Origin of the sequence: Pseudobutyrivibrio ruminis DSM 9787 (genome assembly GCF_900218035.1) — a bacterium.
Classification (GTDB): domain Bacteria; phylum Bacillota; class Clostridia; order Lachnospirales; family Lachnospiraceae; genus Pseudobutyrivibrio; species Pseudobutyrivibrio ruminis.
On sequence record NZ_OBMR01000010.1, the window covers coordinates 1 to 57,671 of the forward strand.

Consider the following 57,671-nt stretch of genomic DNA (forward strand, 5'->3'; position numbering starts at 1 on the left):
TGGCAGTATCAACATACTTACTATAGAACTGCTTTAAAGGAGCATGGTATTATCCAATCCATGTCTCGTAAAGGTAACTGCTATGATAATTGTATTATGGAGACATTCTTTGGAAGATTAAAAAATGAGATGTATTATGGCTATGAGAAAGATTATTCTTCTTTTGAAGAATTCTCAAAAGCAGTTGAAGAATATATAGATTACTATAATAACAAAAGAATTCAGGCAAAAACAAAATGGATGCCACCTGTACAATACAGGGTAGCATCCATGTGTTTAGCCTAGTTCATAAATATGTGTCCAGGATTCTGGGTACATATCACAGGGCGTCCTTTTTATTGTGTTAGGCCCAAAACAAACTACAAGCCTAGTGGCGTCCGTTGCCGCTGTCGTAGAGTTTTTGGATTTCTGGTGGAAGCTTGTCGGGGAGCATGGCATTGATGCGGTCTTCGCTGCCGTCTGCGATGGCTTGGTCGTAGTACCAGCATTTGTATTTGAGCATATCTAGGGTCTTTTGAAGGTTTGCTATTTCGGCTTCCACAGCATCGCGGCGGGCTTCAAAAAGAGCTTTTCTGTCGGCGTAGGTTTCAGCGCCTTTTGTGGTCATCTCCATAAACTGCTTGATTTCTTTTATTTCTAAGCCGGAGCTTTTTAGGCATTCGATGATGTGGAGAGCTCCGATTTCTCTATCTGAAAATTTCCTGATTCCAGATTGGCGTTCCATGTTAGGAAAGAAGCCTTCTTTGTCGTAGTATCTAAGTGTGGATACAGGTATATTAAACATTTCTGAAACTTGTCCAATTGTGTACATAGATATTCCTCCAAAATTTTTTCAAATTAAAGCTTGACCTAAAGTTAACTTTAGGTATTAACATACAACCATCGTATCACGATTTTGAAATAAATTCAATTTATAATAGCAAATGGAGGTATTTAAAATGATTAAGGTTGAGAGTTTAAATTTAGTAACAGATTGGGATAAGACATTTCCAAAGAGCGACAAACTGGATCATCAGAAGGTTACATTTGTAAACCGCTATGGCATCACTCTTGCTGCAGATATGTACACACCTAAGAACGCTAGTGGAAAACTTCCAGCAATTGCAGTATCTGGCCCATTTGGCGCAGTAAAAGAGCAGTGCTCAGGCTTGTATGCCCAGACAATGGCAGAAAGAGGTTTCCTTACAATTGCATTTGATCCATCATTTACGGGTGAGTCTGGTGGAAATGTTAGATACATGGCATCTCCTGACATTAATACAGAGGATTTCATGGCTGCAGTAGATTTCCTTTCATTAAATGAAAAGGTAGATCCTGATAGAATCGGCATCATAGGTATCTGTGGTTGGGGCGGAATGGCACTTAATACAGCAGCTCTTGATACAAGAATTAAAGCAACTGTAGCCGCTACTATGTACGACATGACAAGAGTTAATGCAAATGGCTACTTCGATTCTGAGGATAATGAAGAAGCTAGATATCAGAAGAAAGCTGCTATGTGTGCACAACGTCTGGATGACTTGAAAGCTGGCGAATATCAGCTTGGTGGCGGAGTTGTTGATCCGCTTCCAGAGGATGCCCCATTCTTTGTTAAGGATTACTATGATTATTACAAGACTGACAGAGGATACCATAAGCGTAGCCTTAATTCTAACGGTGGATGGAATGTGATTGGATGTGAGTCATTCATGAATCAGCCAATATTAAAGTATACAAATGAAATCAGAAGTGCAGTTCTAATTATACATGGAGAAAAAGCTCATTCCCTTTACTTCGGCAAGGATGCATATGAGAACATGACAAAAGACAGTAAATATACTGCAAATAAAGAGCTCATGATTATTCCTAATGCAAGCCATACAGATCTTTATGATGGTGGTGATAGCAATTATATTCCATTTGATAAGTTACAGAGCTTCTTTGAGGAAAATTTGAAGTAATAATAAAAAGACTATTGACACCGTGTCAACACGGTGTTATAGTTATCCCATCGATTGACACAATGTCAATCGGAAAGGAGTAAAGAAAATGAAAAAGAATATCGGAGCACAGTTAGCATTATATCCAGCACCAGTTATTGTGGTAGGAGCTATGGTTGATGGAAAGCCAAATTGGACATTAGTAGCACATGCAGGCACAGTTGCCCATAGTCATTTGATGGTTTCTATGGTTCAGACTCACTACACAAACAAGGGCATCAGAGAAAACAAGATGTTCTCTATCAATGTAGTTGATGAGTCATGGCTCAAGGAAGCTGATAGAATGGGTATTGTCAGTGGAAATAAGGAAGATAAGTCAGGTGCCTTTGAATACACAGTAGGAGAAAATGGTGCACCTCTTATCGATGCAGCAAAGATTTCTATTGAGTGTGAGATGGATTACAACTATGAATTAGAAAACTTTGATAATTTCATTGGAAAGATTCTTGCAACTTATGCAGACGAGTCAGTACTTAATGAAGCAGGAAAGATTGATTATCACGTATTCAAGCCAGTATTATTTGAATTCCCAACATACGAGTACTTTGTTACTGGCGAGAAGGTTGGAGACTGCGCTAAAATGAACAAATAATATATTGACATTTGAGGATACAAGCCGTACTCTATTAGTCGCCTAGTTAATTAAAACAGGGATTAATATTATAGGGTAGGTAAATAATATGAATGTTAAATCCGTAATCAAAGAACTTTTCATTCTTACAATTGCCATAATAATTATAGGTGCGGCGGTATTCTTTTTCCTTATGCCAAGTCATGCAGCAGTTAGCAGTATTTCAGGCTTTGCCATTGTGTTAACCAATTTCATACCATTTTCAGTTTCGCAAATCACCATGGTTTTGAATGTGGTATTGCTGATAATTGGTTTTATCACTTGCGGTCCAGAATTTGGTTATAAGACAGTCTATACATCAATTTTGCTTCCTGTTGTAATTGGTGTATTTGAAAAAATGTTGCCAGGCTATACATCTCTTACAAACGATGCTACTCTCGATGTTGTTTGCTACATATTTGTAGTTAGTATCGGTAGCGCGATTTTGTTTAATAGAAATGCGTCATCAGGTGGATTAGATATTATTGGAAAGATTTTAAATAAGTATTTCCGCATCGATATTGGAAAAGCTATGTCTATTGCGGGGCTGTGCATAGCATTGTCTTCGGCACTTGCTTATGATTCAAAGACAGTTGTTTTAAGTATACTTGGAACATATTTGAATGGAATGGTACTTGATCATTTTATATTTGACCAGAAATTAAAAAGACGTGTATGTATAGTTTCACCATATGAAGCTCAAATTAGAGATTACATTCTAAATGAGCTTCACAGTGGTGCCAGCGTTTACAAGGTGACAGGAGCTTACAGAATGGAAGAGCACGATGAGATTATCACTATTGTTGATAAAGGCGAATTCCAAAAGCTCATGGCCTATATAGATAAGGTAGACCCAAAAGCATTCGTTACTGTTTATAAAGTTAGCGATATGCAATATCAATCAAAAAGTATGCCGGAAAGGGTGTTTTAGTCGTCATTGCGACTTACCCTGCTTACAATCAAAACTAATCTAAGTAGTTGAAGGATAGTAGTAAATAAAGCTGCCACATAGGTAAGCGCTGCTGCCTTCAACACTTTTTTTGCACCTCTATGCTCATCTTCTTCTAATAATCTATCCTCATCGAGAATTCTAAGTGCACGCGCACTAGCATCAAATTCCACTGGAAGAGTAATCAACTGAAAAATAACTACAAATGAAAAAAGGTAAACACCAAGCTCTGCAATTGTAGAGTACCCTAGTAAAAGACCGATGAGAATAATTGGCCATGAAACTTTTGAACCAATATTCGCTAGAGGTACAGAAAGAGCGCGAAGTTTAAGTGGTGCGTATGACTCTTTATGTTGGATGGCATGACCGCATTCGTGAGCGGCTACACCGATTGCAGCGACACTTGTCTGGCCGTAAGTTGCATCGGAAAGACGAAGTACTTTTTCATTTGGTGAATAATGATCAGTCAGATTTCCTCTTATCCGTTCTATTTTTACATCATAGATACCAGCGGAGTGAAGTATGTGTTCTGCCACTTGGTTAGATGTAAGTCCTCGATAATTTCTAATTCTATTGTATTTGCTAAATGTGCCCTGAACATTCATAGATGCAAGTGCACTGATAGCAGCACCTATCAATACAAGAATAAGTGTTGGATCTATGCCATAACCGTATCCATATCCGTAGTACATTATTATTCCTCCTATAAATAATCTTTTTATTAGTATAAATCTATCCACTGATTTTTACTAATTAAAAAGTCTAAAAAGATTATTAATTTAAAGGATGTCGGGAAAATGAAAGGCTTTTGGTTGTCGGAATTGACATCGTGTCAGCAAGATGGTATAGTATAGATAATTGACATGGTGTCATCGGATTGGAGGGGTTTTATGAGCATTGCAGTAAATCTTAGATATAAGGGTGAAAACGGAGCAGCGAAGAAATTTGCTGAGGAAATGATAAGCAGTGGTACTGTTCAGAAAATCAGGGAAGAGGCAGGTAATCTTCGCTATGAATATTACACTTCCTTTGATGACCCTGAAACAGTATTGTTGATAGATAGCTGGGAGAACCAGGAAGCAATTGATGTGCATCATGCATCACCTATGATGGCTAAAATTGCAGAGCTTAGAGAGAAATATGATTTGCATATGACAGTGGAGCGTTTTACTTCAGATGCGCTTCCTGAGCAGGATCAGTCATTTATAAGAAAGTAGTGGTGGCCAAATGGCAGTTGAATTAAAAGAAACTATTGATAAACGTAGAGAAGAAATAATGGATGCTTGCGAAAAGCTTTATGAAACAAAAGGCTTTCATAGTATCACAATAAAGGATATCAGCACAGAAACCAGTTTTTCTCGTCCATCTATCTATAATTATTTTCAAACTAAGGAGGAGATTTTCCTAGGGATTCTCACCAGGGAATATTTGAAATGGAATGAGGCATTGAGGGAAATTATTGATGGTGGCAAGAAGCTTGATGCAGATAATTTGGCTAAGGCCATTGCAAAGACAATGGAGGATAGAAAAACACTTCTAAAGATATCTGCAATGAACCTCTATGAGATAGAGGATAATAGTAGATTGGAATTATTGGCAGAGTTTAAAAGTGCTTTCAAGGAATCTGTAGATATTTTCGAAGAGTGCCTGGCAAAGAATTTAGAGGGGATTGATAAGAAAAAATGCGAACAGATTAGATATGCATTCTTCCCTTACATGTATGGCATCTATCCTTATGTTTACCCTACGGACAAGCAGATGGAGGCCATGGACCAGGTAAAGCTGTCATATGCAAAGACTACTATCTACAACATGTCATACGATTTTTTGAAATTGATTTTTGAATAAATAAAAAACTAAAATATAAAATATAAAATATAAAATGATTTATAGGAGGGTATCTATGGCATCTAAAGTTTATTTTATTAAAGACGTTACAGCAGAAGCTGTAGTAAAAATGTACGATAAGCTTGGAATCACATTACCAGGTAAGGTTGCCGTAAAGGTGCATTCTGGTGAGGAAGGCAATCAGAATTATCTAAAGCCTGAATTCTGGAAACCGATGGTAGAGCATGTGAACGGCACCATTGTAGAGTGCAATACAGCCTACGAAGGTGAAAGAAACTACACAGATAAGCATATCAAATTATTAAAGAGACATGGCTGGAATGAGTTTTTTGATGTTGATTTGATGGATGCTGAAGGACCAGATATTGAAATTCCAGTCAAAAACGGTACCCATCTTAAGACTGATATAATGGGAAAGAACTTCCTTAACTACGATTCAATGCTTGTACTTTCTCATTTTAAGGGACATCCAATGGGAGGCTACGGCGGAGCTTTAAAGCAGCTTTCAATTGGTTGTGCATCATGTGCAGGCAAGGTAAAGATTCATTCGGCTGGCAAATATAATAAAGCCAGCGAGCAGGATATTGTTTGGAACGACTTGCCAGAGCAGAACGCTTTCCTTGAAAGTATGGCAGAGGCTGCATCAGCAGTAGTCGATCACTTCGGAAAGAACATTGCGTTTATCAATGTTATGGCAAATATGTCAGTAGACTGTGACTGCTGTGCAGTAGCTGAGGACCCATGCCTTAAGGATATCGGTATCCTTGCAAGCTTGGATCCGGTTGCAATCGATAGAGCTTGTCTGGATTTGGTATACGCTTCAAAGGATGTTGGGCGTGACCACTTCCTTGAGAGAGTTACATCCAGAAATGGCGAGCACACACCTGCTACAGCTGCAAAGCTTGGCGTAGGAAGTCTTGAATATGAATTAATAGAATTATAGGATATAGGGAGGCTGATCAATCAGCCTCCTTTTATTTTTGATAAAGCACTCTGATGATGATAAAATATATAAATATTTAGTGATTAAAGAAAGGTTATTATGAACGAAGCAATTGTTACATTAAAAAAGGGCGAAGGCCGCACAATTAAGGCTGGAGGTGCCTGGATATTTGATAATGAGATAGACTCAGTTATGGGTTCTTTTGAGAATGGAGATATAGTAGTTGTCCATGATTTTGATGGATACATGATGGGCCGTGGTTTCATCAACACTAATTCCAAAATTCGTGTCCGCATGATGACACGAAAAAAGGATCAGATAATTGATGATGAATTTATCAAAATGAGAGTGCAGAATGCCTGGGATTATCGTAAAAACGTATTACTTGAAAAGGATCTGAACTGCTGTAGAGTGATCTTCGGAGAGGCAGATTTCCTTCCAGGCCTTGTTATCGATAAGTACGATGATGTGCTTGTTGTGGAATCACTTGCACTTGGCATAGATAAGTTTAAGCTACAGATTGTAGATTACCTTAAAGAGGCTATGGCTGCAGACGGATATAGCGTTCGCGGCGTTTATGAGCGTAGCGATGCAGCAGTCCGCAAGAAAGAGGGCTTAGCGCCATATAAGGGATTCATTGGAGATGAGTTCGATACAAACGTGGAAATCGTTGAAAATGGTGTTCACTACATGGTAGATGTAGTAAACGGCCAGAAGACAGGTTTCTTCCTTGATCAGAAATATAATCGTCTAGCTATCCAGCGTCTTTGCAAGGGCAAGAAAGTTTTGGATTGCTTTACACACATGGGCACATTTGCCCTTAATGCTGGAATCGCAGGAGCGGCAGATGTAACAGGTCTTGATATATCAGAGTTTGCAGTATCTCAGGCTACAGCAAATGCAAAGCTCAACGGCTTGGATTCAACTGTTAAATTCCGTCAGGCAAATGTTTTGGATGAGCTTCCAAAGCTTGCAGAAGCTGGGGAAAAGTATGATGTTGTAATTCTTGACCCACCTGCTTTCACAAAGTCGCGTGAGGCTACAAAGAACGCAATGAAGGGCTACCGTGAAATCAACATGAAGGGATTGAAGCTTGTAAAGGACGGAGGCTACCTTGCTACATGTTCTTGCTCTCATTTCATGACTCAGGAACTCTTCGTAAAGGTAATTGGTCAGGCTGCACAGGCGGCTCACAAGCGCCTTCGCCAGGTAGAATTCCGCACACAGGCCCCAGACCATCCAATCCTCTGGGCCGCTGACGAAAGCTACTACCTCAAGTTTTTAGTGTTCCAGGTTGTTGATGAGAAATAAAGAGTAAAAGGGACTCTTGTTATGAAGAAAGAAATATTAACAGTTAACGTAAAACTTACAAAGTTTGATGAAGTGAAAGGGCGAAGTGGAGAAGCACTGATGATTCACTTCGATGGAGATGCTACCGGAGAATACTTCAACGGAATAATTCTTCCAGGCGGAGTGGACACCCAAAGGGAAATGAAAGGTAGTGCCAGAGTTTTATCAGCTAGATATATTCTTGAAGGAAAAGATTTCAAGGGGAATGCTTGTAAAATCTTTGTAGAGAACAATGGCTCATTTGATGAAAATGGAAATATTGTTACTCATCCAACTATTCTTACCGACAGCATCGATTTAGCGTTTTTGGAGACTGCAGATATTACCGGAACGATATCGGATATTCCTGGTGGGGTACAGATACATTTGTGGATGGATGAGAAAGCAAAAGTTTTATATTAAAGAGGCTGATATGGCAAAAAAGATTGTGATTGCAGTTGTTGGTTTGTTACTTTGCGGGGCAATGGTTTGTATGGTGAGTTGTAAGCAAAATGAAACAGTTTCCCAAGAGCAGGCAAAAGAAACGGAAAGTGCTGAAACAACACTATCAGAAGACGAAATAATAGAAGATGATGTTGTTTCAACAGATGAAACAGACGAAGAAGATGATGAGGTTACTAATCAGGGAGAAACAAAAATGACTACCACAAATGTAAAAGACACAGAGAACTTTTATGGAATAGAATTCATAGAGGATAGCGAGATCTTTGCACGAATCAAAGGAAAATCCTACAAGGATGACTGCACAATTCCAGTATCGGATTTACGATACCTTCACGTGCTCCACGTAGGCTTTGATGGACAGACTCATGAAGGTGAAATCATCTGCAACAAATCTATAGCAGAAGACCTCCTTGAAATCTTCGAAGCTTTATATGAGGCGGAATATCCAATCGAAAAAATAAAGCTAGTGGATGAATACAACGCAGAGGATGAAGCCTCAATGGCTGACAACAACTCATCATGCTTCAACTTTAGATTCATCAGCCATACCACAAAGGTTTCAAACCATGGCGCAGGCCTAGCTATCGACATCAACCCTTTGTACAATCCATACGTCAAAACCGTGGACGGCGCCCTCAGTATCGAACCAGCCAACGGAGCACCATACGTAGATCGCAGCGCCGACTTCCCATACAAAATCGACGAAAATGACCCGGCCTACCAGCTCTTCACATCCCACGGCTTCACCTGGGGCGGCGCCTGGACCTCCTCCAAAGACTACCAACACTTCGAAAAAGCAGACTAGGTCGCCCACTCAACCTATTGAGTTGCCACTGTATGTAATACACAGACATCACGAACTATATATTTGTTTTCATAGCAAGACTTAGGGTTAATTGCGTGATTTTGGAATGAGCTTAGAATAATAAAAACAGGTTTTGTAATATGTAAGCATGAGGCGCCATGGACGGCGCCAAAAGCCCGACAACGAAATGGACTGAGTTAAAGGGCGGTGCTTATATATACAAAACCTGTTTTTTAATTATTCTTAGCAAATGTAATATGAACGCAATTATCCTAAGCCTTGTATGAAAACAGTATGTAAAACTACATGTCTGTGCTTTACATACTTGCGTAGTGCAGCAGGAAGAATGGTAGGCTTCCATAGTACATGAGGAAGGCGAAGGCCAGGCCCATGATGTAGATGAGCGTGTTGTATAGGAGGCGGCGTCGGTAGGTTGGGAAGTCGCCGGAAATTGTGGTGACTCCGGTGCTTGGTTCGAATCCGTTGTCTGCGTGCATGCCAAGGAATAGTAGGGCTACGGCCAGTCCAAAGATTGGCATGAATGGCATGTAGTAACGGGATGCGAAGCCTCCAAGGTAGCCGCGGCTTTGGAATGAGCCGTAGGCGCTTTTAAACTGGTAGAGGAATGTTACTATCAGTGAAATCCATCCTGCGATGACTGGGAGGCTGAGCTTGCCAGCACATTTCTTTACGGCAGGTGTGAATACAAGTGCTGGGATTACCCAGAGGATTTCGTATGGTATGGCTGTGAGGCTGTATACGTATGTTTTTGTGAAACGGTATACGGATTCAATGCCGGACCATGATAGGAAAAATCGCTCCATGTAGTAGGAAATGTATTGGGCGAAGTCGTAGGTGCGACGCTCCGATTCGGCAACGTAGTATATCGTATTTTCGAAGTATTCCTTTGAGGAGATAAGCTCCAATGAAGGATGTAATGTGCCATAGCGAGAGTAAATGATTCCGTAGTATGCGATAGCTATGACGTATATTGGTAATGATATGAAGAAGGCCTTGCAAATAAGTGGTGCGAGGCTTTTTTCTTTTATCATAGTTGCTATCAGTACGATAAGTGCCATTACAATGCAAAGAATGGCTGCGGTAAGCTTTGTCAAAAGTGATGCTGTGATGCCAAGCGCTACTAAAACATAAGTTAGTATGTTGCGCTTGCCCTCACTAAATCTAATTAATCCAAGGATGCAAAGTGCTGCAGTTGTAAGCGTAAGTGCATCATTTGTTACGGCGCAAAGCTCATATGAAAGCATTGGTATTGATGATACAGTCATTGCGTATACAAGATGAAGCCATGGCATATCCTTTGATAATCTGGAGTAGCCGATGTAGAAAAATAGCAAAAGTCCAATGATGCTGATGCCTAAGCTGAAGTATCTAAGCTGCATTTTTTGGATTGTAATAACTACATCTGATTCTGTTGGAGAAAAGCCACCAGCAAGACGCATGATGTGATAATAAAGAGGTGGGTGGCATAGATAGTTAACAAGATCTTCCATGTAAGCATAGTTTGGAATTTCCGACCATTTCATAACAACATTGCTGAAGATGTGCATGTCTTCGAAATGAGGAATAATCTCACCTGTGCTTTCCAGGTAATAAACGTATGCAATGTGGGCTGATTCATCTGGCGATGTGTCAGGCACATAGTTGGCGTAAAAGACGCCTGCACTTGTAGTGAATACTAAACAAAACAGGTATATAAAAGCTATAAATGCCTTTCTGCCTTTTACGTTGATTGCAAAATAAAAGGCAGCAATAGCTAATATAAAAAACACTGCGATTAAAATGTAAGCTACTAATTTCATTATTTCTTAACTCCACTCAATTTACTTGAAATCTTATTAATAACTGATTTTGCATTCTCAATGAAGAATGAATCAGCAAGTATAAGCAAAAGAATAAAATATACTGCGGCTCCGCTGACAATCATGATAAATGTTGCGATGATTGTGTTTGGCAGGAGACGACTTTCTATTATAAGTAATAGTAACATCATAGCTGCAGAGAATAAATACTTTGGTATTGGCGCTATGATGCGCTTGATTTCCAGTTCTTTTCTAATGACGAATAGCTGGATGATAGCGATTGATGCTTCGGCGATGACAGAAGCGATTGCAGCTCCATAAGAGCTAAGCTTTGGTATTAACATCAGGTTGAAGCAGAAGTTGATAACTGCCCCGTAAAGCACTGTCTTTGTGTATAAGTTTTCCCTTTTTGTTGGAACTAAATATTGGATGCCGGTTACATTGTTGATTGAGATGGCTACTGTGATAGCTGAAACAATCTTTAAAAGCACGATTACTTTTTCATAGCCTGGGCCGTAGAACCACGGAATGAAATTGTCGGCAATTCCAAATAATCCAAACATAAGAGGTAAGCCTAAAAACCATGCAAATCGGTAGGCCTTGTACATGGCATTTCGGATTGCTTCTTTATTGTTTTCTTCGAAGTATCTGCCAATGCGAGGCACCATAACTGTGGACATTGATGTGACTAGTACTAGCACCATTTTAGTGATTCGCATAGCCTGTTCATAGTAGCCGTTTTCGGTGCTACCACCGTTGATGAGGCGAATCATGATCTTATCTAAATATTGATATATTTGAACTGCAATGGTTGGCAAAAACAATCCAAGAATCACATGTGTATCAGCAAATGGTGTAAGCTCTGATTTTGAAATCTTTGTGAGATACTTTGGAAGGTATGCCCAAAGTGAGACATGGCCTGCCATGGTGATGATGGCAGTGGCTGCAGTGTAAAGAGCCAGGTCGTTTTCATCTTTGATAAGGGTAAAAACCATTGCCAGGTTTATTAATCTAAAAATAGCATTACGTCCAACAATTTTGCCAAACTCCTCAAGACCTTGGAAGAACCATGATGTATCACAGGCAACATTGATTATTTCGATGAACTGAATGATGTAAATAATCATCCATTCTGGTCTTAGGGCAAAAACAAAAATGCCGTAGATTAGAAGGAATATTGCAGTAGAGGTACATCTGAAAATTACTGTGTTCCAAAATACCACAGAACGTCTGTGAGCATCAGCCTGCACATATGAAATCTCACGCTGACCATAAGTGGATGTGCCCAAGGTGGCAAAAATAATGAAAAATGCAGCAATAGCAGTTACATAAGAAAATACACCGATGCCATCTACGCCCAGCACTCTGGAAATATAAGGGGCGGTCAGAAGTGGTGTGATAATAACCAGTAATTGATATGCTACATTATATATATAATTCTTTCTTACATTTTTCTCTTTCATGAAAGTATTGTCCTAAAGGTATTATAGTTTTCCAAGTAGTAGAATTAGTCGAAGCATAACTTCTCCTGAAAAACTTCTGCGAAGATGCTTATGATAAAAAGTCTTTTTGAGGATTTTTTTTGAATTAAAAACATCCAAAAATCTTTTTGTCTCAGTATCAACCTGGCTGTAAAACAATTCAGAAAAGCACTTTAACATCTGCCTTGTTCGAGGACAGAAATCACCATTTAAAACCTTATCCACTCTCCATTTAATCTTTTTGATGATACCAAGATTTGTGGATGATACTGCGTCACTGTGGCGTCTATATTTGGCTAAAGGCTTTTCACTGTAAATGATTTGTCCATTTAATCCCAGGGCAATCAAAGTGACCCATTTATCATGATAATAAATATCTTTGGAGTAATTGTTATCAAATGAAAGCTCTGCAAGCTTTCTGTTTATCATCATGGTGAAACCGGGAAATACTCCTTCGAAGAAAAGATTCTCAAAGGTGACTCCTGTCATAGGATTAGCTTCGTTGAAAGTGCCGGTCACATTCAACACATCATCACATATATAGTAATTAGAAGCAAAAAGAATGGGCGTATCCAAGTTTGCCTTTTCGAAATAAGACAAAGCCACTTCTAGTTTATCCTCTTCCCAATAATCATCCTGATCGCAAAAAGCAAAATAAGAAGCATCACTATTTGTAAGAGCATATTTGGCGATGGTGCTAAAGCTTTCTCCGAATCCTAAATTTTTATTTGTATCTTCTGAAACATCGTTGATGACAACAATTCGTGAATCTGTAGAAGCTAAATTATGAATGATGTTTAAAGTGTCATCACTAGAACCGTCATCTCGAATATATAAAACAAAGTCTGAAAAAGTCTGTTTCAGTATGCTTTGTATTTGTTCTGTAATATATTTTTGCCCATTGTAGGTGGACAATAAAACTGAAATGGTTGCCATAAAAGCGCGCCTTTCACATGTAATTAAATATAGACTATTCTAAAACAATACCCTAGGCAATGCAAGGAATGCGCAAGTGTGGTATACTTATACAAACTGTGTTGTCAGGGATTATAATATGGAACAATTTAGTCAACTGGATTCCCTTATCAATGGGAAGAAGGTTCTTTATATAACAACTAAAAATTTAGATTACATCAGAGTTTCCCAAGAGATTAATTATCTATCGCATTTGGCATCTCAGGTAGAGATAATCGGAAGCAAATCTTCTAGCTATCCAAAGCGCCTTGCATTTGTGTTTGCTAGCTTGTTCAAAAAGTCCATGAAAGACATTGATATTGTATTTGTGGGATTTGCTCCTCAGCTTATTATGCCTTTTTTCTCTTGGAAGTTTAAAACAAAGACTGTCATTATCGACTTCTTTATTTCGGTATATGACACTATGGTGCTTGATAGAAAGAAGTTTAGGGATAGCGGTTTCCTTTCAGGGCTCTGCCATCGTCTTGATGAGAGTACCCTTAAAAAAGCTGATTATATAGTGTGTGACACAAAGGCTCATGGTCAGTTTTTTGCAGATGAGCTTGGTGCTTGTCAGGAAAAGCTTAGGGTTCTATATCTTGAGGCTGATGCAAGCATCTATTATGCAAGGGATAAAAAGTCATCGGATTCACAGAAAAAGGTTTTGTATTTTGGATCTATTTTAAATCTTCAGGGAGTGGATGTGATTTTAGATGCACTGAAGCACTTCAAGGATGATACAGATATTACCTTCGAAATAATTGGTCCAGTGCCATCAGCTATGGACAAACCAATCCAGGATAATATATCTTATATAAACTGGCTCAGTCAGCAGGAGTTGGCGGAGCATATTGCTCAGGCAGATTTATGCTTGGCAGGCCATTTTTCAGGAACCATCGATAAAGCAAAAAGAACAATTCCTGGAAAGGCCTACATATATCAGGCTATGGGCAGGCCAATGATACTAGGAGATGGCCCGGCCAATCACGAGCTGTTCACACCAGACAGCAGCCATATTTTTGTAAAAATGGGAGATTCTACAGCGTTAGCTGAAGCAATAAAAGATTTTTTTCGATTATGAGTGAAATAAAAGAATATAAGCAACCTACTAATAAAATAGAAAAAGGATTACTTTATCTGCAACATTACGGTTTCAAAAAGACTGTAGCAAAGACAGTTAGAAAGCTGATGAAACACGATCAGGAGCACTACAGCTACAGACAGTTCCTGAAAGAAAATCCAATCACAAAAGAAGAATTAGATAAGCAAAAGCATACTGTTTTTAAATACAATCCAGTTATCAGTATCGTAATTCCGTTATATAACACAAAGGAAGAATTTCTTATAGAATTAATTCGGTCCTTTACAGCTCAGACATATCCACACTGGCAGCTTTGCCTTGGTGATGGAAGTCCAGAGGAAGGCTTAAAGGATATCATTCTTAAAGCTACAGACGGCACCTGGGATGAAAGAATTGTTTATAAAAAGCTTCAGGACAATACAGGTATTGCTGGAAATACAAATGCAGCAATGGAGCTTGCTACTGGAGACTATATCGGATTTACGGATCACGATGATCTCATCACTCCAGATGCAATGTACTATATTGCAAAAGCTTTAAATGAAGATAATACAATCGAAGCTATTTATTCTGACGAAGACAAAATTGACATGGAAGGCAAGGAATACTTCCTTCCTCACTTCAAGTCAGATTTTAATATTGATTTGCTTTGCTCTCATAACTACATCACACATCTTTTTGTAGTTAGAGCAGACATTGTAAAAGAGAGCGGTGGAATTCTCTCAGAGTTTGATGGTGCACAGGACCACGATTTCGACCTTAGAGTTTTGGAGAAATGTACCAATATATATCACATTCCTAGGGTGCTTTATCACTGGAGATGCCATCCGGATTCAACTGCAGATCATCCAGAGGCAAAAATGTACGCTTATGAAAATGGTAGACGAGCAGTGGAAAACCACTACAAGCGCCTTGGTATACCAGCACGTGTAGAGCTCGATACACACCTTGGATATTATCGTACAATCTATCAGTGGCCAGATTCACCACTTCTTTCTATTGTGATTCCAAACATGAATCACGTAGAGGATTTGAAGGCATGCATCGATAGCATTGTGGAGAAAAACGACTATCCAAATGTGGAGTTTGTAATTGTAGAAAACAATTCTACAGAGGAATCAATCCGAAACTACTATACACAGCTTGAAAATAGAACAGATATTAAAGCGAAGGTTGTTGATTTCACAAAAGAACATCCAGATACCATGGGAGTCTTCAACTATTCAGCACTTATGAATTACGGTGTTTCTAAGGCAGAGGGGGAGTACATCCTGATGCTCAACAACGACACTCGCATGATTAATGCAGACAGCATTTCAGAGATGATGGGATTCGTTCGCAGAAGTGATGTAGGTGCTGTAGGCGCAAGACTCTATTTTGGAAATAACACTGTACAGCATGCAGGCCTTGTACTTGGGCTTGGTGGAGTTGCCAACTCACAGTTCTTAGGAAGTGGCAGAGAGCAGGTTGGCTATTTCTACAGAAGCACTTGCGTTCAGGATTTATCAGCTCTTACTGGCGCATGCTTGCTTACTAGCAAGTCAGATTTTGAATCAGTTGGAGGATTTGATGAAAGCCTTGCAGTTGCCTTCAACGATGTAGATTTTTGCCTTAAACTTCGTGCCAAGAATTTACTGTGCGTTTACACTCCATTTTCAGAGTGGTATCATTTAGAGTCGGTGAGTCGAGGGTTGGACCTTGAGGATGAGGGCAAAAAGGCGCGTATGGAATCAGAGACAGAGTACTTTATGTCAAAGTGGCAGTCAGTGCTTGATAAGGGAGATCCATACTACAACCTAAATCTATCACTCACCAAATTCGACTATTCATTTAGAAGTAAGGAGTAGCTATGAAATTAATCATTCAGATTCCATGCTACAACGAGGCAGAGACACTTGAGATAGCCTTAAATGATTTGCCTAAGCATATTGATGGAATCGATGAAATTGAATATTTAATTATAAATGACGGAAGTGCAGACAACACTGTTGAGGTTGCAAAAAGATGGGGCGTACATCACATCGTTAATCTCCGTCGTAACAAAGGTCTTGCTTATGGATTTATGGCTGGTATTGATGCTTGCCTTCGCCATGGAGCAGACATTATCGTAAATACGGATGCGGACAATCAATATGTTGCAGACGATATAGAACTTTTAGTTAGACCAATTATTGAGGGACGCTCAGACATCGTTATTGGCGCAAGACCAATCGATGAGACAGAGCATTTCTCACCTTTGAAAAAGAAGTTACAACACTTTGGAAGCTGGGTAGTTCAGAAAGCCAGCAATTCAGATATCCCTGATGCTCCTAGTGGATTTAGAGCATATTCAAGGGATGCAGCCATGAGGCTCAACGTTACAAACGATTATACATATACACTTGAGACTATTGTGCAAGCGGGGCGCAATAAAATCGCTCAGACCAGTGTGCCTATTCGTACTAATGGCGAGCTTAGACCATCACGTCTGTTCAACAGCATGATGGGCTATGTTAAAAAGTCTATGGTTACTATACTTAGGGCTTATTTAATGTATCAGCCTTTGAAGACATTCAGTCTTTTGGCTATAATACCATTTATTGTTGGATTAGGGGTTATCATCAGATATTTGGTATATGTTTCAATGGGTAATTCAGCAGGACATGTTCAGTCACTTATACTTGGCTGTACTCTTTTAATCATGGGATTCATTTCCCTTATGATTGCGCTCATTGGTGATCTTCTTGCTAAGAATCGCAAGATTCTAGAAGATATTGAGTACCATACAAGAAAGATGGATTACGATGGGGTGAATAATAAAGATGGATATAAAAAGGAGAATAACTTATAATGTTAACTAAAGAAAAAGCACTCGAGATACTGAGGGAGAATAATCAGGAACACGTTATGAATTTCTTTGACCAGCTTCCTGAGGAAAACAAGACAGAGTTTCTTAATCAGATTGAAAATATTAATTGGCCAGACTTCAAGCTTATCGGCTCAAACGAAGCTGCAGCAAGAGGAGAGTTTAGCGTTCCTCCAGCAGTAAGTATTTCTGAAATTGCAAAGAAGCACGATGAGTTCGAAGCAATCGGATTAGAGGCAATCAAAAAAGGCGAAGTAGCAGCAGTTCTTCTTGCAGGTGGAATGGGCACTCGTCTTGGATTTGATTTACCAAAGGGATGCTTCAATGTTGGCGAAACAAAAGAGCTCTACATTTTCCAGTGCCTTATCAACAATCTTATGGATGTTGTTAATCAGGCAGGTTGTTTTGTCCCTCTTTATATTATGACAAGTGAAAAGAATGATCAGGCTACACGTGATTTCTTAGCAGAGCATGATTATTTTGGATACAATCCTGAGTACGTTAAGTACTTCATTCAGGATATGGCTTGTGCTGTTGATTACAATGGTAAGCTCCTTCTTGAAGAGAAGGGACGTCTTGCTACATCACCAAACGGAAATGGTGGTTGGTATGCATCAATGGTAAAGGCAGGCCTTGATAAAGAAATGAAGGCAAAGGGTGTTAAGTGGATTAACATCTTTGCAGTAGATAATGTATGCCAGCGAATTGCAGATCCAGTATTTGTTGGAGCTACAATTGCAGGCGGATACGAAGCAGGCTCAAAGGTTGTTCGTAAGGTTGATCCACAGGAAAAGATGGGTCTTCTTTGCCTTGAGGACGGCAAGCCATCAATCGTTGAGTACTACGAAATGTCAGATGAGATGGCAGAGGCAAGAGCTGAGGATGGTAGCCTTCTTTATAAATACGGCGTTATCCTCAACTACTTATTCTCACTTGAGAAGCTTGATGAAATCGTTAACAACAACATGCTTGTACACGTTGTTGAGAAAAAGATTCCACACATCGATGCTGATGGAAATCATGTTTCACCGGAAGAACCAAATGGCTACAAGTTCGAACTTTTAGTTCTTGATATGGTTCATATGATGGATTCAAATCTTGCATTTGAGGTAGACAGAGTACACGAGTTCGCACCAATCAAAAATCTTCATGGTGTAGATTCGGTAGACAGCGCAAGAGAATTGCTTAAGAAAAATGGAGTTATACTCTAACTAAAAGCAGTTTAGCTGCTTAGGTTAAAGGAGAAAGACTTGTACAAAAAAAAGAAGCGTTCCTGGGTAAAACATTTTGATTTTATAATCCTGGATATGATTGCTGCGGAGTTAGCACTTTTTATTGGTGTTTATATCAAGTTCCACAGCATAATCTTTTTGGATCGTTTTGAGTGGTACAACCTCTATCAAAGCTTGGCAAAAATATTGCCATTCATTGATTTAACAGGCGTACTATTTACAGAGACTTACACAGGAATTTTAAGAAGAACAAAATATCAAGAAATTACTTCTACTGTATGGCATAGCTTGATAAACTTCCTTGGCGTATTACTTTACATGTATGCCAACCAGACATCATACTACTATTCTCGATTTGCGTTAGGTGCTTTCGGAATAGCAATGATTGTTGTTACATACATTGTTAGAGTTTTCTGGAAGAGGATTATCCGTAGAAGAAAACTTTTGGATGTAAACAAATCATCCATGGTTGTCGTTGCGGAGTCTACTACAGTAGAACATTGTCTTTCAGAAATAGCTCACAGCCCATATACAGAGTTTAAGGTTGAGGGCGTTGTAGTTGTTGATAAGGATATGACTGGTCAGGAGATTCAAGGCATTCCAGTAGTTGCAAATGCGGATAGCCTTTTTGAGTATCTCAGGACAAATGTTGTGGATGAAATATTCCTTGATGGTAACACAAGAGCCAGCGAGGAAAGCTTGGCAGGACGTTTAGTTGAACAGGGACTTACAGTTCATATGTCTTTGATTCATACAAATAATCTTATGCCAAACCGCATTATGGAAACATATGGCGATTATGTTGTACTTACAACAAGTATGCATATTGCAAACAATAGACAAGCGTTCCTTAAGAGATTGATGGATATCTGCGGCGCAATCGTAGGATTGATTTTAGCGTTTATAGCTTTTGTAATATTTGCACCAGTTATAAAGCTTCAGTCTCCGGGACCAGTATTTTTCACTCAGACACGAATTGGAAAGAATGGCCGTAGATTCAAATTCTACAAATTTAGAACCATGTACATTGACGCTGAGGAACGCAAGAAAGAGCTTATGTCTCAGAATGAGATGAAGGGTAATATGTTCAAGATGGAAAATGATCCTCGTGTCACACCAATTGGACATTTTCTGAGAAAATATTCTATCGATGAGTTGCCTCAGTTCTGGAACGTTCTTATAGGAGAAATGTCTCTTGTTGGAACGAGACCACCACTTGAAGAGGAATACGAGAATTATGCTCTTCATCACAAGGCTAGATTGTCTATCAAGCCAGGACTTACAGGTATGTGGCAGGTTAGCGGTCGTAGCGACATAAAAGATTTTGAGAAGGTAGTTGCTCTCGATACAGAATACATATCTAATTGGTCTCTTGGATTAGATATCAAGATAATATTTAAGACTATAGCTGTTGTTTTTGGTGGAAAGGGCTCGAAATAGTGGCGGATACATATTTTTCTTTGGTCATCTGGACTATAGATACAGATATGGATTATTTCAAAGATTGTCTAGAGTCTATAGATGAGCAAGAGTACCGTAATTTTGAACTTTATATACTAGATAATAATCCTTCTAATGCCATCGAAGTTACCATTAAGGAATTCTTCCCGGACATTGTAGATAAGGTTCATTATCGTCGACTGAAAAAGAAATCTGGAGGTGCCTATGCTTACAACATAGGCGCCCATTTTGCAGAAGGGGATTATCTGGTTTATTTAGGGCAGCACGATCGATTAAGTCTTAAGACTTTAGCATTCTTAAATGAAAAGATTTCACAGCTGGACAATGATAGTATCGTATATACGGATAACGATGAAATCGTTGGCCAGGATAGAATGAATCCTCATTTTAAATGTGATTTCAACAAAGAACTATTATTGCAGACAAACTATATTGGCGAGTTTGTTGCAATTGCACGTAATGTGTACAGACGATTGGGAGAATTCAATGAAAAGGCTCAGACTGCCTATATCTATGAATATCTTCTTCGGGCAGCATTCAAAAAAGAACCTATAGAGCATATTCCATCCCTTTTGTATCATAAACGTACTTCCGAAAAGCTTCTTACAAAGGAGCAAAGGGCAGAAGCTAATTTCTATTGCAAGGAGCATATGGCTCTTGCTATTTCTTATCTTCGACAAACAGGAGTTATCGCAGAGGGGCGAATTGATGCATCTTTAAAGAAGTGGCATTTGGATTACGACGAAACATCTTTTAGGCGCTTTTCCAAAGACTACATGTTCTTTAAAGAGGAAGATGTTAAACTTTACACTAGAAATAATGCTAAAAAAATGTATGCATATCTAAATCAGCCTGACGTGGCTGTGGTAGGTGCTCGCTTCATAGATAGGGGCTTCACTTATGACAATGTAGGATATGTGTTTGATACAGATGGAGCGTGGTATCCGGCGTTCCATGGACAGCGAATTTTCAGAGATAGCTACGAGAATTTGGCTAGCATGCCAAGAGATGTATCAATGGTAGATGCAGGTTGTTGCATGATAGATTCAAAGGTATATAGAATGCTTCATGGCTTTGATACCAGACTATCAGGCCAGGATGCAATGTTTGATTTTTGCCTTAGGGCAAAAGCGAGAGGATATAGAACAATAGTCATTCCAAAAGTTATTGCTAGAAAAAAGAATAGAATGACAATTACATCCACAGATTCTCATGAAATATTGATGGAAAAACATGGTGAAATCATTAAGAATGGTGACACTTTTTACAATAGGAATTTACCTGTTGGTATGGAAAATTATATATTGCCGGGAACGCAAGAGTAAAAATGATTAATTTTTGCCGCGTTTTTTATAGAATGTGACAGAAATATTTCAGTTTTCTTGACAATATATTAAAGCTTAGAGTAGACTAGCATAGTTATTAATACTAAGATGGGAGTAATAATCTGATGAGTAATTTCGAAGATTACGATTTAAGAAGAAGCTCTGGAACTGGCAGAAATCCAAGACCAGCTAATAGAACTTCTGCATATAGAACCGCTGGAGGAACAGCGTCTAGATCATATGGTAGAGATGCAGATATTTCACCAGATCTTTCATTAGATGATGAAATAGATTTGTATGATTACGATTTACAGAGTGAGACAATGAGCCAGCGTAGACCAAGTGGAAGTAGACCTTCAGGAAGTAGACCAAGTGGAAGCAGACCAAGTGGAAGTAGACCACGTAGCGCTTCTTCATCACATAGAACTTCAGCAGCTGCTGCGCATCCTTCTGCAAGTAAGAAGAGAAAAAAGCCAGCTGCATCACATCCTAACAGACCAACTAGAAATACTGCCCCAGCTAGAGGTAAAAATGTCCCTAGCGGGCGTAAAGGTGGCGGCAAGAATGGACGTGGAGGAAAGAAGAAAGCAAGAAGAAATATTATTGTTGTAGAGATAGTAGTATTGTTACTTCTTTTAGTTATTTTCTTCCTTTGGAATAAGTTCGGTAAGGTTAACTGGGATAACATCAATATGGATGAAATTGAAGTTAACAACCTTGATACAGAGACAGAGGAGTTGTTAAGTAACTACACCACACTTGCATTGTTCGGTGTTGATAACCGTTCTAATGGAAACCTTGACAGTGGTAACTCAGATACAATCATTCTTGTTTCTATCAACAACGATACAAAAGAAGTTAAGATGCTTTCTGTACAGCGTGATACATATCTCCAGATTACAGAGGGTACATATAGAAAATGTAACTACGCATACAACCACGGTGGTGTTGAGACTGCTATCGGAATGTTAAATACTAACCTGGATCTTAAGATTTCTGGATATGTATCAGTTGACTTCTATGCACTTGCTACTATCGTTGATGACTTAGGTGGTTTGGAACTTGAAGTTACTCAGAAGATGATTGATACAGATAACCCAGAGACACATCAGAATGCTCTTGCTGGTTATATTGCCGAGGTAGAAAACGTACTTAACTACTATCCTAATGAGGAAGAGGGATGGAAGTATTCAGATTGCTACTTCGATAGCCCAGGAACATACACACTTAATGGTGCTCAGGTTGTTGGTTATTGCCGTAACAGATATGCTGTTGATAACGATTATGGTCGTGCTGAGAATCAGCGTAAAGTAATAAAGCTTCTTGTAGAAAAAGCAAAGAAGGCAGATGTTGCTACACTTAACAAGATTGCAGATGATGTCTTCCCTAGCATTTCAACAAGCTTATCACTTTCACAGGTGCTTTCAATGGCAGCATCAGTTGGTGATTATGAGATTGCTGATTCAACAGGATTCCCATTTGCACTTAAGGACACTACAATAAGCAAGACTACTGGTTCAGTATTGGTTCCATGTACACTTACATCAAATGTTGTTCAGTTACATGAGTTCTTATACGACCAGCAGGATTACGATCCTACTGACGATATGGTTGATGTTATTAGCGACCACATTGTTAATGAAACGGGATTCACGGAAGATAGTGCGACAGTCACACAAACTACGGATTAAAAGATCAATAAAGTATCTTTACAGGGGCTTGCCTTTTGGCAGGTCCCTGTTTTACTTTTGAGCCAAATAGTAGTAAAATCAAATGGCTTGTATTTATTAATTATGCGAGTTTATGAAAGGAAAAAGGACATATGTGTGGAATAGTAGGATATGTTGGTAAGTCACAGGCAGCGCCAATTTTGTTAGATGGACTTAGCAAGCTTGAGTACAGAGGTTATGACTCTGCTGGTATGGCTGTTTATGATGGCACCAAAATCGAATATGAAAAGGCAAAGGGACGTCTTCGTCTTCTTAGTGAGAAAACTCACGATGGTGAGACAATGCAGGGTACAATCGGCATTGGTCATACTCGTTGGGCTACTCACGGTGAACCAAGCGAGGCGAATGCTCATCCACATCTTAATGAGGAGGAGACAATCGCAGTAGTTCATAATGGTATTATTGAGAACTATGCAAAGCTTAAGGAAAAGCTTATCAAGCGTGGATACAACTTCAAGTCTGAGACAGATACAGAGGTTGTTGCTCACTTACTTGATTATTACTATAAGCAGGGCAATGATCCTCTTACATGCGTAACAAAGGTTATGCATCGTGTTGAGGGTGCTTATGCTCTTGGTATTATTTTTGCTGATTATCCAGATCAGATTTACTCCGTTAGAAAGGACAGCCCACTTATTGTTGGTCTTGGAAAAGATGGCAACTTAATCGCATCTGATGTACCAGCTGTTCTTAAATACACAAGAAACGTATACTTCATTGAAAACGAGGAAATTGCACGTCTTACAGAAGATACAATTGAATTCTTTGATGTAGATGGTCAGCCTATCGAAAAGGAAGCTAAGACAATCGATTGGGATGTTGATGCTGCAGAAAAGGGTGGTTATGACCACTTCATGATTAAGGAGATTCACGAAGAGCCAAAGACAGTTCGTGATACACTTAATCCAAGAATTAAAAATGACACTGTTGATATCGAAGAGCTTGGTATGAGCGATGATGAAATTAAATCTATTTCACGTATTCGTATCGTTGCCTGCGGTAGTGCATATCACACAGGTGTTACAGCTAAATATGTTTTTGAGGAAATGGCACGTATCCCAGTTGAGGTTGATATAGCCTCAGAGTTCAGATACAGAAATCCAATCCTTCAGGAGAATGAGCTTGTTATTGCCATCAGCCAGTCTGGTGAGACAGCAGATACAAAGGAAGCAGTTCGTATGGCTCGTGCAATGGGCAACATGACACTTGCTATCGTAAACGTAGTAGGTTCTTCAATTGCTCGTGAGGCAGAAAAGGTTATGTATACATGGGCTGGTCCTGAGATTTCAGTTGCTACAACAAAGGCATACTCAGCACAGCTTGTTGCATTATACTTACTTGCTATGAAGTTTGCTGATGTTAGAGGTCTTCTTTCAGCAGAGGAAATGAAGTCTCTTATCACAGATTTAAAGAAGCTTCCAGAGCAAATCGAAATGCTTCTTGGAAACAAAGAACGAATCCAGAAATTTGCTAACAGATTCGTTGCTGCTAAAGATGTATTCTTTATTGGACGTGGAATCGATTATGCGATTGCAATGGAAGGTTCCCTTAAGCTTAAGGAAATCTCATATATTCATTCAGAGGCATATGCAGCTGGAGAATTAAAGCATGGAACAATCTCTCTTATTGAAGAGGGAACACTAGTAGGTGCTGTAGCAACTCAGGAAAATATCTATGCAAAGACTGTTTCAAATATCGTAGAGTGCAAGACACGTGGTGCTTTCATTCTTGCTGTTACAACAGTTGGACATGAAGATATCGAAAAAGTAGCTGATTACGTAATGTACATTCCACAGACAAATAGATACTTTACAAATTCATTGGCTATTATTCCACTTCAGTTGTTTGGATATTATGTTTCAGTAGGTAAAGGTTTTGATGTAGATCATCCAAGAAACCTTGCGAAGTCAGTTACTGTTGAATAAACCGTCACCTGACTATCACATTACTGGGTTATTCTTACTAAAAGTTTAAATGGAGGCGAGTTTATGAGTGATTTATACAACAATGGAGGCTCAAACAATGGGCCAGAAAACAACAACGGTTCATATTCCTACAAGAAGGACGAAATAAACCAAGGTGAATCTTATTATCAATGGTCACCATATGATAATGGTAATAAGAACAAAAAGCAGAAAAAGTCCACAGGTTTTGTAGGAAAGCTTGGACGTGCAGTTGCAATAGCGTTAGTATTTGGCTTGGTTGCTGGTACAGCATTCCAATCAGTGGTATATGTTTCAAACAGATACCTGCCTATGTCAGCATCGTCAGAAGAAAAAATCGAATCTACTGAGACGGAAGACACAGCTAAAAGTGCAAGTGGTACAGCTCTTTCTACAACATCAAATAAAGTATCTACAACAGTTACTTCAGATGTATCAGAAATTGCTGAAAATGTACTTCCAGCAATCGTACAGGTTACAAATGTAGGTCTTACAGAATATCAGACATTTTTCGGAACAATGCAGCAGGAGACAACATCAGCTGGTTCCGGAATCATCATTTCACAGGATGATGACTATATTTACATTGCAACAAACAATCACGTAGTAGCAGGTGCGGAAACACTTACAATTACTTTCAACGATGGTGAAGCCGTTGAAGGAACAATCAAAGGAACAGATTCATCATGTGACCTTGCTGTAGTAGCAGTTGCAGTATCAGATATTCCTTCAGATACTCTTTCAGTTATTAAGGTGGCAACACTTGGTGATTCTGATGCAACTGTAGTAGGTGAGGCTGCTATCGTAATTGGTAACGCACTTGGTTATGGTACATCAGTAACAACTGGTATTGTATCTGCAAAGGACCGTGAAGTTTCAATCACAGATGAGGAAGGAAATCTCGTTACAAACAGTCTTATTCAGACTGATGCAGCAGTTAACCCAGGTAACTCAGGTGGTGCATTACTTAATGCTACAGGCGAGGTAATCGGTATTGTATCTGCAAAACTTGCAGATGAGTCTGTTGAAGGTATGGGATATGCAATTCCTATCTCTTATGCATGGGACATTATCCAGCAGATGATTGATAACGATGTTGTTTCAGAGCTTGATGCATCATATTTTGGAATTGCTGGTAAGGATATTACATCAGAAATGTCTGAGCAGTACGATGTTCCAGTTGGTGTATATGTAGCTCAGGTAGTTGCAGGTTCAGGTGCAGAAGCAGCTGGTATCGAAGTTGATGACGTAATCACATCATTCAACGGTCGTACAGTTACATCTGTAAACACACTCAATAACATTATGAAGTATCTTCCAGCCGGAACAACAGTTGAGGTTACTGTTGCCAAGGCATCAAATAACTACGAAGAAGAAACCGTAGAAGTAACACTTACACACAAGGTTGACGCAGTACAATAAACTAATACTTATCTTGGTCACAAGATAAGTATTACTGGAGACGCCTTTGCCGAAGGCAAATATCAAATGGCGTCGACTTACCCGTAAATATAATTTAAGGCTAGCCAGATAATTCTGGCTAGCCTTAAATTATATGAGCCATGCTGTAGGCTTGTAGCCGTAACGGCATGGCTCTCTTAGTGTAGTGGCCTATCTAGGTGTTATACGTGTGTTGAGGTCTACGCCTGCGATTGCGCTGGCCTGCGCTACTACATTAGGGTCTGCACAGTTCTGATAGAAGGTGTAAGACATCTTCTTTGAACCGTCTACGTTGCAGAGTCCGTTGGCAAGGCCCTGTGCGATTTCACCTGGATCATCTTTTTCTCGTGAAAGAATCATTCCATCAATGTGACTGTTGTTCATAGCAACAAGGTATGCATATACAACAGCTGCAGCTTGAAGGTTTTCACCTGAAAGTGATGTGTAGCCCTGCTCAGAAAGCTTTACAGTTCTTACAGCACCTGTTGGTGAAAGCATATCTTTCTGGCACATGAAGTCTGTTACAACATCTATATTCTGAAGTGAAATGTAAGGTGAGTTCTGACTGTGTGTTAAGCTGCCAGAAGGTGCCCATGGTGTTGCACTTGTAAGTGGCGTCATGTAAGCATGTGTTGCAAGTCTCCAGTCTACATTTCCTTCTGCCTTAATCATTGAATTAAACTGTACTAAGAAAGACTTACCAGCATAGTAATTTGCTGCACCAGCTCTAGCCCACTGCTGATCTGTACAAACGTATACATTAGCTGTTGCGTTTTCAGATTTGATTCCGTTGTACATAACACGGAACGCATTTGTATATTGCTGAGTGAAAGCCTCTAATGAACCGCAGTTCATGTAATTCCAATCGCCCCAAGCATTTACTTCATTTCCAATGATATAGTTATCAACCTGACCGAATCCGTGGCCTGAGTATCTGTTTCCAAGGAATGCGGCAGCAGCGCTAAGGATATCTACACCTTCAGCTGTTGATGCATTCAAACCATAGTAATTGTGAAGTCCTAATCCATCATAAGAATAAGGATTAATAAATTCTGTCTGAGCTGCCTGGTCAACAACAATAATTAATGTAACCTGGCATCCCATTCCGTTGTATTTTCTAATAGCGTTGTCATATCCAGAAAGTCTAGCTGTCTCAAAGTGATAAATCTTTCCGTTATAATTATATGAACCGCCACCATTTGAAATCCATGAAAGTGGAAGAGTTAACTGAACCTGTTGGCAACCAAGGTCTCTTGGCTGGTTCTTATTAAAAGTTGCAACATCAAGTGCTGGAAGAATACCCTTCTTTCCATAATCCATTCTTGCACATGCATATGTAGCACATCCTTCAGGATTTGTAATGTACATGCTGTTTGAAACTGGTGAAAGAGCGCCGCCCTTCATAACACAAACTGTAAACTTCTTGAAGAGCATTGTGCTTGCAGTTCCTTTTCCAAGTGGAACAGAGAATGTTGCCCCAGAAGCTGCTGTAGCCTGAGCTACATCAATACCTAATGGTGCTGTCTGGTTTGCGTCAGATGCTACAAGGTGGAATAAACCATCCTCTGATGATGCTGCACCGGAAGTTGTAACAACAACATCTGCGCCTTGAATCAAAGCTGCAGCGATTGTGACACCGCTAGCTGCTGCCTTTGTTTTTGCCTCTGCGTTAAGGCTAGGTACTGCTAGAAATGCACTAAGCGAAAAAACTAATGCAAATGCAATACTAGCAATTCTTTTAGAAATCTTCATATATCATAGCTCCTTTCAGCCGATGAATCTTCTCCGGTAGCCGGAGTCATTTAAAAATATATCATGATTATTATTAAAAATCATAGAAATTATAAAATATACAAGAAAATAACATAGAAAAAACATAAATCTTTTTCACAAAATTTTCATAGCTGATTTGTGAGAATGGACGAAATAGTCCCGGAGTTATTGACTGGAGAGGCATAAAGAGCTAATATCAACTCGTACTGGAAACGTTACCAGTAACGGTTCCAGAATAACTAAATATAGCTCTTAACAGGACGGATTAGGCCCCGAAATGTTAAATAAAAAGGCTATGTGAGTTCAATAAAGGAAGGAAAAATCATGACAATTAAAGACATTGCACGTTTATCAGGTGTAAGTGTCAGTACCGTGTCAAGGGTGCTTAATGACCATCCTGATGTAAGCGAGGAAGCTAAGGAAAAGGTATTAGCTGTTGTGCAAGAGTACAACTATATACCTAACACTAGCGCAAGGGAGCTTGGTAGGACTTCCTCAGACAACATAGGAGTTGTTGTGAGAGGACTGTCTAACCCATTCTACACAAAGATTATTACAGAGATTGGAAGCGGAATTGAAAAGGCTGGATACACTATGGTGATGCAGCAAATCGCAGCAGGCGAGGATGAGATTATGACCGCCGCCAAAATGGAAAGGGATAAGAAGCTCCAAGGTCTGATTTTTCTTGGAGGAAATTTGGATTATACAAAGGAACGAATGACTAGCATCAATGTTCCTTATGTATGTTGTACATTCAATAATCAGTATGGAACATTAGATAAATCTGATTATTCGAGTGTATGTATAGATGATAACCAGGCTGCTTATGATGCAGTGGAATATTTGGTTAATGAAGGCCGCAGAAAGATAGTTGTTTTGCTATCAGGAGTGGAGGATGGCTCAGTCAGTCAGGTGAGATTTGCCGGCTATAAACGAGCATTAAAAGATTTTGGAATACAACTAGATGAAAATCTGATAATAGAAATCAATAGTTTCAATATTGCGGATGCCTATTCAGGCATGAAAGATTGGCTAAAAAAGAATAGAGAATTCACAGCGGTGTTTGCTATCTCAGATAATATGGCAATGGGAGCGATGAAAGCTTTGAGGGAAGCTGGTAAAAAGATGCCAGAGGACGTTGCGGTTATTGCGATAGATGGAATTGAAGCTTCTGAATACATGAATCCTGTGTTATCAACTCTATGTCAGCCAATGGAAAAAATGGGCAGTGAAGCAGTGAAATTGTTGGTAGATATCATTAATGGAAAAAGCACATACAGACATGTGATTCTTCCAACTACTTTAAGAGAAGGTGAGACTCTTAAGTAGGTAATTCTCTTGGTTTTTACAAAGGAGGTATAGAGTCCTTTGTTGAAACATAGAAATTATCATACACAAAAAGGAGAGTGTAAGAAATGAAGATGAAGAAAGTATTGGCATTAGGGTTAATCGCAATGATGTCGACAGCTGCATTTGCAGGCTGTGGTTCAAGCGAAAGCAGTGATGGTGGTTCTGCTAGCACAGGCGATAGTGCAAGTGGACAGGTTTATTATCTTAACTTCAAGCCAGAGGCAGATGAGGCTTGGCAGGAAATCGCTGCACAGTACACAGAAGAGACAGGTGTTCCTGTAACAGTTATTACAGCAGCTTCTGGTACATACGAGGAGACATTGTCATCTGAGATTATTAAAGACGAAGCTCCTACATTATTCCAGGTAAATGGTCCAGTAGGTCTCGCTAACTGGAAGGACTATTGCTATGACCTTAAGGGTTCATCTCTTTATGATGAGTTAACAAGCGATTCATTCGCACTTTATGATGGAGATGCTGTTGCAGGTATTGCATATGTAATCGAGTCTTATGGACTTATCGTAAACACAGAATTACTTGACCAGGCTGGATACTCACTTGATGATATCGCAAGCTTTGATGACTTAAAGAAAGTTGCAGAGGATATTACAGCTCGTTCAGGTGAGCTTGGATTCTCAGCATTTACATCAGCAGGTATGGATGGTTCTTCTGATTGGAGATTCAAGACACACCTTGCAAACCTTCCTATTTACTTCGAGTATCAGGATAAGGGCATTGATTCTACAGATGCTATCGAAGGAACATACCTTGATAACTACAAGGCTATGTGGGATCTTTATATCAACAACGCAACATGTGATCCTTCTGAGTTAGCTGGTAAGACTGGTGATGATGCAGAAAATGAATTTGCAGAGGGCCAGGCAGTATTCTATCAGAATGGTTCATGGGAATATAAGAACCTTACAGATAAGGGTATGACAGATGATCAGCTTGCAATGATTCCAATTTACATTGGCGCAGGCGATGAGGCTAATCAGGGACTTTGCACAGGTACAGAGAACTACTGGTGTGTAAACTCTGAAGCATCAGAAGAAGATATTCAGGCAACAATTGATTTCCTTACATGGATGGTTACATCTGAGGCAGGTACACAGATGCTTTCTGAAAACATCGGTGTAATTCCTTTCAAGAATGCAGCAGATACAACTAACCTTTTCGTACTTAACGATAGAGCATACACAGAAGCAGGTAAGACACCAGTTTCTTGGAACTTCACAACTATGCCTTCAGAAGAATGGAAGAATGGCGTAGGTAGTGCTCTTACAGCATATGCAGCAGGCACAGGTTCATGGGACGATGTTGTTTCAGCATTCGTTGATGGCTGGGCATCAGAATACGCTGCAGCTAATAACTAAAGAAAGACTCTTTTTAGAGTATTTTTTCTTCTTTTATTCTTAGGAGGGCGAGGCCTAACGCCCTCCAAATTTTTTGGGATTGGAGATTGCTATGGAGAAAGCTATTAGAAAATACTGGCCCATATTTGTACTACCTACTTTAGCCGCTTTTTGCGTCGGTTTTATATATCCATTTGTACAAGGTTTGTATTTATCATTCTGTAAATTTACAACTATTAAAAAAGCAACATTTATTGGAGTAGACAATTACGCGTATGCAATACTAGATAGTGAGTTTTGGCATTCATTCTGGTTTACAGCGCTTTTTACTGTGGTATCCACAGTGTTAATAAATGTAATAGCATTTGCTATTGCTCTGGCACTTACAAACAAAATAAAAGCATCTAACTTTTTTAGAACAGTTTTCTTTATGCCAAACCTAATCGGTGGAATTGTTCTTGGATATATTTGGCAGATACTTTTAAACTGCGTTCTTTCACTTTTGGAAAAGCCACTTCTTGCTCTTAATGCAACATACGGATTTATCGGTTTGACAATTCTTATGTGCTGGCAGCAAATTGGTTATATGATGATCATCTACATCGCAGGACTTCAATCTATTCCTGATGATTATATTGAAGCTGCAAAGATTGATGGCGCTACAACAAATCAGATACTTTTCCGAGTTAAGATTCCAAATGTAATGCCTTCAATTACAATTTGTACTTTCCTTACAATCACTAATGGATTCAAGCTATTTGATCAGAACCTGGCATTGACAGGCGGCGAACCTGCACATGCATCAGAGATGCTTGCTCTTAATATTTACAACACCTTCTACAGCCGTACAGGCCCTCAGTGGAAAGGCTATGGTCAGGCAAAGGCTGTTATCTTCTGTATTATGGTAATCATTATCTCCATGATTCAGTTGAAGTTTACTAAATCAAAGGAGGTGCAGCAGTAATGAAAGCAAAAGAGAGAATTGCCAAGGGTATTTTATTTATTGTTTTATGCATTTTGGCTGTACTTTGGATTTATCCAGTATTTATGATATTAATCAACTCACTTAAGGGTGATACATTTATCAGCACTAACACAGTTTTTCAACTGCCAGATGCGAAGAGCTTTATAGGTCTTGAAAACTATAAGGATGCTCTTTCTTCAAAGGGATTTGCAGCAGCTTTTGGATACAGCTTAGTTATCACAGTCACATCTGATGTGCTTATTTTGCTTGGTACATCCATGTGCGCTTGGTACATAACACGAGTTCACGGAATGCTCTCAAAAGTATGCTATGCTCTTTTCGTGTTTTCAATGGTAGTTCCATTCCAAATGCTTATGTTCACACTTTCATCTACAGCTGATAGATTGGATTTGGACACACCATTCAATATATGTATAATATATTTAGGTTTTGGCGCTGGACTTGCGGTGTTTATGTTTACAGGTTTCATGAAATCAATTCCTCTGGAAATTGAGGAAGCAGCAATGATTGATGGCTGTAATCCAATCCAGACATTTTTCCAAATTGTTTTACCTATATTGAAGCCAACACTTATTTCGGTAGCTATACTTGAAACAATGTGGCTTTGGAATGATTATTTATTACCATATCTTGTTCTAGACCGTAAGAAATATATGACTATTCCAATACTTATTCAGTATTTCCGCGGCAGCTATGGACATGTTGAAATGGGACCTATGATGGCATGCATCATGATGACAGTTTTACCAATCATCATCATGTACATTTGCCTTCAGAAATATATTATCAAAGGCGTAATTGCTGGAGCTGTAAAAGGCTAGGAGAGAGAATATGAAAAGAAGTAGCGGTATTTTACTGCCTATATCTTCATTGCCATCTGCATATGGCATTGGCACATTTGGAAAGGCAGCGTACAAATTTGCAGATTTTTTGAAAGCTTCAGGTCAGAAGTATTGGCAGGTTTTACCACTGGGCCCAACAAGCTATGGCGATAGCCCATACCAAAGCTTTTCTACCTTTGCCGGAAACCCTTATTTCATAGATCTTGAAATGCTGATAGAGGAAAAGCTTCTTACAAAAAAGGAAGTAGAGGCTGAAAACTGGGGGACAAATCCTAGATACGTGGATTATGGACAAATCTACAGTAGCAGATTCAAGATTCTTGAAAAGGCAAAGGAAAGAGGCTACAAGGCTGCGTTAGGGGATATTTCTCACTTTAAGAAAAACAATCCATGGGTAGAGAACTATGCTTTATTTATGTCTATTAAAAAGCATTTTGGACAGCTTAGTTGGCAAGAGTGGCCAGAGGAAGATATTCGTCTTCACAAGCCAGAGGCCGTAGAAAAATACAGAAAGCTATTAGAAAAGGATATTGAATTCTTTATATACATTCAGTACTTATTCTTCAAGCAGTGGACAAGGCTTAAAAAATACATCAATGATTTAGGAATAGAAATCATTGGAGATTTACCAATATATGTAGCGCTTGACTCATGTGATGTTTGGGCTGAGCCAGAATTCTTTAGTCTGGATGAGGAAAACTATCCAGTTGAAGTGGCCGGTGTTCCACCAGATTACTTCAGCGAGGACGGTCAGCTTTGGGGCAATCCATGTTACAACTGGAAAGCATTAAAGAAGGATGGCTATCGCTGGTGGATTCGTAGAATAGAAGGTGCTGCAAAGCTCTACGATGTATTGCGCATCGATCACTTCAGAGGATTTGATGAATACTGGGCTGTGCCAGCAGGACAAAAGACTGCAAAGAAGGGTAAATGGAAGAAAGGCCCTGGAATGGATTTGGTAGGTCTCTTATCTGAAAAATTCCCAAATATCGAATTCATAGCAGAGGATTTAGGAGAACCATCTCCAACTGTTGTGGAGCTTCTACATGACAGCAAGTGGCCAGGCATGAAGGTTCTTGAGTTTGCATTCGATTCAGGAGAACCAAACAACTACCAGCCACACACATACGACAAAAACTGTGTATGCTACACTGGCACCCACGACAATGCGACAGTCATGGAATGGTACCAGGAAGCCAACAAAAAAGACAAAGAATATGCCAGCAAGTATCTAGGCATCTCCAAATCAGAGGGCTTTAACTGGGGCATGATTCGCGGCGGAATGAGTTCTGTAGCCACTCTATTCGTAGCTCAGATGCAGGACTTTCTTGGCCTTGGCAAATACAACCGTATCAACGTCCCAGGCACAGAATCAGGCAATTGGCAGTGGCGCCTCATCGAGGACGAAATCACAGACGACCTTGCAGAAAAAATCTACAAAATGTCTGTCATGTACGACCGCACAAAGAAAAAAGAAACCCCTAAAAAGCCTGCTAAAACTAAGGCCAAAAAATAACCCATACTCCTACTCGCACCCCTAGTGTATGTAAAACTGGCTGCCCTCCGGGGGCCCTGCACCGGTCTGTATTGGGGAGTCGATTTCGCGAATATTATAGTTTTTCTTAGTGCAATAGGCGAGCATACTACAGGTGTCTTGTTGCGGGATGAACTTTTTCTGAATCTGTATTGGCTAGGACGGACACTATAATATTATTAATATGGATTTCCAAAGCTATGGTACCTTGGGTTCATATTACATTCGCTAAGTAGAACTAAAAAAGAGATATTTGTATGTATGAGCACCGTGGCACATTCAACATCGTGTTTCAAGTGACCACTGCTGCCGCCGTCCTAGCGGCAGCTGCTCATCCATATCAAATATCTCTTTTTGTTCTACTAAGCTTATTCCAAAATCACCCAAAGGTATCCATAGTTTTTGAAATCCATATTCTAATCAAGAACTGTGTGTCCGTCCATAGACATACAGATTCAGAAAATGTACAGACCTGCAAAAGACACCTGTAAATAAGTGTGCTCGCCTTGCACTTTAGAAAAACATAATATTCATGCGATGACTCCCCAATACAGACCGGTGCAGGGCCCCGGAGGGCAGCCAGTTTATTGTACTTTTATGGGGGGGCGAGTAGGAGTTGGGTGGAGGTACGGTTTTGATTTCGAGGGGTATATGTGGTACAATAGCGCAAGATTCGCATATTTGACGGAGGTTTTGTGATGAAAAATAGAGTTTTAGCATTAGCTTTAGCTACAGCTATGGCGGCTTCGATGATGGCTTGTGGAAAATCATCTGAGGAAGCTACAGAGGAGACTACACAGGTAGCAGAGATAGAGTACAATGTTGACGATTACGTTACACTTGGGGATTACAAAGGGATTGAAGTTACAATCGAAGGTGAGTATGAGTATACTGACGAGGGATTTGCGCAGTATGTAGCAGATACTATTGAGTCTGCGGCAGTTTTTGCTGAGGATGATAGCCAGACAGAGGTTCAGGAAGATTCAATTGTAAATGTTGATTATGTTGGTTCGCAGGATGGAGTGCCTTTTGATGGTGGTTCAGCAGAGGACCAGATGATTGATGTGGCAGGCAATTGCATGGCTGGCGGTACTACAGGCTTTATCGATGGATTTACAGCAGGTCTTGTAGGACATAGCGTTGGTGATGAAGTTGCATATGATGTTACTTTCCCAGAGTCATATGGCAATACAGATTTAGCTGGCCAGACAGTAGTATTTACATTCCAGATTAATTACATCGCTAAGGCTGTTGAGTCAGAGGATGATTTAACAGATGCTGTAGTATCAGATAATTTTGGATACGATACAGTTGATGAATATATGGATTCTCTCAAGGAAGAATATACAGCTTCATTAGAGGACAATCTTGAGAATGATACAGAGACTGCTGTATTAAATGCTCTCATTAACAACTGCACTGTTTCAGAGGTACCAGAGGGACTTCTTCAGGCAAGAGTAGATCTTATCCTTTCTATTCAGAGCAAGCAGTATGAAGCATACGGCACAACAATGGAAGCATACCTTACATCTATGGGATACGATTACCAGGAAGTAATCAAAACTCTCACAGAGAATGTTAAGGAATCAACTAAGACAGAGCTTATCCTTGAGGCAATTGCTAATAAGGAAGGTATAGAGGTTGATGAAGAGGGTTACACTGAGTTCATCACACCAATTTATCAGAATATGGGTTATACAGACCTTGATACATTCTATGCTGATTTCACTGTAGATGGATATGGCGGACAGAAATATTTTGAGCTTGCATATCGTACAGAAAAGGCAACAGATTTCTGTGTAGAGAATGCTGTAGTTAATTCTACAAATGTTCTTAATGCAGATGCTGATACAGAGGAAGATTCAGAAGTTGTAACAGACGAAGAGTTGGAATCAGAGGTGGAAGTAGAAGCTGAGGGACAGTAGGAAATACTTTCTATTTTTACCTAGCTGTAGTATAATTTACTCTAGCTTTTTGGCTCTTAGGAGCAATTAATATAAAAGGAGAAATAAGATGGAACACATTAAGACACTTAACACAAAGAGATTACAGAACACAGTTAAAGAAGGCGGATGTGGCGAGTGCCAGACATCATGCCAGTCAGCTTGCAAGACATCTTGCACAGTTGGTAACCAGAGCTGTGAGCACAAGAACTAATCTTACAAAGATTATCTATATTTAACGCGAAGGCCGGTCCTGTCTAATGTAAATTAGGGGAACGGTCTATTGTGCGTTTATGAAAGGACTTTATTTTTAGTGATACACCAGTTTAAAAACAACGGTTATAACGTTGTCATAGATATTAACAGTGGCGCGATTCACGTAGTTGATGATGTCACATACGATTACCTTGCTCTCTGGCAGGAGCATGGCGCAGAGGTCGCTTTTACAAAGATGAAAGAGAGCCATTCAGAAGTTTCAGAGGAGGAGCTTAACGCTATCAAATCCGAAATTCAGCAGCTTATTGACGATGGCTCATTATTTACAGAGGATAATTACGAGCCTCACATTGCTGATTTTACAGCACGCCCTACAGTGGTAAAGGCTCTTTGCTTACATATAACACACGATTGCAACTTGGCATGTAAATACTGCTTCGCAGAGGAAGGCGAATACCATACAGGTAAGCGCGAGCTTATGAGCTACGAAGTTGGTAAGCAAGCACTTGATTTCTTGGTTGCTAATTCAGGCAGCCGTCGCAACCTCGAGGTTGATTTCTTCGGTGGCGAGCCACTTATGAACTGGCAGGTTGTAAAGGATCTTGTTAAGTATGGTCGTTCAATTGAAAAGGAACACGGAAAGAATTTCCGATTCACTCTTACAACAAACGGCGTTCTTTTAAATGATGAGATTCAGGAATTTGCAAATAAAGAGATGGCTAATGTAGTACTTAGCTGCGACGGTCGTCCAGAAATTCATAATCTTATGCGTCCATTCAGAAAAGGCGCACCAAGCTACGAAATCGTTATGCCAAAGTTTAAAAAGTTGGCAGAATCAAGAAATCAGGACAAGTACTACATCAGAGGTACATTCACTAGAAACAATCTTGATTTTTCAAAGGATGTTATCCACTTGGCAAACGAAGGCTTCAAGCAGATTTCAGTTGAGCCGGTAGTCGCTCAGGATACAGATGATTACGCTATCCGTGAGGAAGATCTGCCAAAGCTCTTTGAAGAATACGATAATCTTGCCGCAGAGATGATGAGACGTCAGGGCACAGATGAGGATTTCAATTTCTTCCACTTCATGATTGATTTGGAAGGTGGCCCATGTGTTTACAAGCGTCTTTCAGGATGTGGTTCAGGAACTGAGTACATGGCAGTTACACCTACTGGTGAGCTTTATCCATGTCATCAGTTTGTTGGAAACACAGACTTCTGCCTTGGCGATGTATATAACGGAGTTAAAAAGACTGATGTTGTTAATCAGTTCAAGCATTGCAATGTATACGCTAAGGAAGAATGTAAGAATTGCTTCGCAAGATTTTACTGTAGCGGTGGTTGTGCAGCTAATGCATACAACTTTACTGGCAGCATTTTGGGGAACTATCATGTTGGCTGCGAGTTACAGAAAAAACGTATTGAATGTGCTATTGCATTAAAGGTTCACGCAAGCGAGCTAGAGGCTGAGGCACAATAAATAGAATAGGAGAATAAAAATGAAACGTTTAAAAAAGGGACAGGGTATTGCCTGGCTTGTTGCGTTCGTAGTAATCCTTGGTTTACTTGGTTACTATGCAGCACTTGTTCTTACAGGCACAATCAATAAGACTGACGACAGCCTTAAGTTAGGACTTGATCTTGACGGTGGTGTCAGCATTACATACGAAGCAGTTGGAGATACACCTACTGACGAGCAGATGGAGGATACAATCCTTAAGCTTCAGCAGCGTATCGAAAACGACTTGGGCGAAGAAAGCTCAACTACAGAAGCTAATGTTTATCGTGTAGGCGATAAGCGTATCACTGTTGAAATTCCAGGTGTTTCTGATGCTAATGCTCTTTTGGAAGAGCTTGGTACACCAGGTACACTTTACTTCATTACTCAGTACGATATTGAGGGAAATCCAAACTACACAATCAACGGTTACGATGCAGATGGTAACATCGATGGCACACTTAACTATGACATCGATACATTGATTGATAATGGCTCAGTTATTGCAACTGGTACAAATGTTACTAGCGCACAGGCAGCTACTCAGACAAACCAGACAACAAACGCTACAGAGTATGTTGTTCAGCTTCGTTTCGACGATGAGGGAACAACAGCATTCTCAGCAGCAACTACAGCAGCTTCATTAACAGGTGATTCAATTGCAATCTACTATGATGGTAAGTTTGTTTCAGTTCCTACAGTAAAGAATGCAATTTCAGATGGCAATTGCATCATCGAGGGAATGGATTCATACGAACAGGCTCAGAAGCTTGCTTCATACATCCGTATCGGTGGTCTTGATATCGAGCTTACAGAGCTTGAGTCTCAGGTAGTAGGTGCTCAGCTTGGTTCTGACGCACTCAGAACATCACTTATTGCTGCAGGCGTAGGCCTTGTAATCGTTATGTTATTCCTTATTGCTATGTACTTAGCACCAGGTGTTGTTGCTTCACTTGCACTTGCGCTTTACACAGCAATGCTTATCGGAATCTTAAAGGCATTCGATATTACACTTACATTGCCAGGTATCGCTGGTATGATTCTTTCAATCGGTATGGCGGTTGATGCCAATGTTATTTGCTTCGCACGTATCCGTGAGGAGATTAAGAATGGCCGTCCTGTTATCTCAGCAATTGAAACAGGATTCTCAAAGGCTCTTTCAGCGATCCTTGATGGAAACATCACAACACTTATTGCAGCAGCAGTTCTTGGAATCCTCGGTTCAGGTACTGTAAAGGGATTCGCAATTACACTTGCACTCGGTGTTGTTTTATCAATGTTCACAGCGCTTGTTATTACACGTATCCTTATGAACTCTTTCTATGCACTTGGCATTCGTTCTCCAAAGGCATACGGTAAGGCTAAGGAACCTACAAAGTTCGATTTCGTTGGAAAGAAGGCAATCTTCATTACTATTTCGGTTGCAATTATCGCAGCTGGTTTCGTAACAATGGGTGTATTCAAGGCAAAGGACGGAGCAGGACTTAACTACTCTCTCGAGTTCCTTGGTGGTACATCAACAACAGTTGATTTCAACGAGACATACACACTTGAGCAGTTAGATAGCATTGTTGTTCCAGACATCGCTTCTACACTTGATATTAGCGAGGGAAGCATCCAGACAACAACAGTTGATGGAAGCAACCAGGCAATCTTCAAGACACGTACACTTACACTTGATGAGCGTACAGCTTTAAATGAAATGCTCGAGTCAAAGTACTCAGTTGCAGAGGATTCAATTACTTCACAGAGTATTGGTTCTACAATCTCAGGCGAGATGCGCAGCCAGTCAACAATCGCAGTTATCGTTGCAGTACTTTGCATGCTTGTATATATTTGGTTCAGATTTAAGGACATCAGATTTGCATCATCAGCAATCATTGCTCTTATCCACGATGTACTTATTGTATTGTCACTTTATGCATTTGCACGTATATCAGTTGGTTCAGCATTCATTGCATGTATGCTTACAGTTATTGGTTACTCTGTTAACGATACAATCGTTGTATTTGACCGTATCAGAGAAAACCACAAGGCAATCAGAACAGAGACAGTTGAGAATCTTAAGGAGCTTGCAAACAGCTCATTGGCACAGACATTGTCTCGTAGTATTTCAACATCAATCACAACAGCAATCATGGTACTTATGCTTCTCATCCTTGGTGTTTCATCAATCAGAGAGTTCGCATTACCACTTCTTGCTGGTGTAATTGCTGGTACATATTCATCTATCTTTATCGCAACACAGCTTTGGTACATATTTAGAGTTAGTGGTAAGAAGTCGAATTAATTATCACTCATCAAATAGTTATTAAAGTATTTAGTATAGATTAGGAGATATAGTATGATCGACATTAAATTTTTACGTGAAAATCCAGACGCAGTTAAAGAGAATATTAAAAAGAAGTTCCAGGAGCACAAGCTTGGTCTTGTTGATGAAGTAATTGAGCTTGATGACAAGAGACGTGCTGCTCAGCAGGAGGCAGATGACCTCCGTGCTGAGATGAACAAAGCATCTAAGCAGATCGGTGCATTAATGGGACAGGGCAAAAAGGATGAGGCTGAGGCTGCAAAGAAAGAAGTTGCAGAGCTTAAGCAGCGTATCAAGGACCTTGAGCCAGTTGAGAAGGAGCTTTCAGATAAGGTTGAAGAAATCATGATGAAGATTCCTAACATCATTGATCCTTCAGTTCCAATTGGTCCAGATGATTCTTGCAACGTTGAAATCGAAAAGTTCGGTGAGCCAGTGGTTCCTGATTTCGAAATCCCATATCACACAGATATCATGGAGAGATTCAATGGTATCGATATGGATGCAGCTGGTAAGGTTGCAGGTAATGGTTTCTATTACTTAATGGGAGATATTGCTCGTCTTCATTCAGCAGTTATCTCATATGCACGTGATTTCATGATTGATAGAGGATTTACATATTGCATCCCACCTTTCATGATTCGTTCAAACGTAGTTACTGGCGTTATGTCATTCGAAGAGATGGACGCTATGATGTACAAAATCGAAGGTGAGGATCTTTACCTTATTGGAACATCAGAGCATTCAATGATCGGTAAGTTCATCGATACACTTAATGATGAAGCAAACTTACCATACACACTTACAAGCTACAGCCCATGCTTCCGTAAGGAAAAGGGTGCTCATGGTATCGAGGAGCGTGGTGTATATCGTATCCACCAGTTCGAGAAGCAGGAGATGATTGTTGTTTGTAAGCCAGAAGATTCAAAGATGTACTATGACAAGCTTTGGCAGAACACAGTTGATTTATTCCGTAGCTTAGATATTCCTGTACGTACACTTGAGTGCTGTTCAGGAGATTTAGCTGATCTTAAGGTTAAGTCTTGTGATGTTGAGGCATGGTCACCACGTCAGAAGAAGTACTTCGAAGTTGGTAGCTGCTCAAATCTTGGCGATGCACAGGCACGTCGTCTTAAGATTCGTGTTAAGGCTGAGGATGGTACAAAGTACTTTGCTCACACTCTTAACAACACAGTTGTTGCTCCACCTCGTATGCTTATCGCATTCTTGGAGAACAACCTTCGCGAGGATGGCAGCGTAGCTATTCCTAAGGCACTCCAGCCTTACATGGGTGGCAAAGAAGTCCTCATACCCGTAAAATAATCGTATTTGACAATATATTCGAATCATATTATTATTCATCGGGAAGAAATCTAATATAGTATTTAATGGCAAGTAGCATCAAAGTCTCGGTAAGCGCGAGGAGGAAGGCTCCATACAAGCTAGGAAGGAACCCCGAAGGGGGAGGTTGCCTAGCGAAGTGTGGAAGGTGGCCTCCGGGAGCATGAAAAACTTAAGTGCTACTTGCACTTTTTGGGGTTTTTACTGTAACTATAGGTTTGCAGTAGAAAAGGAAGTTTTATGGCAATTCAGAGTAGAGAAGATATTAGAAATATTGCGATTATCGCACACGTAGATCACGGTAAAACTACACTTGTAGATGAGCTTTTAAAGCAGTCTGGTGTATTCCGTGAGAATCAGGAAGTAGCTGAGCGTGTCATGGATTCAAATGACATCGAGCGTGAGCGTGGTATCACAATTCTTTCAAAAAACACAGCAGTATATTATAAAGACACAAAGATAAACATTATCGATACACCAGGTCATGCTGACTTCGGTGGCGAGGTTGAGCGTGTTCTTAAGATGGTAAACGGTGTTGTTCTTGTAGTAGATGCATTTGAAGGTGCAATGCCACAGACAAAGTTCGTTCTTATGAAGGCACTTGATCTTGATTTACCAGTTATCGTATGTATCAACAAAATCGATAGACCAGAGGCTCGTCCTGATGAGGTTATCGATGAAGTTCTTGAACTTTTCATGGATCTTGATGCATCAGATGAGCAGCTTGATTGCCCATTTATCTATGCTTCAGCTAAGGAAGGTTTTGCTATCAGAAGCCTTGATGAAGAGCACAAGGATATGACAGCTCTCTTCGAGACAATCGTTGATTACATTCCAGCTCCAACTGGTGATCCAGAGGCTCCTACACAGGTTCTTATCTCTACAATCGATTACAACGAGTACGTTGGTAGAATTGGTATCGGTAAGGTAGAGAATGGTTCAATCAAGGTTAACCAGGATGCTATCGTTGTTAATGCACACGACCCAGAGAAGAACAACAAGGTTCGTATTTCAAAGCTTTTTGAGTATGATGGACTTAACAAAGTAGATGTAGATTCAGCTGAGATTGGTTCAATCGTAGCTATCTCAGGTATTTCAGATATCCACATTGGAGATACAATTTGTGCAGTAGATGCACCAAATCCTATCCCATTCCAGAAGATTTCTGAGCCTACCATTTCAATGAACTTCATTGTAAATGATAGCCCGCTTGCTGGTCAGGAAGGAAAGTACGTTACATCACGTCATATCAGAGAGCGCCTTATGAAGGAGCTTAACACAGACGTTTCACTTAGAGTTGAAGATACAGATTCACCTGATTCACTTAAGGTATCAGGACGTGGTGAGCTCCATCTTTCAGTTCTTATTGAAAACATGCGCCGTGAAGGTTTCGAGTTTGCTGTATCAAAAGCAGAGGTTCTTTACAAGACAGATGAAAAGGGACACAAGCTTGAGCCAATGGAGCGTGCTTACGTAGATGTACCAGATGAGTTTACTGGTGCAGTTATCGAAAAGCTTTCTCAGAGAAAGGGTGAGCTTCAGAACATGACACCTATCACAGGTGGTTATACACGAATCGAATTTAAGATTCCTGCACGTGGTCTTATCGGATATCGTGGAGAGTTCATGACAGATACAAAAGGAAATGGTATAATCAATACAATTTTCGACGGTTATGAGATTTACAAGGGGGACATTGCTTATCGTAAGCAGGGTTCACTTATTGCATTCGAGACAGGTGAGTCTGTTACATACGGACTTTTCTCAGCTCAGGAGCGTGGTACACTTTTCATTGGACCAGGCGAAAAAGTATATTCTGGTATGGTAATTGGACAGAGCTCACGTGCTGAAGATATCGAGCTTAACGTATGTAAGAAGAAGCATCTTACAAATACTCGTTCATCATCAGCAGATGAGGCACTTACTCTTGTACCACCTAGAGTACTTAGTCTTGAGCAGGCTCTTGATTTCATCGATGTAGATGAGCTTTTGGAAGTAACTCCAGAGTCTTTACGTATCAGAAAGAGAATCCTTGATCCTCTTATGAGAAAGAGAGCTAGCATTAGAAAGTAGGAGATTTATGGAAAAGGGAACTATACAGGCCTACTACGGAAGCGGACAGGGCAAATCAGCGGCAGCGCTTGGATATGCTCTGCGCTTTGCTTCGGAAGGTAGAAGTACAATCATAATCCAGTTCTTAAAATCAGAAAACGATTCAGACTATCTTGAAAAGCTTGAACCAGAAATCAAGCTTTTCAGATTTGAGCGTTCAAAAGAAGGTTTTCAAAATCTTACAGACGAGCAAAAGCAGGAGGAGAAAATCAACATTCTCAATGGCTTGAACTATGCAAAAAAGGTTCTTGGCACAGGAGAATGTGATTTGCTCATTCTTGATGAAATCCTCGGCGTTGTTGACGAGGGCATCGTTTCAGAACAGGATATAATGGAAGTATTAGAAGGCAAGTCAGTTTTCACTAATGTGATATTGACAGGTCTTAACATGACGCCTGGATTGTTTGAAATAGCAGACAGTGTATTAAACATTAAGCCAGAGAAATAATCTCTGGCTACTGTTATATTCTCAATTGTAGGGTTTTTACGAGGAGAAGCTATGGTTAGAGGGTGGATAATCGGAAATAGCAGCGGACTGTTTTTTGGCATATTTTCATGTATTGCTTTGATTGTGTTCATTTTTACAATGAGAGCTTTTGATCACAAGGTCAAATTCAGGTTTATCTATGGAGCAACAGCTCTATTAATTGCCATGTTTGGAACAATAATTTATTCAACATCAGGCTATATAGTAGTTACTGTTCTTTCTTATATTCTGCCATTTTTGGCTATTGGAATCCTATTTTTGTATATGTATATGTATGCAGCTAGATATAACATAGATTCTGTATCCAGGTGCTACAAACGTAGATGTTTTTATGCAGACGCAGAAAGACATTCAAAGAATAAAATGGCCATTATATCAATGGATTTAAATGACCTAAAGTATATCAATGACAATTTTGGACATAAGGCAGGAGATATAGCTTTGCTTACTTTTGCGGAGGTATGTCGTTCTGTTAAGCCTAGCAAATTTATTCTTTATCGAACTGGTGGAGATGAATTCATGATGCTTGGAATAAAAGCTACAAAGGATGAGGCTGAAACTCTTATACATGATATAAGAATGAAGCTTCAAGAAACACCATACACATGCTCCTTTGGAATAAATATGTATAATCCATCCGATGATTTTGATGATGTTGTAGTTAAAGCTGATCAGGCCATGTACGAAGATAAAAGAATGTACAAGGAAATGAAAATCAAATCTAATCCTTCAAAGGATGAGGAATACGACGAATCACTTAGGATGTTTACTAGTAATATAAGTTTTTTAGATTGAGGTGACAAAATGACAAGAGTAGTTATGCACGGCTGCAACGGCCACATGGGAAGAGTTATTACTGATTTGTGTAAAGCTGACAGCGAAGTATCAATTGTTGCTGGTGTAGATAAATTCAAGGGAATTGAAAATGAATACCCAGTATTTGATTCTATTTCAGATGTAGATGTAGACTTTGATGTGATTATTGATTTTTCAAATGCTGCAGCTGTAGATGACCTTTTGACATATTGCGAATCAAATGGCAAGCCAGTTGTTCTTTGCACAACAGGACTTACAGATGATATGATTAATCATGTTGATTCAGCTAGCAAGAAGGTAGCAGTTCTTCGTTCAGCTAACATGTCACTTGGAATAAATACTTTATTTGATCTTTGTAAAAAGGCTACACAGGTATTTGCAGATGCAGGATATGATATCGAAATCGTAGAGAAGCATCACAATCAAAAATTAGATGCTCCAAGTGGAACAGCGCTTGCACTTGCAGATGCATGCAATGAAGCATTAGATGAAAAGTATGAGTACTGCTATGGACGAGCAGATAGAAGAGAAAAGAGACCTAAGAACGAAATCGGTATTTCTGCAGTTAGAGGCGGAAATATTGTTGGCGAGCATGAGGTTATTTTTGCAGGACTTGATGAAGTTATTACTATCAAGCACACAGCATATTCTAAGAGCGTATTTGCTAAGGGAGCTGTTGAAGCAGCCAAATTCTTAGCAGGAAAGCCAGCAGGGCTTTACGACATGAAGCAGGTTATTGCTGAGAAATAAGAGGAAAGATATAGAGGGCGAATTATGTATATTCAACTCAATTCACAGGTAATATGCTATGAGAAGACCGGCGAGGGTACGCCGGTTATTCTTATACACGGAAATAACGGAAATCTCCATGATTTTGACGCTTTAGCAGAGACTATGAGCATGTATCATACTGTATATGCTATGGATTCAAGAGGCCATGGAGAGAGTGCAACACCAAAGGAATATCATTATAAGGATATGGCAGAGGATGTAATCAATCTTATTACAGCTTTAGATATTGAGAAACCATATCTTGTAGGATATTCAGACGGTGGCATAATAGCTCTTTTAGTTGCGATAAAAGCTAGCAAATTACTTTCTGGAATTGTATGTTGTGGTGCAAATCTTTCTCCAGCAGGAATACACCACAGAGTGCTTCGTGAAATGAAAAAGGCCTATAAGAAAACAAACGACCCTAAGATTCTTATGATGCTTGAGGAGCCTGATATTTCGCCATCAGATTTGCGACGTATTTCTGTGCCTGCAATGATATTTGCAGGAGAAGATGATTGCATCAAGGAAAAGGAGTCTGAAAAAATAGCAGCTAATATTCCTGAGGCTGAACTGCACATACTACCCGATGAGAATCATGAAAGTTATATAGTGGGTACAAATCGTTTATTTAAGTACATTTCAGGCTTTTTGAGGTAGAATTATTCCTTGTGTTTGTGAACTATCCATGATAAAATTGTTACAAAATCTTGAAATAGAAAACATACGTTACAAAATGTAACGTTCTGCTAGATAACAAACAGGGGTAGTTATGGTACAGGAACATAAGGGTAAAAAAATAGGGTTATTAGCTAGGATTAACATAGCGATAGTTATAGCAGCTGCTATAGCTCTTGCTTTGTGTTATTTCACAACAACAGATACGGTAGATAGTGTACTCACAGAAGAAATAGAACCATACACTGTTGCTCAGTTATCAGATGGTTCGAAGGAATACTTTTTCTTCTTGAAAGATTATGATTATCATTATTCGGGGATAGCTTTTTACACATCACATCAAACAGTTACTGCCTACAATATGGGCAGAGAAATATATTCTTTTAATACCACAGGAGGCTTCTGGACATCCAGCCCAGGATCTTCATATCATTTTGTTGAGATTAATGAGAAAATGGTTCAGATAGCCATTATTGTCAAACCAACATATGAAATTGTGGCAGATCAAAAGCTTACATTCTACATAGGAAGTTCTTATGGAATGTATGATCATCTTATGACAACTTCAATGCCAAGATTCTTTGTTAGTTTATTAATTGTATTCCTAAGTATATTACTGTTCGTATACTATGCAGTTATGCATGAGAAACAGAATCTTAATAGAGAACTCTTATTCCTTGGCTATTTTTCATTCTTTTGTGGTATATGGTCAATAAATGAGACAGACGTGTCATCACTTTTAACGAGTAATAAAATTGTTGACTCTTTGATACCATACTTTTGCTTAATGCTTGTTGTTCCATCTATGATTATGTTCTTTGATTCATATTTAGGAATTAGAAACGGCATAGTTCGAAAAATTATTATTGGATATTCTGTAGTACAGACAGTTGTATTATCAGTGCTTCATTTTACAAAGATTGCTGAATACAGAGAAACACTTGTATTTACACAAATCCTTCTGATGGTTGCGGCCGTTTATCTCATTGTAGGAATGATTGGACAAATCATTAGAAGAAACTTCTCACGCAGACTTGAAATATGTGCAGCAGGCCTATCCTTATTCGTATTCGCACTATTTGTAGATATAGCTCAATATTACAGAGCCCTGGGTGACGCTGATGAAGTAGGTAGATATGTATTCTTTATATTTGTATTCATGCTTGCTTGGGATATGATTAAAGAGGCAAATGAAATATTAGAAAAGGGACGTCGTGCTAAACAGCTTGAAGTATTTGCGCTTACAGACAGCATGACAGGCCTTTACAATAGAAATGCTTTCGAAAGACAAACAAAGGTCGAATCAGAAAAAGGCAGTAGCCTAGATGGACTTGTTGTAGTCGTAGCTGATGCCAACGGACTAAAGCACTGCAACGACACATATGGACATGAAGCAGGTGATGAATATATCACAATTGTGGCCGAACTATTTAACAGTGTTTATGGTAAATACGGAAACTGTTATAGAACTGGTGGAGATGAGTTCTGCTGTATAATTCCAGCAGGCCGCCACATAAATATGGAACGCCTCAAAAAGCTTTTCATGGCAAAAGTATATACTGCCAACCTTGAAGGCGACCATATCTTCGACATTGGCGTAGCTGTCGGAGATGCAAAATACGACGCCTCTCTAGACAGAGACTTCCGCACCTTACTAAAGCGTGCAGACACTCATATGTACGAAAACAAACGTGAGCTCAAGGCTGCCATATCCTAACCGTCTGAATTCCACCGCCGTATGTAGAGCGTGGTGTGGCTTGCTTGCACTTGGGGGCTTCGGACTCCCCTGCCTGCCCGGCACAATCACAGATTTAGGATTATCTAAATGTGTAGTCTCCCATATTTATTAGTAGGTGTTCTTACAAAGTTTTACAATTCTATCGTTAAGGTATGCCCTAGACGGACATTCTTTACATTAAATTATCAGCTGTCTAAAGCTAGCTTTGTATTAATTACTATTTGCTTTGTAGTGAACTTAGAAAAAATAAAAGAGATATTTGATATGAATTGGCAGCTGCCGCTAGGACGGCGGCAGCAGTGGTCACTTGAAACACGATGTTGAATGTGCCACGGTGCCAATTCATACAAATATCTCTTTTTTATTTTTCTTAGTGAACGGAGTAGCAAAAGTAATAATACAAAGACTAGTTTAGACTAGCTGATTATAAATATTATTTTTGTCCGTCTAGGTCACACATTACCTTCGAATTGTAAAAGCTTCGTAAGTACACCTACATATGGGAGACTTTACACATTAAGGTAATCCATAAATCTGCTCAAATGATGCCGGGCAGGCAGGGGAGTCCGAAGTCCCCAGGTACAAGCAAACCGCGGGGGTTACTCTACGGGGGTGGAATTCATCCAGTCTACTAGCTCTTGGAGGCCGTCCTCTGTGAATGGGGCGGTGTTTGTGAGCTTCTTTTCGTCTGGTGTGTTTTCGGAGCTGAAGGGGCCAGGCCATAGGGTGGCTTGGAACTTGTCGTCAGCACCTTCTTCGCTTACTTTTTCAATTTTATAGCATTTCTTGCCATCGCTTCCTGTGAATGAGGGAGCTTTTTTGTAATATCCTAATGAAAGGAGTCTCTTTCGTTCTATCATAAGCTATATTTTAAAGAAACTATAAGACTTTGTCACTAATTAATGGTAAAATGAGCTTAAGAAAATAACAGGAGATAGGGGGATGCGACATATGGGAAAAGGACGACTTTTTAGAATTGTGTGCGGGATAATGATTGCGATTATCGTAGTCATTCTTGTAGTGCTTTTTGTAAGTGATGATGACACTTATTCAAGTGTAAGTGTTGATGAATCCGTTCCTTATGCCGATACAACTAGTTGGATGGGCAACCTGTCTGACGACCTTTACTTATCAGAGATAACAATCCCTGGTACACATGATAGCTGCGCTAGAAATGTAATGCTAGGGTATGTGATGAGATGCCAGGACACTGATGTCTCAGAGCAGTTGGAGAATGGCTATAGATATTTGGATTTTCGCGTTGCCTTAGACGAAAAGACAAATAAAGTAAAGATGGTACATAATTTTGCCAGCTGTCATGAAGAGGGCAATTTATTTTCTGATTATCTGTATTTTGATGATGTGTGTGCAGATGTATATGGCTTTTTACAGCAGCATACTACTGAGACAGTCATTATAAATATCAAGATAGAAGACGATGACCATTCGGTTAGTGATATCCAGAATTTATTAACAGAACAGATTAATGCCAATAAAGACTATTGGTATACAGAGGATGAGATACCTTTACTTGGTGATGCAAGAGGCCGCATTGTTCTTGCAACAAGGTTCTCAGATGCAGCTGCAACTGACATGATGGGCCTTAATATGCAGTGGGCTGAGCAGGATAATAATACACCTATTGATATTCCATATGAGCTTTATGTGTATGATAATTTCAGAGTGTGGATACAGGACAGATATAAATACAACGTTGAGGATAAGTACGAAGCAATTATAGATGGCCTTGAGAATTGCGAGGCTGACGAAAATACTCTGTTCCTTAATTTTATTAGCACGAGTGGAGATGGAAAAATTGGCCATCCACGTGGATATGCAAATACATTAAATGAACTTTTAATGGAATATGAATTAAAGGATGATACTAGCTATGGAATTATTATTGTAGATTTTGGTAATAAGGATTTAGCAAGACATATATATTATACAAATCAGTTTTAAATACTAAGTCATTTAGATAGAAAATAAAATAGGAGGAAAGTACATGGAAAAGCTAGAGAATGAAGAGGTAAATCCAATACTATTGGAATTCCTCGATGCGGATTCCTTCGAGGACAAATACAAGCTTTTGGTTGCAACACCAACAATGGATTTTGATGATCTTCTCATCGACAACATGGCATCATCCATTGATGTTGTAATCGAAGATGGCGATATCGAATCAAGACTACAGGACTTAAAAGTTTGTGTACGTACTAGAGCCAAATACGAGACAGAAAGATTTAGGAGATAGAAATGGAAAACACAAAAAATAAACTAAAGCGCAAAAAGATTAAAAACAAATTAATCTTTTTGCTTTTACCAGTGGTAATAGTCACTATTCTCGTGTTAGTTGGAATAGCAACTGTTCTTTCTCGAAATAGCATGACAGAAATGGCCACAGCGCAGTTGGATTCATCAATTTCTAATCAGGCAGACAATATCGAAGCCTGGCTTGACGAAAATCTTGAAAATTTCTCAACAGTAAAACAAGTAATTGAAAAGACCCAGCCAGATGAAGAAGGATTACAGAGAATTCTGGATTCCTTCTATGGATTTAATAAGTATTGTACAGAAGGTCCATATGTTGCTACAGCAGATGGCCGCTTTTATGCTGCGAGTGCTTCCGGATTAAGAGTAACAAATCCTACAGGAGAAACATTCTTTAAGCAGGGTATCACTAGTGTAAATATGAACTATGGTACAGCTTATACAAATGATGAAGGCACATCAGTAATAAGTGCATCTGGTATTTTAAATGATGGTAGTGGCGAGCTTAAGGTTATCGCTGCAGACTTATCACTTGACCAAATCAGTATCATAGTAAACTCTGGAGTAAAGATGGATTCTGCGGCATCATTCCTTATCGATGCATCAGACAACACTATTCTTGCTCATAGAGATCCAGAGCGTATATCTACTACTCTTACAACTTCAGATAGCGATAAGCTGATGGCAGCCATCGCAGAGAAGCTTGAGACTAGAGATTACGATACAGTTGCATTGAATGGATACGAAGTTGCATTTAGGGAGATTCAGGGAACAGACTGGGTACTTGTTTCATATATTGCAGATTCGGTTATCCTTAAGGATGTTATGAAGCTGACAAATCTCCTTATTATAGTAGGAATTATTGCGGTAATTGTTATTGTAATTATGATCAACCTCCTGGTATCAAAAGTTATTGCTCCACTTGGACATATCACAAAGAACATTACAGATATGTCAGCAGGTGATTTCACAATCGAAGTTAAGCAGGAGAGCGATGATGAAATCGGCTTGATGGGAAGTAAGGTTAGCGAGTTTGTGGAATCTATGCGCACCATGCTTTCTACAATTAATGAGGAGTCTGAAAAGCTTAAAGAGCAGTCTGACAACTCAGATAGAGTATCAAAAGATATGTTTGAGGCGTCTCGTTCACAGGCAGATGCTATGCAGAACTTAAATAGCACTGTTGATCAGTTGGCAGTGGCTGTTAATGAAATCGCAGAAAATGCTACAACTCTTGCTATGGTTGTTTCTGATACCAGAGAGAATTCTAATCAGGCCAACGCTAGCATGAAGGAAACAGTTGAAATCAGCAAGAAGGGCCGAGATGATATGGAACAGCTTTCTGTTGCTATGCAGGGAATCAAAAATAGCAACGATGAGCTTGTTAACAAGATTAATGATGTTGGCAGAGCATCAGAGGAAATTACAAAGATTGTTGGCTTGATTGCAGAAATTGCAGACGAGACAAATCTTCTTTCACTCAATGCTTCAATTGAGGCTGCAAGAGCAGGTGAGGCTGGTAAGGGATTTGCGGTAGTAGCAAGTGAGATTGGAAAGCTTGCACAGAATTCGGCAGCCAGTGCAGATAATATATCAAGGCTTATAAATGATGTTCAAAAGGCTATCAATTCAGTAGTTGAACAGGCTGAGGCAAGCGCAGAAAACATCGATGCAAACAGCCAGCTTATTGATACAGCAGTTGATACATTTGATCAGATTTACCAGAATATTGAAAAGTCAAATGAATTGCTTGATTTAATGATTAAAGATGTCCAGAAGGTTGATGATGTTGCTGGCAACGTGGCAGCTATTTCAGAGGAACAGGCAGCTAGTGCTGATGAAATCCTTGAAACAAGTCACCACATGGTTGAGCAGGCAAATAGTATCACAGCCAGCAGCCAGGATGTTGCAGATAATTCACATGAGCTTGCAAGCACATCAGATACACTTTCAGCTTATGTTCAGCAATTCAAGATATAGAGGGGGCTATGGCATGAAATCAAAGATTAAAAAACTATTATGTATGACAATGATAGGCGTTTTAGCTATAGCTTCTATGGTTGGATGTGGAAGTGCTAATTCGTCTTCAGGAAAGGTTTCAGCAAAGGGAACAAATATTTATTTTTCAATTCCTGACGTTGATGATACATTCAGAGCAGCACTTAGCGATGCTATAAATCAGGCAGCAGCTGAGTCAGGAGCAACAGTAACAACTGAGTATTGTGGTAATAGTACCGATGAACAGCTTCATATGATTGAGGCTGCAGCAGCATCTGGGCAGTACAATGCAATTATCTGTCGAATCGTAGATATATCTACCGCTCTTCAGATGGAAATTGCAGCAGGAGATTTACCTATTGTATTTGTAAACAATGAGCCTAGTTCAGAGTATTTAAAGGCAGATAAATATATTTATGCAGGATCTTTTGAACAGGACGCAGGTAGATTCCAGGCGGAATATGTTTGGAACAAATTGGGCAATCCATCATCTATGAATATCGTTATTCTTGAGGGTGAGAAAGGCCATGCAGGAGCGATTGGTAGAACAAATGCTATTAAATACTTCTATCGAGACAACGGAGTTGATGCCAACATAGTTTTTATGGACCATGCAAACTGGTCAGATACTGAGGCATATGAAAAGCTTGATGTGTTTAAGCTTACAAATCAGAGCTTCGATGCTATATTCTGCAATAATGACACAATGGCACTAGGTGCTGTAAAGTGGCTTAAGGACAATGGTTATGATCCATCAAAGTATCTTGTAGCTGGTGTAGATGCCACAGCTGATGGATGTGCGTCAATCAAGGCAGGCGACATGTATATGACAGTTTTACAGGATGCTCAGGGACAGGGCGTAGCAGCAGTAAATGCATGTGCGATGCTGTCAAAGGGGCAGTCAATTTCATCAATTGAAGGGGCTACAGATGATTTGAAATACGTGCTGGTTCCATTTGTTCCAGTTGACGCTTCAAATGTGTCAGAAGTCCAATAATAGACTGGATAAAGTCGTTGTGTAATATTACTCAACGACTTTTTTTATTTTGTCTTAATTTATTGAAATAAGTTCAAAGATGAGATAAAATTAACTAGCTATAAAATTAGAAAAAAAGCGTTTAGGAGGATGATTATGAAAAAAGTAACGCTATTAGCTGCCACAGTTGTTATGGCAGGCTCACTTTTCACAGCATGTGGTAAAAGCTCTACTCCACAGTACGAGGCAACAGTTGACGAGGTTTTTACATGTGGTACTTACGACGGAACAGCATTGGTTGTAAATCTTGATGCTACAAACAACACAGATTCATACTTAGACAACTATACAGTTGCATATAGTCTTGTAGCTACACTTGATGGTACAGCACTTAGCACATCTTATTTAGGTTCTGATAACCCATATGCTATTGCTGATGGAAAGATTAAGAGTGGTGAATCTGGAATGGTTCAGGCAGCATTTGACATCTCAGGTGTTGATTATGATGAGGATTCAGAACTTGTACTTGAATTAACATCATACACAATCAAGGATTACAAAACTGTAGGCGTTCTTGAAGAGACAATCTCAATGGCAGACGTTGAGGCTAAGGTTTCTGAGAGCGAATTTGATGTTTCAATTGACAATGTAACAGTTACAGATGATGGAGAAGGAACAAACATCGTAGTTATTGATTACACATTTACAAATGATTCTGATGAGGCTACAAGCTTTGGTTCTGCAGTTACAGAGGAACTCTTCCAGGATGGTGTAGCTCTTCAGCGTGGATACCTTCCATACAATCACCCATTACGTGAGGATATGGATGATGACAATGTATACACAGACATCAAGTCTGGTGCAAGCATTCAGGTTCGTGAAGTATTCGAGCTTACTAGCGATTCAAATGTAGAAATCAAGCTTACAGATAGACAGAGCTTTGATCAGGCAGTAATCTTGGAAAAGGAAATCCAGGTTAAATAAGGGAGGCCAATATGAAAAAGAGATTATTAGCAGCTCTTCTTGTTTCTTTTGCACTTGTATTTGGTGTAACAGGATGTGGTAAATCTTCATCTATCAAGGATAAAATCGAGCAGTCAGCTGATGACGAAGAAGATGAGGATGAGGATGAAGACGAGGACGATGACAAGGATTCAAAGAAGAAGTCTAAGGACGACGAGGATGATGACGATGTTATCGTAGCAGGCACAATCGATACTTCAAGCAAGTATGCATTTAATGTTGATACAGCATTGCTTGGAACAGATGAGTATTATGATGATGTAGTAATTGTTTACCTTGTTGGTGAGTTTACAAACAACTCTGATGAGGTAATGGATTTTGCAAGCGTAGTTAATGTAGAAGTAAAGCAGGATGGTATTTCTCTTGATAAGGCATACATTTCTGGTACATCTAAGCTTAACTATGCAGAAATTAAGCCAGGTGAGTCTATTCCAATTATCTTAGGATACGAGTTGGATAGTGCTGATTACGATGTAGATATCGTTTGCACAGATTACACTCACTACGCAGATGAGGTTCTTTTCGAAGGCTCATATTCAATCGATGATTTGATTGAGAACACAAATGAATATATTGATGAGTACGATGATTACATCAGCGATGAAGGTATTGATGAATTTGAAGATTCTCTTTAATCATTAGCTTTTAATTAGGCTGTCACACTATGAAAGTGTGGCAGCTTTTTTGGTTTGTGCATTCAGACAGATTTTTCGGTAAATTAAATAAAATTGGGTTAAAGCGGTTTAACGTTACATATATTTTGGTATACTTATTGCGTGTTGTTTATGTCATATCTATAGTGAGCAGGAGGATATTATTATGGCTATTGATCTTAAACAATACGAGGCACTTCCACATGGCGATATGCCAGGTGACAAGGTAGAAATAGGTGAGGAGCATGTTAAAAAGGCAACTCTTATTATGGAGAAGCTTGAGGGCATGCTTGATGAGGTTATCGCAAAGGATGGCAGAGCTGTCATAGCTGTTTGCGGTGGCTCAGGAGTAGGAAAGTCTGAGACAGCGTCTCTCATTTCTTATTTTTTAAATGAGAAGGGCATTGGTGCTTATACAATGTCAGGAGACAACTATCCTAGAAGAATTCCTATGTACAACGATGCTGAGAGACTTCGCATCTTTAGAACTAGCGGTGTAAGAGGCCTTGTAAAGGCTAATGAAGCAACACCTGAACACTTCGACAAGCTTAGAGCTTGGCAACAGGAGGAGACAGATGCTTCAGCTGACCATGTTTCAACTGATCCATGGATGAAGGCTTATCTTGATGCTGGTAGAGAGGGACTCACAGGCTATCTTGGCACTACAAACGAAATTGATTTCGATGAAGTAACTGGTATTGTTAAGGCTTTCAAATCCGGCCAGGATAAGATCTACCTTAAGAGAATGGGTAGAACCGATTCTGAACTTTGGTATGATGAAGTTGATTTTACAAACAAAAAAGTTCTAGTTATTGAATGGACACATGGTAATAGTGATAACTATGAAGGCGTGGATATTCCAATCCTTCTCAACAGCACACCAGAAGAGACACTGGCTCACCGCAGAGCTAGAAATCGTGATGGCAAGACTGATAGTGCATTCACTATGCTTGTGTTGGAACTCGAGCAGAACCTTTTAAAGTCACAGGCTCACAAGGCAAAAATTATTCTTTCTAAATCAGGTGAGTTACTTTCATATAGCGAATATGAAAGTCTTATGAAGTAGGAGGGATTAGTGATGAGCAATGGACCAATGTTAAATGCTTACCCAGATTCTATGGGTGGCACATTAGATGATATTGTAAAGGTTCTTAGTAAGGATGAATTGAAGGACGTATTCGAGTCATTCTACATCCTTCCAAGTATTTTTAATACAGACTTAGACAGAGGTTTCTCAGTAATTGATTATGGAATCAATGAGGAGCTTGGTAGCAAGGAAGCCATTGAGGCTATCAAGGCTATGGGCATCGACCTTAAGCTTGATTTCATCCTTAACCACGCATCTGTATTATCAAAGGAGTTCCAGGATATCATCAAAAATGGTGAGAATTCTAAGTACAAGGATTTCTTCATTGACTGGAACAAATTCTGGGAAGGTTGCGGTACTCTCACAAAAGAGGGTTACATTCAGCCAGATGAAAAATATATCAAGGATATGTTTTTCCGCAAGCCAGGTTTACCAATTCTTATGGTAAGATTCCCAGATGGCAGAAACGTACCATATTGGAACACATTCTACCAGGAGGTTCGCTACAAGAATCTTGAAGCAGAAGACCTTATGGAAAAGATGGATATCCAGTATGTGGCTGCTACACGTTTAGCACAGTGTGTTAATTCCCAAATCAGCCAGGGAACAAGCGTAGCAGAATTGAAGCTTGGAAAATACGAACAGTATCGTGATGAGGTAGTTGATTTACTTGAGAGCAGTCGTAGATACTTAGGACAGATGGATTTGAATATCAAATCTCCACTTGTTTGGGAATTCTATGAAAACACTCTTAAGACACTTTCATCATACGGTGCTAAAATCGTCAGACTTGATGCATTCGCATATGCTCCTAAGGAGCCAGGAGAAAAGAATTTCTTGAATGATCCTGGAACTTGGGATTTACTACAGAAGGTTAGAGAGCTTGCAGACAAAAACGGAGTAACATTACTTCCTGAGATTCACGCAAGCTACGGCGAGAAGATTTATGAGTTAGTAGCAGGCAAAGGCTATATGACATACGATTTCTTCTTACCAGGACTTCTTATATACGCAATCGAAAATCACAATCCAGATGTTCTTATCAACTGGGCAAAAGAGCTTGTTGAAAAGGATATCAGAGTTGTAAACATGCTTGGTTGCCACGATGGTATACCACTTCTTGATTTAAAGGGACTTCTTCCAGAAGACGAAATCCAGAAGATGATAGATGTACTTGTTTCTAGAGGAGGATTTGTAAAGGATCTTCACGGAGCAAAGAACATGTACTACCAGGTAAATGCCACATACTACAGTGCATTAGGTGAAGACGATAAGAAGATGCTCTTTGCCAGAGCAATTCAGATGTTCATGCCAGGTAAGCCACAGGTATGGTACTTAGATTTGTTCGCAGGAAAGAATGATCACGAAGCTGTTGCTCGTGCAGGCGCAGGTGGTCACAAAGAAATCAACAGAACAAATCTTACAATGGAGCAAATTGAGGAAGGACTTAAAAAGGATGTTGTTAAAAAGCAGATTGAGCTTTTGCAGCTTCGTAAGTCACATCCTGCATTTGGTTTTGATAGTAAACTTTCAATCAATACCAATGGTTCAGTTGTTTCCTTTACATGGACAAAGGATAATGACACCATTACTCTAGAGGCAGATTTCGAAAGCCTAGAGTACCAAATTATTTAATAATGACGAAGCCAGCATGTTACGGCTACAAGCCTACT

Annotated in this window: 50 protein-coding genes; 43 read left to right on the plus strand and 7 right to left on the minus strand. The window is 39.5% G+C overall.

Going from position 1 to position 57,671, the window contains the following annotated elements:
- The coding region (locus tag CRN97_RS10550; RefSeq protein WP_143483261.1) for an IS3 family transposase at nt 1-285 on the plus strand (285 nt) is incomplete at its 5' end.
- An 82-nt stretch (nt 286-367) separates the two neighbouring features.
- Here the strand turns inward: CRN97_RS10550 and CRN97_RS10555 are convergent.
- Nucleotides 368-811, minus strand: a complete 444-nt coding sequence (locus CRN97_RS10555; RefSeq protein WP_097076860.1) for a MerR family transcriptional regulator — start codon at nt 809-811, stop codon at nt 368-370.
- A gap of 127 nt (nt 812-938) precedes the next feature.
- Between CRN97_RS10555 and CRN97_RS10560 the strand changes: the two genes are divergently transcribed.
- From CRN97_RS10560 to CRN97_RS10570, 3 genes are all read left to right on the plus strand, one after another.
- Nucleotides 939-1,940 (plus strand): alpha/beta hydrolase, encoded by a 1,002-nt coding sequence (locus CRN97_RS10560; RefSeq protein WP_097076861.1) that lies wholly within the window; start codon nt 939-941, stop codon nt 1,938-1,940.
- Nucleotides 1,941-2,028: 88 nt separating this feature from the next.
- On the plus strand, nt 2,029-2,571 hold the full coding sequence (locus CRN97_RS10565; protein ID WP_097076862.1) for a flavin reductase family protein: 543 nt from the start codon (nt 2,029-2,031) through the stop codon (nt 2,569-2,571).
- An 88-nt stretch (nt 2,572-2,659) separates the two neighbouring features.
- Nucleotides 2,660-3,520: a YitT family protein gene (locus tag CRN97_RS10570; RefSeq protein ID WP_097076863.1), complete on the plus strand. Its 861-nt coding sequence runs from the start codon at nt 2,660-2,662 to the stop codon at nt 3,518-3,520.
- Here CRN97_RS10570 and CRN97_RS10575 read toward each other — a convergent pair.
- Nucleotides 3,517-4,230, minus strand: coding sequence for a zinc metallopeptidase (locus tag CRN97_RS10575; protein WP_044935450.1), 714 nt, complete (start codon nt 4,228-4,230; stop codon nt 3,517-3,519). The genes CRN97_RS10570 and CRN97_RS10575 overlap by 4 nt on opposite strands.
- A gap of 198 nt (nt 4,231-4,428) precedes the next feature.
- On the opposite strand from CRN97_RS10575, the gene CRN97_RS10580 reads away from it, so the two are divergent.
- The 6 genes from CRN97_RS10580 (at nt 4,429) to CRN97_RS10605 (ending at nt 8,928) form a co-directional block, all read left to right on the plus strand.
- Nucleotides 4,429-4,755, plus strand: coding sequence for a putative quinol monooxygenase (locus CRN97_RS10580; RefSeq protein WP_044935452.1), 327 nt, complete (start codon nt 4,429-4,431; stop codon nt 4,753-4,755).
- Nucleotides 4,756-4,765: 10 nt separating this feature from the next.
- A complete protein-coding gene (locus CRN97_RS10585; RefSeq protein ID WP_097076864.1) occupies nt 4,766-5,386 on the plus strand; it encodes a TetR/AcrR family transcriptional regulator in 621 nt (206 codons plus the stop codon).
- 55 nt (nt 5,387-5,441) lie between these two features.
- A complete protein-coding gene (locus CRN97_RS10590) occupies nt 5,442-6,329 on the plus strand; it encodes a DUF362 domain-containing protein (RefSeq protein ID WP_097076865.1) in 888 nt (295 codons plus the stop codon).
- A gap of 99 nt (nt 6,330-6,428) precedes the next feature.
- Entirely contained in the window at nt 6,429-7,640 is a 1,212-nt protein-coding gene (locus CRN97_RS10595) for a class I SAM-dependent rRNA methyltransferase (RefSeq protein ID WP_179670741.1), read from the plus strand.
- Nucleotides 7,641-7,661: 21 nt separating this feature from the next.
- Nucleotides 7,662-8,081: a DUF3237 family protein gene (locus CRN97_RS10600; protein ID WP_097076867.1), complete on the plus strand. Its 420-nt coding sequence runs from the start codon at nt 7,662-7,664 to the stop codon at nt 8,079-8,081.
- Between the two features lie 10 nt (nt 8,082-8,091).
- Entirely contained in the window at nt 8,092-8,928 is an 837-nt protein-coding gene (locus CRN97_RS10605) for a M15 family metallopeptidase (protein ID WP_242962073.1), read from the plus strand.
- 317 nt (nt 8,929-9,245) lie between these two features.
- On the opposite strand, the gene CRN97_RS10610 is transcribed toward CRN97_RS10605, so the two are convergent.
- Genes CRN97_RS10610 through CRN97_RS10620 form a run of 3 tightly spaced genes read right to left on the minus strand, consistent with a single transcriptional unit; the run spans nt 9,246 to nt 13,165 of the window.
- Nucleotides 9,246-10,748, minus strand: coding sequence for a hypothetical protein (locus tag CRN97_RS10610; protein WP_097076868.1), 1,503 nt, complete (start codon nt 10,746-10,748; stop codon nt 9,246-9,248).
- Nucleotides 10,748-12,211: a flippase gene (locus CRN97_RS10615; RefSeq protein WP_097076869.1), complete on the minus strand. Its 1,464-nt coding sequence runs from the start codon at nt 12,209-12,211 to the stop codon at nt 10,748-10,750. Before CRN97_RS10615 ends, CRN97_RS10610 begins: the two co-directional genes overlap by 1 nt.
- Before the next feature lie 21 nt (nt 12,212-12,232).
- Complete coding sequence (locus CRN97_RS10620) at nt 12,233-13,165, minus strand: glycosyltransferase family 2 protein (protein WP_097076870.1); 933 nt, start codon at nt 13,163-13,165, stop codon at nt 12,233-12,235.
- A gap of 118 nt (nt 13,166-13,283) precedes the next feature.
- Between CRN97_RS10620 and CRN97_RS10625 the strand changes: the two genes are divergently transcribed.
- The 9 genes from CRN97_RS10625 to CRN97_RS10665 all read left to right on the plus strand — a co-directional run bounded on the left by CRN97_RS10625 (nt 13,284) and on the right by CRN97_RS10665 (nt 26,222).
- A complete protein-coding gene (locus CRN97_RS10625; RefSeq protein ID WP_097076871.1) occupies nt 13,284-14,264 on the plus strand; it encodes a glycosyltransferase in 981 nt (326 codons plus the stop codon).
- On the plus strand, nt 14,261-16,111 hold the full coding sequence (locus CRN97_RS10630; protein WP_097076872.1) for a glycosyltransferase family 2 protein: 1,851 nt from the start codon (nt 14,261-14,263) through the stop codon (nt 16,109-16,111). The genes CRN97_RS10625 and CRN97_RS10630 overlap by 4 nt, the downstream gene beginning before the upstream one ends.
- Nucleotides 16,112-16,113: 2 nt before the next feature.
- Nucleotides 16,114-17,094: a glycosyltransferase family 2 protein gene (locus tag CRN97_RS10635; RefSeq protein WP_097076873.1), complete on the plus strand. Its 981-nt coding sequence runs from the start codon at nt 16,114-16,116 to the stop codon at nt 17,092-17,094.
- A complete protein-coding gene (locus CRN97_RS10640) occupies nt 17,094-18,320 on the plus strand; it encodes a UTP--glucose-1-phosphate uridylyltransferase (protein WP_097076874.1) in 1,227 nt (408 codons plus the stop codon). Before CRN97_RS10635 ends, CRN97_RS10640 begins: the two co-directional genes overlap by 1 nt.
- A 39-nt stretch (nt 18,321-18,359) precedes the next feature.
- Nucleotides 18,360-19,781 carry a sugar transferase gene (locus CRN97_RS10645; RefSeq protein WP_097076875.1) on the plus strand — a complete coding sequence of 474 codons (1,422 nt, stop codon included), beginning with the start codon at nt 18,360-18,362 and terminating at the stop codon, nt 19,779-19,781.
- On the plus strand, nt 19,781-21,127 hold the full coding sequence (locus tag CRN97_RS10650; protein ID WP_097076876.1) for a glycosyltransferase family 2 protein: 1,347 nt from the start codon (nt 19,781-19,783) through the stop codon (nt 21,125-21,127). The genes CRN97_RS10645 and CRN97_RS10650 overlap by 1 nt, the downstream gene beginning before the upstream one ends.
- A 125-nt stretch (nt 21,128-21,252) precedes the next feature.
- On the plus strand, nt 21,253-22,818 hold the full coding sequence (locus tag CRN97_RS10655; RefSeq protein WP_097076877.1) for an LCP family protein: 1,566 nt from the start codon (nt 21,253-21,255) through the stop codon (nt 22,816-22,818).
- Nucleotides 22,819-22,949: 131 nt separating this feature from the next.
- On the plus strand, nt 22,950-24,782 hold the full coding sequence (gene glmS, locus CRN97_RS10660; protein ID WP_097076878.1) for a glutamine--fructose-6-phosphate transaminase (isomerizing): 1,833 nt from the start codon (nt 22,950-22,952) through the stop codon (nt 24,780-24,782).
- 63 nt (nt 24,783-24,845) lie between these two features.
- The gene (locus CRN97_RS10665) at nt 24,846-26,222 is read left to right on the plus strand and encodes a S1C family serine protease (protein WP_074791688.1); all 1,377 of its coding nucleotides are present in this window, start codon (nt 24,846-24,848) and stop codon (nt 26,220-26,222) included.
- Nucleotides 26,223-26,411: 189 nt separating this feature from the next.
- Here the strand turns inward: CRN97_RS10665 and CRN97_RS10670 are convergent, their stop codons facing one another.
- On the minus strand, nt 26,412-27,992 hold the full coding sequence (locus CRN97_RS10670) for a DUF5722 domain-containing protein (RefSeq protein ID WP_097076879.1): 1,581 nt from the start codon (nt 27,990-27,992) through the stop codon (nt 26,412-26,414).
- Between the two features lie 345 nt (nt 27,993-28,337).
- Between CRN97_RS10670 and CRN97_RS10675 the strand changes: the two genes are divergently transcribed.
- From CRN97_RS10675 to CRN97_RS10755, 16 genes are all read left to right on the plus strand, one after another.
- Complete coding sequence (locus tag CRN97_RS10675; protein WP_097076880.1) at nt 28,338-29,342, plus strand: LacI family DNA-binding transcriptional regulator; 1,005 nt, start codon at nt 28,338-28,340, stop codon at nt 29,340-29,342.
- A gap of 86 nt (nt 29,343-29,428) precedes the next feature.
- Nucleotides 29,429-30,739, plus strand: a complete 1,311-nt coding sequence (locus CRN97_RS10680) for an ABC transporter substrate-binding protein (protein ID WP_074791694.1) — start codon at nt 29,429-29,431, stop codon at nt 30,737-30,739.
- 91 nt (nt 30,740-30,830) lie between these two features.
- Entirely contained in the window at nt 30,831-31,682 is an 852-nt protein-coding gene (locus CRN97_RS10685) for a carbohydrate ABC transporter permease (protein WP_033151792.1), read from the plus strand.
- Nucleotides 31,682-32,524, plus strand: a complete 843-nt coding sequence (locus CRN97_RS10690) for a carbohydrate ABC transporter permease (RefSeq protein ID WP_097076881.1) — start codon at nt 31,682-31,684, stop codon at nt 32,522-32,524. Before CRN97_RS10685 ends, CRN97_RS10690 begins: the two co-directional genes overlap by 1 nt.
- 10 nt (nt 32,525-32,534) lie before the next feature.
- Nucleotides 32,535-34,061 (plus strand): 4-alpha-glucanotransferase, encoded by a 1,527-nt coding sequence (gene malQ / locus CRN97_RS10695; RefSeq protein ID WP_097076882.1) that lies wholly within the window; start codon nt 32,535-32,537, stop codon nt 34,059-34,061.
- 716 nt (nt 34,062-34,777) lie between these two features.
- Nucleotides 34,778-36,004 (plus strand): trigger factor, encoded by a 1,227-nt coding sequence (tig, locus tag CRN97_RS10705; RefSeq protein WP_097076884.1) that lies wholly within the window; start codon nt 34,778-34,780, stop codon nt 36,002-36,004.
- 88 nt (nt 36,005-36,092) lie between these two features.
- Complete coding sequence (scfA, locus tag CRN97_RS10710; RefSeq protein ID WP_033151787.1) at nt 36,093-36,236, plus strand: six-cysteine ranthipeptide SCIFF; 144 nt, start codon at nt 36,093-36,095, stop codon at nt 36,234-36,236.
- A 99-nt stretch (nt 36,237-36,335) separates the two neighbouring features.
- On the plus strand, nt 36,336-37,718 hold the full coding sequence (gene scfB, locus CRN97_RS10715; protein ID WP_044936176.1) for a thioether cross-link-forming SCIFF peptide maturase: 1,383 nt from the start codon (nt 36,336-36,338) through the stop codon (nt 37,716-37,718).
- A gap of 19 nt (nt 37,719-37,737) precedes the next feature.
- The gene (secD, locus tag CRN97_RS10720) at nt 37,738-40,026 is read left to right on the plus strand and encodes a protein translocase subunit SecD (RefSeq protein WP_097076885.1); all 2,289 of its coding nucleotides are present in this window, start codon (nt 37,738-37,740) and stop codon (nt 40,024-40,026) included.
- A 54-nt stretch (nt 40,027-40,080) separates the two neighbouring features.
- The gene (gene serS / locus CRN97_RS10725) at nt 40,081-41,370 is read left to right on the plus strand and encodes a serine--tRNA ligase (protein ID WP_044935509.1); all 1,290 of its coding nucleotides are present in this window, start codon (nt 40,081-40,083) and stop codon (nt 41,368-41,370) included.
- Nucleotides 41,371-41,628: 258 nt separating this feature from the next.
- Nucleotides 41,629-43,461 (plus strand): translational GTPase TypA, encoded by a 1,833-nt coding sequence (gene typA, locus CRN97_RS10730; protein ID WP_074791704.1) that lies wholly within the window; start codon nt 41,629-41,631, stop codon nt 43,459-43,461.
- Between the two features lie 7 nt (nt 43,462-43,468).
- Nucleotides 43,469-43,948 carry a cob(I)yrinic acid a,c-diamide adenosyltransferase gene (locus CRN97_RS10735; protein WP_044935514.1) on the plus strand — a complete coding sequence of 160 codons (480 nt, stop codon included), beginning with the start codon at nt 43,469-43,471 and terminating at the stop codon, nt 43,946-43,948.
- A gap of 51 nt (nt 43,949-43,999) precedes the next feature.
- The gene (locus tag CRN97_RS10740) at nt 44,000-44,782 is read left to right on the plus strand and encodes a GGDEF domain-containing protein (RefSeq protein ID WP_097076886.1); all 783 of its coding nucleotides are present in this window, start codon (nt 44,000-44,002) and stop codon (nt 44,780-44,782) included.
- A gap of 9 nt (nt 44,783-44,791) precedes the next feature.
- On the plus strand, nt 44,792-45,553 hold the full coding sequence (dapB, locus tag CRN97_RS10745) for a 4-hydroxy-tetrahydrodipicolinate reductase (protein WP_097076887.1): 762 nt from the start codon (nt 44,792-44,794) through the stop codon (nt 45,551-45,553).
- A 24-nt stretch (nt 45,554-45,577) separates the two neighbouring features.
- A complete protein-coding gene (locus tag CRN97_RS10750) occupies nt 45,578-46,234 on the plus strand; it encodes an alpha/beta fold hydrolase (RefSeq protein WP_097076888.1) in 657 nt (218 codons plus the stop codon).
- Between the two features lie 112 nt (nt 46,235-46,346).
- Nucleotides 46,347-47,969 carry a sensor domain-containing diguanylate cyclase gene (locus CRN97_RS10755; RefSeq protein ID WP_097076889.1) on the plus strand — a complete coding sequence of 541 codons (1,623 nt, stop codon included), beginning with the start codon at nt 46,347-46,349 and terminating at the stop codon, nt 47,967-47,969.
- A 620-nt stretch (nt 47,970-48,589) separates the two neighbouring features.
- On the opposite strand, the gene CRN97_RS10760 is transcribed toward CRN97_RS10755, so the two are convergent.
- Nucleotides 48,590-48,850 (minus strand): hypothetical protein, encoded by a 261-nt coding sequence (locus tag CRN97_RS10760; protein ID WP_044935524.1) that lies wholly within the window; start codon nt 48,848-48,850, stop codon nt 48,590-48,592.
- Between the two features lie 91 nt (nt 48,851-48,941).
- Between CRN97_RS10760 and CRN97_RS10765 the strand changes: the two genes are divergently transcribed.
- From CRN97_RS10765 to CRN97_RS10800, 8 genes are all read left to right on the plus strand, one after another.
- A complete protein-coding gene (locus CRN97_RS10765; RefSeq protein ID WP_179670742.1) occupies nt 48,942-49,952 on the plus strand; it encodes a phosphatidylinositol-specific phospholipase C in 1,011 nt (336 codons plus the stop codon).
- Nucleotides 49,953-49,995: 43 nt separating this feature from the next.
- Nucleotides 49,996-50,244 carry a hypothetical protein gene (locus CRN97_RS10770; RefSeq protein ID WP_074791716.1) on the plus strand — a complete coding sequence of 83 codons (249 nt, stop codon included), beginning with the start codon at nt 49,996-49,998 and terminating at the stop codon, nt 50,242-50,244.
- Between the two features lie 2 nt (nt 50,245-50,246).
- The gene (locus tag CRN97_RS10775) at nt 50,247-52,241 is read left to right on the plus strand and encodes a methyl-accepting chemotaxis protein (RefSeq protein WP_097076891.1); all 1,995 of its coding nucleotides are present in this window, start codon (nt 50,247-50,249) and stop codon (nt 52,239-52,241) included.
- A 13-nt stretch (nt 52,242-52,254) separates the two neighbouring features.
- Nucleotides 52,255-53,256 (plus strand): substrate-binding domain-containing protein, encoded by a 1,002-nt coding sequence (locus tag CRN97_RS10780; protein WP_179670743.1) that lies wholly within the window; start codon nt 52,255-52,257, stop codon nt 53,254-53,256.
- A gap of 135 nt (nt 53,257-53,391) precedes the next feature.
- Nucleotides 53,392-54,219: a DUF5067 domain-containing protein gene (locus tag CRN97_RS10785; protein WP_074791720.1), complete on the plus strand. Its 828-nt coding sequence runs from the start codon at nt 53,392-53,394 to the stop codon at nt 54,217-54,219.
- A gap of 11 nt (nt 54,220-54,230) precedes the next feature.
- Nucleotides 54,231-54,893: a DUF5067 domain-containing protein gene (locus CRN97_RS10790; RefSeq protein ID WP_097076893.1), complete on the plus strand. Its 663-nt coding sequence runs from the start codon at nt 54,231-54,233 to the stop codon at nt 54,891-54,893.
- 184 nt (nt 54,894-55,077) lie between these two features.
- Nucleotides 55,078-55,977, plus strand: a complete 900-nt coding sequence (locus tag CRN97_RS10795) for a nucleoside/nucleotide kinase family protein (protein WP_044935539.1) — start codon at nt 55,078-55,080, stop codon at nt 55,975-55,977.
- Nucleotides 55,978-55,989: 12 nt separating this feature from the next.
- On the plus strand, nt 55,990-57,633 hold the full coding sequence (locus CRN97_RS10800) for an alpha-amylase family glycosyl hydrolase (RefSeq protein WP_097076894.1): 1,644 nt from the start codon (nt 55,990-55,992) through the stop codon (nt 57,631-57,633).
- Nucleotides 57,634-57,671: the final 38 nt, after the last annotated feature.

Coding starts and splice junctions, on each gene's coding strand:
- CRN97_RS10605 (WP_242962073.1), top strand. CDS start 8,092: ATGGCAAAAAAGATTGTGATTGCAGTTGTTGGTTTGTTACTTTGCGGG.
- CRN97_RS10575 (WP_044935450.1), bottom strand. CDS start 4,230: ATGTACTACGGATATGGATACGGTTATGGCATAGATCCAACACTTATT.
- typA (WP_074791704.1), top strand. CDS start 41,629: ATGGCAATTCAGAGTAGAGAAGATATTAGAAATATTGCGATTATCGCA.
- CRN97_RS10690 (WP_097076881.1), top strand. CDS start 31,682: ATGAAAGCAAAAGAGAGAATTGCCAAGGGTATTTTATTTATTGTTTTA.
- CRN97_RS10625 (WP_097076871.1), top strand. CDS start 13,284: ATGGAACAATTTAGTCAACTGGATTCCCTTATCAATGGGAAGAAGGTT.
- CRN97_RS10620 (WP_097076870.1), bottom strand. CDS start 13,165: ATGGCAACCATTTCAGTTTTATTGTCCACCTACAATGGGCAAAAATAT.
- CRN97_RS10765 (WP_179670742.1), top strand. CDS start 48,942: ATGGGAAAAGGACGACTTTTTAGAATTGTGTGCGGGATAATGATTGCG.
- tig (WP_097076884.1), top strand. CDS start 34,778: ATGAAAAATAGAGTTTTAGCATTAGCTTTAGCTACAGCTATGGCGGCT.
- CRN97_RS10580 (WP_044935452.1), top strand. CDS start 4,429: ATGAGCATTGCAGTAAATCTTAGATATAAGGGTGAAAACGGAGCAGCG.
- CRN97_RS10670 (WP_097076879.1), bottom strand. CDS start 27,992: ATGAAGATTTCTAAAAGAATTGCTAGTATTGCATTTGCATTAGTTTTT.
- CRN97_RS10560 (WP_097076861.1), top strand. CDS start 939: ATGATTAAGGTTGAGAGTTTAAATTTAGTAACAGATTGGGATAAGACA.
- dapB (WP_097076887.1), top strand. CDS start 44,792: ATGACAAGAGTAGTTATGCACGGCTGCAACGGCCACATGGGAAGAGTT.
- CRN97_RS10755 (WP_097076889.1), top strand. CDS start 46,347: ATGGTACAGGAACATAAGGGTAAAAAAATAGGGTTATTAGCTAGGATT.
- CRN97_RS10590 (WP_097076865.1), top strand. CDS start 5,442: ATGGCATCTAAAGTTTATTTTATTAAAGACGTTACAGCAGAAGCTGTA.
- CRN97_RS10640 (WP_097076874.1), top strand. CDS start 17,094: ATGTTAACTAAAGAAAAAGCACTCGAGATACTGAGGGAGAATAATCAG.
- CRN97_RS10790 (WP_097076893.1), top strand. CDS start 54,231: ATGAAAAAGAGATTATTAGCAGCTCTTCTTGTTTCTTTTGCACTTGTA.
- CRN97_RS10750 (WP_097076888.1), top strand. CDS start 45,578: ATGTATATTCAACTCAATTCACAGGTAATATGCTATGAGAAGACCGGC.
- CRN97_RS10565 (WP_097076862.1), top strand. CDS start 2,029: ATGAAAAAGAATATCGGAGCACAGTTAGCATTATATCCAGCACCAGTT.
- CRN97_RS10630 (WP_097076872.1), top strand. CDS start 14,261: ATGAGTGAAATAAAAGAATATAAGCAACCTACTAATAAAATAGAAAAA.
- CRN97_RS10760 (WP_044935524.1), bottom strand. CDS start 48,850: ATGATAGAACGAAAGAGACTCCTTTCATTAGGATATTACAAAAAAGCT.
- serS (WP_044935509.1), top strand. CDS start 40,081: ATGATCGACATTAAATTTTTACGTGAAAATCCAGACGCAGTTAAAGAG.
- secD (WP_097076885.1), top strand. CDS start 37,738: ATGAAACGTTTAAAAAAGGGACAGGGTATTGCCTGGCTTGTTGCGTTC.
- CRN97_RS10770 (WP_074791716.1), top strand. CDS start 49,996: ATGGAAAAGCTAGAGAATGAAGAGGTAAATCCAATACTATTGGAATTC.
- CRN97_RS10555 (WP_097076860.1), bottom strand. CDS start 811: ATGTACACAATTGGACAAGTTTCAGAAATGTTTAATATACCTGTATCC.
- CRN97_RS10600 (WP_097076867.1), top strand. CDS start 7,662: ATGAAGAAAGAAATATTAACAGTTAACGTAAAACTTACAAAGTTTGAT.
- CRN97_RS10785 (WP_074791720.1), top strand. CDS start 53,392: ATGAAAAAAGTAACGCTATTAGCTGCCACAGTTGTTATGGCAGGCTCA.
- CRN97_RS10800 (WP_097076894.1), top strand. CDS start 55,990: ATGAGCAATGGACCAATGTTAAATGCTTACCCAGATTCTATGGGTGGC.
- CRN97_RS10780 (WP_179670743.1), top strand. CDS start 52,255: ATGAAATCAAAGATTAAAAAACTATTATGTATGACAATGATAGGCGTT.
- CRN97_RS10680 (WP_074791694.1), top strand. CDS start 29,429: ATGAAGATGAAGAAAGTATTGGCATTAGGGTTAATCGCAATGATGTCG.
- CRN97_RS10595 (WP_179670741.1), top strand. CDS start 6,429: ATGAACGAAGCAATTGTTACATTAAAAAAGGGCGAAGGCCGCACAATT.
- CRN97_RS10685 (WP_033151792.1), top strand. CDS start 30,831: ATGGAGAAAGCTATTAGAAAATACTGGCCCATATTTGTACTACCTACT.
- CRN97_RS10775 (WP_097076891.1), top strand. CDS start 50,247: ATGGAAAACACAAAAAATAAACTAAAGCGCAAAAAGATTAAAAACAAA.
- CRN97_RS10795 (WP_044935539.1), top strand. CDS start 55,078: ATGGCTATTGATCTTAAACAATACGAGGCACTTCCACATGGCGATATG.
- scfA (WP_033151787.1), top strand. CDS start 36,093: ATGGAACACATTAAGACACTTAACACAAAGAGATTACAGAACACAGTT.
- CRN97_RS10570 (WP_097076863.1), top strand. CDS start 2,660: ATGAATGTTAAATCCGTAATCAAAGAACTTTTCATTCTTACAATTGCC.
- CRN97_RS10665 (WP_074791688.1), top strand. CDS start 24,846: ATGAGTGATTTATACAACAATGGAGGCTCAAACAATGGGCCAGAAAAC.
- glmS (WP_097076878.1), top strand. CDS start 22,950: ATGTGTGGAATAGTAGGATATGTTGGTAAGTCACAGGCAGCGCCAATT.
- malQ (WP_097076882.1), top strand. CDS start 32,535: ATGAAAAGAAGTAGCGGTATTTTACTGCCTATATCTTCATTGCCATCT.
- CRN97_RS10675 (WP_097076880.1), top strand. CDS start 28,338: ATGACAATTAAAGACATTGCACGTTTATCAGGTGTAAGTGTCAGTACC.
- CRN97_RS10610 (WP_097076868.1), bottom strand. CDS start 10,748: ATGAAATTAGTAGCTTACATTTTAATCGCAGTGTTTTTTATATTAGCT.
- CRN97_RS10740 (WP_097076886.1), top strand. CDS start 44,000: ATGGTTAGAGGGTGGATAATCGGAAATAGCAGCGGACTGTTTTTTGGC.
- CRN97_RS10655 (WP_097076877.1), top strand. CDS start 21,253: ATGAGTAATTTCGAAGATTACGATTTAAGAAGAAGCTCTGGAACTGGC.
- CRN97_RS10635 (WP_097076873.1), top strand. CDS start 16,114: ATGAAATTAATCATTCAGATTCCATGCTACAACGAGGCAGAGACACTT.
- CRN97_RS10585 (WP_097076864.1), top strand. CDS start 4,766: ATGGCAGTTGAATTAAAAGAAACTATTGATAAACGTAGAGAAGAAATA.
- CRN97_RS10615 (WP_097076869.1), bottom strand. CDS start 12,211: ATGAAAGAGAAAAATGTAAGAAAGAATTATATATATAATGTAGCATAT.
- CRN97_RS10735 (WP_044935514.1), top strand. CDS start 43,469: ATGGAAAAGGGAACTATACAGGCCTACTACGGAAGCGGACAGGGCAAA.